Annotated in this window: 49 protein-coding genes and 1 tRNA gene (2 of these 50 running past the window's edge); 29 read left to right on the top strand and 21 right to left on the bottom strand. The window is 65.5% G+C overall.

The window, feature by feature from the left end:
- The 4 genes from QWY79_RS04370 to QWY79_RS04355 all read left to right on the top strand — a co-directional run.
- Positions 1-475: the 3' portion of an MFS transporter gene (locus QWY79_RS04370; protein ID WP_290270247.1), read on the top strand. It extends 887 nt beyond the left edge of the window; the window shows 475 of its 1362 coding nt (coding positions 888-1362); the start codon falls outside the window, past its left edge; its stop codon occupies positions 473-475.
- A gap of 144 nt (positions 476-619) precedes the next feature.
- Positions 620-1111: a retropepsin-like aspartic protease family protein gene (locus QWY79_RS04365; RefSeq protein WP_290270358.1), complete on the top strand. Its 492-nt coding sequence runs from the start codon at positions 620-622 to the stop codon at positions 1109-1111.
- Positions 1112-1159: 48 nt separating this feature from the next.
- Complete coding sequence (locus tag QWY79_RS04360) at positions 1160-2848, top strand: VRR-NUC domain-containing protein (RefSeq protein WP_290270246.1); 1689 nt, start codon at positions 1160-1162, stop codon at positions 2846-2848.
- The gene (locus QWY79_RS04355; protein WP_290270244.1) at positions 2845-5124 is read left to right on the top strand and encodes an ATP-dependent DNA helicase; all 2280 of its coding nucleotides are present in this window, start codon (positions 2845-2847) and stop codon (positions 5122-5124) included. Before QWY79_RS04360 ends, QWY79_RS04355 begins: the two co-directional genes overlap by 4 nt.
- A gap of 133 nt (positions 5125-5257) precedes the next feature.
- Here QWY79_RS04355 and QWY79_RS04350 read toward each other — a convergent pair whose 3' ends face one another.
- From QWY79_RS04350 to QWY79_RS04330, 5 genes are read right to left on the bottom strand one after another with little or no spacing between them, the layout of a single operon-like run.
- On the bottom strand, positions 5258-7066 hold the full coding sequence (locus QWY79_RS04350; protein WP_290270242.1) for a monovalent cation:proton antiporter-2 (CPA2) family protein: 1809 nt from the start codon (positions 7064-7066) through the stop codon (positions 5258-5260).
- A gap of 30 nt (positions 7067-7096) precedes the next feature.
- Positions 7097-7495 carry an NUDIX hydrolase gene (locus QWY79_RS04345; RefSeq protein WP_290270241.1) on the bottom strand — a complete coding sequence of 133 codons (399 nt, stop codon included), beginning with the start codon at positions 7493-7495 and terminating at the stop codon, positions 7097-7099.
- 58 nt (positions 7496-7553) lie between these two features.
- Entirely contained in the window at positions 7554-8177 is a 624-nt protein-coding gene (locus QWY79_RS04340) for a CerR family C-terminal domain-containing protein (protein ID WP_290270240.1), read from the bottom strand.
- Complete coding sequence (locus QWY79_RS04335) at positions 8174-11275, bottom strand: efflux RND transporter permease subunit (RefSeq protein ID WP_290270239.1); 3102 nt, start codon at positions 11273-11275, stop codon at positions 8174-8176. The genes QWY79_RS04340 and QWY79_RS04335 overlap by 4 nt, the downstream gene beginning before the upstream one ends.
- Before the next feature lie 34 nt (positions 11276-11309).
- A complete protein-coding gene (locus QWY79_RS04330) occupies positions 11310-12434 on the bottom strand; it encodes an efflux RND transporter periplasmic adaptor subunit (RefSeq protein WP_290270238.1) in 1125 nt (374 codons plus the stop codon).
- Positions 12435-12943: 509 nt separating this feature from the next.
- Here QWY79_RS04330 and QWY79_RS04325 point away from each other — a divergent pair.
- Positions 12944-13201: a hypothetical protein gene (locus QWY79_RS04325; RefSeq protein WP_290270236.1), complete on the top strand. Its 258-nt coding sequence runs from the start codon at positions 12944-12946 to the stop codon at positions 13199-13201.
- Positions 13202-13285: 84 nt separating this feature from the next.
- A complete protein-coding gene (locus QWY79_RS04320) occupies positions 13286-14440 on the top strand; it encodes a low temperature requirement protein A (protein WP_290270235.1) in 1155 nt (384 codons plus the stop codon).
- 118 nt (positions 14441-14558) lie between these two features.
- Here the strand turns inward: QWY79_RS04320 and QWY79_RS04315 are convergent, their stop codons facing one another.
- The 4 genes from QWY79_RS04315 to QWY79_RS04300 all read right to left on the bottom strand — a co-directional run bounded on the left by QWY79_RS04315 (position 14559) and on the right by QWY79_RS04300 (position 21553).
- On the bottom strand, positions 14559-16610 hold the full coding sequence (locus QWY79_RS04315) for a TonB-dependent receptor family protein (RefSeq protein ID WP_290270233.1): 2052 nt from the start codon (positions 16608-16610) through the stop codon (positions 14559-14561).
- Positions 16611-16811: 201 nt separating this feature from the next.
- Positions 16812-17126, bottom strand: a complete 315-nt coding sequence (locus QWY79_RS04310; RefSeq protein WP_290270232.1) for a hypothetical protein — start codon at positions 17124-17126, stop codon at positions 16812-16814.
- A gap of 115 nt (positions 17127-17241) precedes the next feature.
- Positions 17242-18531, bottom strand: coding sequence for a ribonucleotide-diphosphate reductase subunit beta (locus QWY79_RS04305; protein WP_290270229.1), 1290 nt, complete (start codon positions 18529-18531; stop codon positions 17242-17244).
- Between the two features lie 121 nt (positions 18532-18652).
- Positions 18653-21553: a ribonucleoside-diphosphate reductase subunit alpha gene (locus tag QWY79_RS04300; protein WP_290270228.1), complete on the bottom strand. Its 2901-nt coding sequence runs from the start codon at positions 21551-21553 to the stop codon at positions 18653-18655.
- Positions 21554-21970: 417 nt separating this feature from the next.
- Here QWY79_RS04300 and QWY79_RS04295 point away from each other — a divergent pair, with 417 nt between their 5' ends.
- Entirely contained in the window at positions 21971-22678 is a 708-nt protein-coding gene (locus tag QWY79_RS04295; RefSeq protein ID WP_290270226.1) for a winged helix-turn-helix domain-containing protein, read from the top strand.
- 9 nt (positions 22679-22687) lie between these two features.
- Here QWY79_RS04295 and QWY79_RS04290 read toward each other — a convergent pair whose 3' ends face one another.
- Positions 22688-23602, bottom strand: a complete 915-nt coding sequence (locus QWY79_RS04290) for a LysR family transcriptional regulator (RefSeq protein ID WP_290270224.1) — start codon at positions 23600-23602, stop codon at positions 22688-22690.
- A 256-nt stretch (positions 23603-23858) separates the two neighbouring features.
- Here QWY79_RS04290 and QWY79_RS04285 point away from each other — a divergent pair, with 256 nt between their 5' ends.
- The gene (locus tag QWY79_RS04285; protein ID WP_290270222.1) at positions 23859-24626 is read left to right on the top strand and encodes an MliC family protein; all 768 of its coding nucleotides are present in this window, start codon (positions 23859-23861) and stop codon (positions 24624-24626) included.
- 300 nt (positions 24627-24926) lie between these two features.
- Positions 24927-25529, top strand: coding sequence for an FMN-dependent NADH-azoreductase (locus QWY79_RS04280; protein ID WP_290270220.1), 603 nt, complete (start codon positions 24927-24929; stop codon positions 25527-25529).
- Positions 25530-25585: 56 nt separating this feature from the next.
- Here QWY79_RS04280 and QWY79_RS04275 read toward each other — a convergent pair whose 3' ends face one another.
- Together QWY79_RS04275 and QWY79_RS04270 are read right to left on the bottom strand one after the other, a co-directional pair.
- Positions 25586-26656 carry a metal-dependent hydrolase gene (locus tag QWY79_RS04275; protein ID WP_290270218.1) on the bottom strand — a complete coding sequence of 357 codons (1071 nt, stop codon included), beginning with the start codon at positions 26654-26656 and terminating at the stop codon, positions 25586-25588.
- Positions 26657-26663: 7 nt separating this feature from the next.
- Positions 26664-27203: a DNA-3-methyladenine glycosylase I gene (locus tag QWY79_RS04270; protein WP_290270216.1), complete on the bottom strand. Its 540-nt coding sequence runs from the start codon at positions 27201-27203 to the stop codon at positions 26664-26666.
- 95 nt (positions 27204-27298) lie between these two features.
- On the opposite strand from QWY79_RS04270, the gene QWY79_RS04265 reads away from it, so the two are divergent.
- Positions 27299-27739, top strand: coding sequence for a VOC family protein (locus tag QWY79_RS04265; RefSeq protein WP_290270214.1), 441 nt, complete (start codon positions 27299-27301; stop codon positions 27737-27739).
- A gap of 13 nt (positions 27740-27752) precedes the next feature.
- Complete coding sequence (locus tag QWY79_RS04260) at positions 27753-28205, top strand: META domain-containing protein (RefSeq protein ID WP_290270211.1); 453 nt, start codon at positions 27753-27755, stop codon at positions 28203-28205.
- A 104-nt stretch (positions 28206-28309) separates the two neighbouring features.
- Here QWY79_RS04260 and QWY79_RS04255 read toward each other — a convergent pair whose 3' ends face one another.
- Complete coding sequence (locus tag QWY79_RS04255) at positions 28310-29248, bottom strand: co-chaperone YbbN (RefSeq protein WP_290270209.1); 939 nt, start codon at positions 29246-29248, stop codon at positions 28310-28312.
- A 598-nt stretch (positions 29249-29846) separates the two neighbouring features.
- Positions 29847-29923 (bottom strand) — tRNA-Met (locus tag QWY79_RS04250).
- Positions 29924-30118: 195 nt separating this feature from the next.
- Here QWY79_RS04250 and phbB point away from each other — a divergent pair.
- Positions 30119-30865, top strand: coding sequence for an acetoacetyl-CoA reductase (gene phbB / locus QWY79_RS04245; protein ID WP_141321601.1), 747 nt, complete (start codon positions 30119-30121; stop codon positions 30863-30865).
- A 60-nt stretch (positions 30866-30925) separates the two neighbouring features.
- On the opposite strand, the gene QWY79_RS04240 is transcribed toward phbB, so the two are convergent.
- On the bottom strand, positions 30926-33703 hold the full coding sequence (locus QWY79_RS04240; RefSeq protein ID WP_290270206.1) for a DUF349 domain-containing protein: 2778 nt from the start codon (positions 33701-33703) through the stop codon (positions 30926-30928).
- 234 nt (positions 33704-33937) lie between these two features.
- On the opposite strand from QWY79_RS04240, the gene minC reads away from it, so the two are divergent.
- The 4 genes from minC to sbcB all read left to right on the top strand — a co-directional run bounded on the left by minC (position 33938) and on the right by sbcB (position 37395).
- Positions 33938-34681: a septum site-determining protein MinC gene (minC, locus tag QWY79_RS04235; RefSeq protein WP_290270204.1), complete on the top strand. Its 744-nt coding sequence runs from the start codon at positions 33938-33940 to the stop codon at positions 34679-34681.
- A 78-nt stretch (positions 34682-34759) separates the two neighbouring features.
- A complete protein-coding gene (gene minD / locus QWY79_RS04230) occupies positions 34760-35578 on the top strand; it encodes a septum site-determining protein MinD (RefSeq protein ID WP_290270202.1) in 819 nt (272 codons plus the stop codon).
- Positions 35575-35829 (top strand): cell division topological specificity factor MinE, encoded by a 255-nt coding sequence (gene minE / locus QWY79_RS04225; RefSeq protein WP_141321609.1) that lies wholly within the window; start codon positions 35575-35577, stop codon positions 35827-35829. Before minD ends, minE begins: the two co-directional genes overlap by 4 nt.
- A gap of 75 nt (positions 35830-35904) precedes the next feature.
- Entirely contained in the window at positions 35905-37395 is a 1491-nt protein-coding gene (gene sbcB / locus QWY79_RS04220; protein ID WP_290270200.1) for an exodeoxyribonuclease I, read from the top strand.
- 139 nt (positions 37396-37534) lie between these two features.
- On the opposite strand, the gene QWY79_RS04215 is transcribed toward sbcB, so the two are convergent.
- Positions 37535-40408: an insulinase family protein gene (locus QWY79_RS04215; RefSeq protein WP_290270198.1), complete on the bottom strand. Its 2874-nt coding sequence runs from the start codon at positions 40406-40408 to the stop codon at positions 37535-37537.
- Complete coding sequence (locus tag QWY79_RS04210; protein WP_290270195.1) at positions 40408-41094, bottom strand: SOS response-associated peptidase; 687 nt, start codon at positions 41092-41094, stop codon at positions 40408-40410. The genes QWY79_RS04215 and QWY79_RS04210 overlap by 1 nt, the downstream gene beginning before the upstream one ends.
- Positions 41095-41279: 185 nt before the next feature.
- On the opposite strand from QWY79_RS04210, the gene QWY79_RS04205 reads away from it, so the two are divergent.
- Both QWY79_RS04205 and QWY79_RS04200 read left to right on the top strand, forming a co-directional pair.
- Complete coding sequence (locus QWY79_RS04205) at positions 41280-41897, top strand: TetR/AcrR family transcriptional regulator (RefSeq protein ID WP_290270194.1); 618 nt, start codon at positions 41280-41282, stop codon at positions 41895-41897.
- Positions 41898-41986: 89 nt separating this feature from the next.
- Positions 41987-42595: a 1-acyl-sn-glycerol-3-phosphate acyltransferase gene (locus QWY79_RS04200; RefSeq protein WP_290270356.1), complete on the top strand. Its 609-nt coding sequence runs from the start codon at positions 41987-41989 to the stop codon at positions 42593-42595.
- 7 nt (positions 42596-42602) lie between these two features.
- Here the strand turns inward: QWY79_RS04200 and QWY79_RS04195 are convergent, their stop codons facing one another.
- Positions 42603-43886 (bottom strand): HlyC/CorC family transporter, encoded by a 1284-nt coding sequence (locus tag QWY79_RS04195; RefSeq protein ID WP_290270192.1) that lies wholly within the window; start codon positions 43884-43886, stop codon positions 42603-42605.
- A gap of 71 nt (positions 43887-43957) precedes the next feature.
- Positions 43958-44758, bottom strand: a complete 801-nt coding sequence (locus QWY79_RS04190; RefSeq protein ID WP_290270190.1) for a cytochrome C assembly family protein — start codon at positions 44756-44758, stop codon at positions 43958-43960.
- A gap of 198 nt (positions 44759-44956) precedes the next feature.
- Between QWY79_RS04190 and ffh the strand changes: the two genes are divergently transcribed.
- From ffh to QWY79_RS04135, 11 genes are all read left to right on the top strand, one after another.
- Positions 44957-46399 (top strand): signal recognition particle protein, encoded by a 1443-nt coding sequence (gene ffh, locus QWY79_RS04185; RefSeq protein ID WP_290270188.1) that lies wholly within the window; start codon positions 44957-44959, stop codon positions 46397-46399.
- A 211-nt stretch (positions 46400-46610) separates the two neighbouring features.
- On the top strand, positions 46611-46859 hold the full coding sequence (rpsP, locus tag QWY79_RS04180) for a 30S ribosomal protein S16 (RefSeq protein ID WP_141321625.1): 249 nt from the start codon (positions 46611-46613) through the stop codon (positions 46857-46859).
- Between the two features lie 18 nt (positions 46860-46877).
- Positions 46878-47450, top strand: coding sequence for a ribosome maturation factor RimM (rimM, locus tag QWY79_RS04175; protein WP_290270185.1), 573 nt, complete (start codon positions 46878-46880; stop codon positions 47448-47450).
- Positions 47451-47467: 17 nt separating this feature from the next.
- Positions 47468-48232 (top strand): tRNA (guanosine(37)-N1)-methyltransferase TrmD, encoded by a 765-nt coding sequence (trmD, locus tag QWY79_RS04170; protein ID WP_290270182.1) that lies wholly within the window; start codon positions 47468-47470, stop codon positions 48230-48232.
- A 150-nt stretch (positions 48233-48382) separates the two neighbouring features.
- Positions 48383-48739, top strand: coding sequence for a 50S ribosomal protein L19 (gene rplS, locus QWY79_RS04165; protein ID WP_290270180.1), 357 nt, complete (start codon positions 48383-48385; stop codon positions 48737-48739).
- Positions 48740-48861: 122 nt separating this feature from the next.
- The gene (gene xerD, locus QWY79_RS04160; RefSeq protein WP_290270178.1) at positions 48862-49764 is read left to right on the top strand and encodes a site-specific tyrosine recombinase XerD; all 903 of its coding nucleotides are present in this window, start codon (positions 48862-48864) and stop codon (positions 49762-49764) included.
- A 3-nt stretch (positions 49765-49767) separates the two neighbouring features.
- Entirely contained in the window at positions 49768-50502 is a 735-nt protein-coding gene (locus QWY79_RS04155) for a DsbC family protein (RefSeq protein ID WP_290270176.1), read from the top strand.
- Between the two features lie 84 nt (positions 50503-50586).
- Complete coding sequence (locus QWY79_RS04150) at positions 50587-51903, top strand: homoserine dehydrogenase (RefSeq protein ID WP_141321643.1); 1317 nt, start codon at positions 50587-50589, stop codon at positions 51901-51903.
- Positions 51904-52089: 186 nt separating this feature from the next.
- A complete protein-coding gene (gene thrC, locus QWY79_RS04145) occupies positions 52090-53478 on the top strand; it encodes a threonine synthase (RefSeq protein ID WP_290270174.1) in 1389 nt (462 codons plus the stop codon).
- A gap of 330 nt (positions 53479-53808) precedes the next feature.
- Positions 53809-55602 (top strand): single-stranded-DNA-specific exonuclease RecJ, encoded by a 1794-nt coding sequence (gene recJ, locus QWY79_RS04140; RefSeq protein ID WP_290270172.1) that lies wholly within the window; start codon positions 53809-53811, stop codon positions 55600-55602.
- Positions 55599-55754, top strand: coding sequence for a hypothetical protein (locus tag QWY79_RS04135; RefSeq protein ID WP_290270170.1), 156 nt, complete (start codon positions 55599-55601; stop codon positions 55752-55754). Before recJ ends, QWY79_RS04135 begins: the two co-directional genes overlap by 4 nt.
- Positions 55755-55882: 128 nt before the next feature.
- Here QWY79_RS04135 and QWY79_RS04130 read toward each other — a convergent pair whose 3' ends face one another.
- The gene (locus QWY79_RS04130) at positions 55883-56302 is read right to left on the bottom strand and encodes a VOC family protein (protein WP_290270168.1); all 420 of its coding nucleotides are present in this window, start codon (positions 56300-56302) and stop codon (positions 55883-55885) included.
- 139 nt (positions 56303-56441) lie between these two features.
- A protein-coding gene (locus QWY79_RS04125) for a heavy metal translocating P-type ATPase (protein ID WP_290270166.1) crosses the window boundary here: on the bottom strand, positions 56442-57055 show its 3' portion. 1882 nt of this gene lie beyond the right edge of the window; the window shows 614 of its 2496 coding nt (coding positions 1883-2496); its start codon lies beyond the right edge, outside the window — the gene reads right to left on this strand; its stop codon occupies positions 56442-56444.

Here is a 57055-nt window from a genome sequence, read left to right as displayed (position 1 = left end):
CATCGGCTTCGGCGCCATCCAGGATCGCATCGGCACCCGCGAGACCTATCTGATCACCCTGGGGCTATGGGTCGCGGCCATCCTGGCCATCTGGGCCACGCCCGGGATGACCGCCTGGCTGAATACGGCCCTGGGGCTTGACTGGCAGGCTCAGCACGTCTTTCTGGTGGTGGGCTGCCTGGCGGGGCTCAGCCTGGGCTCCAGCCAGTCCGCCAGTCGCGCCCTGGTGGGGCTGTTCTCGCCGCGTCGCAAGGCCGCCGAGTTTTTCGGTTTCTGGAGTCTGGCCAACAAGCTGGCGGGCGTCTTCGGCATCATCGGCCTGGGGCTGTTGCAGTCGGTGGTCGGCCTGCAGGCCTCGATCCTGCTCTGTGCAGCGCTCTTTCTCATCGCCATCGCCATCTGCCTGGGCGTCGATCAGGCGCGGGGCATGGAGGCTGCCCGGCAGTGGGAAGCGGATGACGTGCAGGGGGCATAAGCGTGAGGAGTCAGGGGTGATGTGTGAAGGGTGAGGAGTGATGTTTGAAGAGTGAGGGGGATCTGTGAGGGGTGACGAGACAGGGGAGCCGTGTAGTGGCGGGAGGTGAGCTTGGCAAGTGAGACACGCCGTGCCGGCCTGGGCATGATGCTGCTGTTCTGGTTGCTGCTGATCGGCCTGGGCACCTGGTGGTGGCAGGGCTGGTTGCAGGAGCGCGAGAACCCGAACGCCGATCTTGCGCAAATGGCCACTGGTGATCCCCTGACCCTGGAGCGCAACCCGGCGGGGCACTTCGTCGCCACCGGACGGATCAATGGCGAGCCCGTGGAGTTCCTGCTGGATACCGGCGCCACCTATGTGGCGGTGCCCGCCGAGCTGGCCGATCGGCTCGACCTGGAGCGCCAGCGCGAAGTCTGGTTCTCCACCGCCAATGGCCGGGCCCGCGGGCATCTGACCACCCTGGACGAGGTCGGCCTGGGCGGGCTGACGGCCAGTGAGGTGCGTGGCTCGATCAGCAAGGGGCTGACCGGCGAGCAGGCGCTGCTGGGCATGAGCTTTCTGGGACGCTTCGATATCGCCATCAGCGGCGAGCAGATGACGCTCCAGCTGCCCTCCGGGTCAGCCGCTGACGGTTGAAGGCCCGGGCGAGTGTGGCCCGCTGCGCCAAGCTGTTAATATGTATGCATGAACAGTACCTCCGCTGACCGCGTCTCGGCCTCGCTGGATGATCCGCGCTATTACCTGAGCAACTTCCAGTTCGTGCTGGACTGGGTGGCCGCACGCCATCACGACCTGCTCGATGACGCCGAGCTGGCCTTTCTGCGCGACTTCCCTCAGCTGCCGGTGGCATCGCGCGCCCTGCTGGTCCGCATGGTGATGCGCCGCGGCGAGGTGTTTCGGCGCTCGCGTCTCGATTATGCCGAGATCGGCGATACCACGGCGGCCCTGGCACCACTGCAGCACGCCGGCTGGGTCGAGGCGGACCCCGAGTGCGAACTGAGCGAGCTGTTCCGCCAGCTGCGCCTGCCCGAGCTGCGCCAGGCGCTGGCCGACGAGATGGCCGCCGCCGGCGTCTCACGTTCGGCGAGCAAGGCGAGCCTGCACGAGGCCCTGCAGGCCCGATTGACCCGACCGCGACCACTGAGCGAATGGTGGCCACAGGCCCCGGACCGGCTGGTGCGTGTGACGGTGATGCCGCTGTGCGATCGGTTGCGGCTGATGTTCTTCGGCAACCTGCGCCAGGACTGGGCCGAGTTCGTGCTCACCGAACTGGGCATGCAGCGCTTCGAGAGCGTGGCCTTCGATGCCGCCTCGCGGGCCTTCGGTCGACGCGCCGAGGTCGATGAATACCTCTTCCTGCACCGCCTGCGCGAACGCCTCGACGCGGGCGAGAATCCGGTCGTGCTGGGCGAGACGCTGGCCGAGTCGCCCAGCGCCGAGGCGTCCGCCAATGCCTGGCTGGCCAGTCGGCGCGCGCGCCTGCTGGTGCACCTGGGGCGTGAAGCCGAGCGTCAGGGGGAGACACAAGCCGCCCTCGGGCTCTATGCCCGTGCCGGCGACGGTGAGGGGCGCATTCGCCGGTTGCGGCTGCTGGAACGTTGCGGCGAGCATGCCCGGGCGCATGCGTTGCTCGAGCAGGCCGGCGAGGTGGGGGAGCGCGAGGCTCAGGCCCTGGCACGACTGCGCACGCGGCTCCGCCGGCGGCTCGGGCTGACGGCCGAGCCAACGCCTCGCGAGGCCAGCCCCGAGCGGCTCGACCTGACCCTGCCGCCCACGGGCGAGCGCGTCGAGCTGGCCGTGGTCGCGCACCTGTCCTCGCCCGAGGCGCCGGTGTACTACGTGGAAAATGCCCTGATCGGCGGGCTGTTCGGCCTGTTGTGCTGGGAAGTCTTGTTCGCGCCGCTGCCGGGAGCCTTCTTCCATCCCTTCCAGAGCGCCCCGGCGGATCTGGGCCGCGAGGACTTCGTGGCGCGTCGTCGCGAGCGTTTCGAGGCCTGTCTGGCCGAGCTCGACGATGGCCGCTACCGCCACACCATCGCCCGGCACTGGCAGACCAAGCAGGGGCTGTCGGCCACCTTCCTGCACTGGGAGCGCCTGAGCTGGCCGCTGATCGAGCAGGCCTTCGACTGCCTGCCCGCCGCGCATCTGCGTGCCTGCTTCGAGCGCATCCTGGCGGACCCAAGAGGCAATCGCAGCGGTCTGCCGGATCTGATCCAGTTCCTGCCGGACGGGCCGGCGCCGCACTATCGGCTTATCGAGGTCAAGGGGCCGGGCGACCGCCTGCAGGACAATCAGCGCCGCTGGCTGAGCTTCTTTCAGGCCCGGCGGATGCCCGTGGCGGTCTGCCATGTCGGCTGGCAGGAGGCGCCATGAGCCGCGAGGCGGAGGGGGCGGCGCAGGATTACCGGGTCGCGGTACGCACCCTCTGCGAGTTTACCGCACGCCAGGGTGATCTCGATTACCGCTTCACGCCGGCGCCCAGTGCGCGTGAAGGCATCGAGGGCCATGCGCGGGTCGTGGCGCGTCGCGGGCCGGACTATCGCGCCGAGGTGCCGCTGGCCGGCGAGGTCGAGGGCCTGCAGCTGGCCGGGCGCGCGGATGGCCATGACCCCCGGCGAGGTGAGCTGGAAGAGATCAAGACCCATCGCGGCGATCTCTCGCGCATGGGCGAGAACCAGCGTGCCCTGCACTGGGCCCAGGTATCGGCCTATGGCGCCCTGCTGTGCGAAGCCGAGGCGCTCGAGCGCGTGACCCTGGTGCTGGTGTATCTGGATGTGGTCAGCGGTGCCGAGACGCGGCTGACCCGTGATGCCGAGGCCGGCGAGTTGCGCGACTTTCTGGCCGGCCTGTGCCGGCAGTTCCGTGACTGGGCCGAGCAGCAGGCCGCGCATCGCCAGAGTCGCGATCGGGCGCTGACCGCGCTGGCCTTTCCGCATGCCGACTTTCGCCCCGGCCAGCGCGCTCTCGCCGAGGATGCCTATCGCGCGGCTGCCAGCGGACGCTGCCTGCTGGCCGAGGCGCCCACCGGCATCGGCAAGACCCTGGGGGCGCTGTATCCCAGCCTGATGGCCATGCCGCGTCGCGGCATCGACCGGCTGGCGTTTCTGACCATGAAGACGCCGGGGCGCCGTCTGGCGCTGGATGCCCTGGCGGCTCTCGGCGCCGCTGCCGAAGCCGCGGACCGCCTGCCGCTGCGGGTCCTGGAGCTGGTGGCACGCGACAAGGCCTGCGAGCATCCGGACCTGGCCTGCCATGGCGAGGCCTGCCCGCTGGCGCGGGGCTTCTATGACCGTTTGCCGGCGGCGCGTCAGGCCGCCGTCGAGCATGGCTGGCTCGACCGGGAAGGCCTGCGCGAGGTGGCGCTGGCGCATCAGGTCTGCCCGTATTATCTCGGGCAGGAGCTGGCGCGCTGGAGCGATGTGCTGATCGGCGACGTCAACCACTACTTCGATGATAGTGCCCTGATTCACGGCCTGGCCCAGGCCGATGACTGGCGGCTGGCGCTGCTGGTCGACGAGGCCCACAACCTGGTGGAGCGGGCCCGCGGCATGTACAGCGCGGCGCTGTCCCAGAAACGCCTCAATCGACTGCATCGCCTATCGCCGCCGGCATTGAAACGGCCGCTGGGCAGCCTGGTACGCCGCTGGCGCGAGTTGCTGCGCGAGCAGCCCGATGTGGAGTGGCAGGCGCTGGCGTCGATCCCCGAGGGCTGGCTGGGTGCCCTGCAACGCGCCGTCTCGGCGGTGGGCGACTATCTGGCCGAGCACCCGGAGGGTGGCGCTCCGAGCCTCCGGGAGTTTCTGTTCGAGGCGCTGGCCTTTGCGCGTCTCGCCGAGCGCTTCGGCGAGCATTCGCTGTGCGAGCTGCGGCGTGCCGGCCAGGGCCAGGCCGTCATGGCGATTCGCAACCTGGTGCCGGCGGACTTCCTGCGCTCCCGCTTTGCCGCGGCCCACTCGACGATGCTGTTCTCGGCCACACTGAGCCCGCCCGCGTATCACCGCGACCTGCTCGGTCTGCCCGACAACAGCGTGGTGCGTCGCGTGGCCTCGCCCTTCATGGCGGAGCAGCTGGAAGTGCGCTACCGGGCGGATATCTCGACGCGCCTCAAGGATCGTGACGCCTCGCTCGGCCCCATCGTCGAGGAGCTGGCGGGGCAGTATCGCCGTCAGCCCGGACACTACCTGGCCTTCTTCAGCAGCTTCGCCTATCTGGAAGCGGCCCGGGCTCGACTGGAGGCGTCGTACCCCGAGGTGCCGGTACGCGCCCAGCAGCGCGGCATGAGCGAGGCCGAACGCGATGCCTTCCTGGCCGGTTTCACGCCCGAGGGCAGCGGCATCGCCTTTGCGGTGCTCGGCGGCGCCTTCGCCGAAGGCATCGACCTGCCCGGGGAGCGCCTGGTGGGCGCCTTCGTGATCACCCTGGGCCTGCCGCCCTTCGACCCGCTCAACGAGGCATTGAAGCAACGCCTGCAGGCGCGCTTCGGCCGCGGCGACGACTACGCCTACCGCGTGCCCGGCATGATCAAGGTGGTGCAGGCCGCCGGCCGGGTCATCCGCGGCCCGCAGGACCGCGGCGTGGTGGTGTTGATGGATGACCGTTTCGCGCGGGCGGAGAATCGGGAGTTGTTGCCGGACTGGTGGGGTTTATAGGCTTTGAGCTACGAGCTACGAGCTACGAGCTACGAGCTACGAGCTACGAGCCGGGCGGTGCCAACATACTGCTCGCCACTCGCCACTCGCCACTCGCCACTCGCCACTCGCCACTCGCCACTCGCCACTCGCCTCACACCCCACGCTTCGGGGCGTCAGTGACCACTTCCTCGTCGGCTTCGAAGAGCTCCTCCAGTTCCTGGGCGGCTTGCTGGAGGGTCTGGATCTGCTGGGCTTCGTCGCTGGAGACTTCCATCTGTCGCAGCAGCGTCGTTTCGTCGTGCTGGCGGAAGGTCGCGACGGTGTGGCGGGCGCTGTCGCGCTCGATGCCCAGGGCCACCAGGATCTTCTCGGTCAGTTCGAGGCTGGCCGGCAGCAGGTCACGCACGACGTCGTTGATGCCGTGGCGCATCAATAGCTGGGCATGATGACGGTTGCGGGCACGGGCGAAGAGACGCAGTTTCGGGAAGCGACGCTGGACCTTCTCGACGATGCGCAGCGAGGTTTCGATATCCGAGATGGCGATCACCAGGATATGCGCGCGCTCGGCGCCGGCGGCCTCCAGCAGGTCGAGCCGCGAGGCATCGCCGAAGTAGATCTGGTTGCCGTAGCGGCGCACGAAATCCACGTGCTCGGCGTTGATGTCGAGGATGGTATAGGGAATCTGCAGGCCCTGCAGGGTCCGGCCGATGACCTGACCGAAGCGCCCGAAACCGGCGATGATGATGCGCGGTGCGTGATCGTCCGGCTTGTCGTACTCGCGCGGCGTACTGCCGGCCACGAAACGCGGGCGTACCAGGCGGGCGTGCAGCTGGAAGAGGATCGGCGTGGCCGCCATGGACAGCGAGACTACCAGCACCAGCAGGCCGACCAGGTCGGAGCCCATCAAGCCGGCACTGGCGGCGGCGGTGAGCAGCACGAAGGCGAACTCGCCGCCCTGGGGCAGCAGGGCCGCCAGGTTCAGTGAGTCGCGCCAGTCGACGCCGTAGCCGCGCGCCGCGGCCAGCACGCCCAGCCACTTGGTCACCAGCAGCAGGGCGGTCAGCCCCAGCACCATGCCCGGCTGCTCGACCAGTTGGCCAATCGGCGCGGTCATGCCCACGGCCATGAAGAACAGGCCCAGCAGCAGGCCGCGGAAGGGCTCGATATCGGCCTCGATGCTGTGGCGGTATTCGGAGTCGGCGAGCAGTACGCCGGCCAGGAAGGCGCCCAGGGCCATCGACAAGCCGGCAAGCTCCATGGCCAGTGCCGCGCCTATCACGACCAGCAGCGAGGTGCCGGTGAAGACCTGGCGACTGCGCGCAGCGGCGGCGGCCCGGAACAGCGGGCGCAGCAGGTAGCGGCCGCCGATGATCAGGGCGGCAAAGGCACCGATGCCGATCAGCAACTCGCGCAGCATGACTTCCCAGCCGCCGGCGATGGCCGCGCCGCCTGCCAGCAGCGGAAGGATGGCGATCGCCGGAATGGTCGCCATGTCCTGGAACAGCAGGTCGGCGAAGCCGAGTCGGCCGTGGCGGGTGTTCAGCTCGCCCTGCTCGCCGAGCAGTTGAAGCACCAGTGCCGTGGAACACAGGGCCAGGCTGAAGCCGACGACCAGCGAGACGGTGAGTGACAGACCGAATGCCAGGGCCAGGCCGCCGAGCGCCAGGCTGGTAATCAGCATCTGCAGGCCGCCGAAGCCGAACACCGGCTTGCGCATCAACTTGAGGCGGGCCGGCTTGAGCTCCAGGCCGATCACGAACAGCAGAAAGACGATGCCGACCTCGGAGAAATGCAGGACCTCCTCGGCATCGGGCACCAGGCCGAGCGCGGAAGGGCCGATGATCACCCCGGCGATCAGGTAGCCGAGCACCTCGCCGAGCCCCAGACGCTTGACCAGCGGCACGATGACCACGGCCGCGGCGAGAAAGATCAGGGCATTGTAGAGCAGGTCGATAGCCACTCGGTCACTCCTTGATGAAGGGGCAAGGGGTCAATGTCGGGCACGCGGCAGGATGATATCCCGTGTCAGTGGCGCCAGCGGCATGGTGTCGGCTTCCTCGAGGGTCACCCAGCGCATCTCGGCGATTTCCGCGGCCGCCCGTGGCTCGCCGTCCAGCCTGGCACGAAACAGGTGGGCGACGAGCTGATGGCCGGGCTCGTTGGCCGCCGGCGCCTCGAACTCGCCGAGTGGTTCGAGCAAGCGAGGCGTGCAGCCGAGCTCTTCCTCGATCTCGCGGGCCAGGGCCGTCGCCGGCGCCTCATCGGGCTCCAGCTTGCCACCGGCCTGCATGAAGGCGTCGGTATCGTGCTTGCGCACCAGCAATAGACGACCGGCGTCGTCCTGAATCAGGGCCGCGGCGATATGCAGGGTAGGGGCGGTGACAGGCATGGCGGGCTCCGTTGGATGGTGATCCTATGTTACCACCCCTGTGCCATCGGGCGTGCTGTTACGCGCCCGGCTCGAATAGCCGCAGATGCGAGACCACCACCTCTTCCATGGCGTTCAGGGTGTCGTCATCGACCTGCTGCAGGGAAAGGCGACGCAGCAGAGGTTCGCGGGCGATCAGGAAGAACACGATCTGGCCGACCAGGGTGTGGGTCTCCAGCGTCGTGACGGGGTCCTCGACATCCCGGCCGGTCAGGCAGGCGATGTGCTGGCTGAGGGTGAGCTGCACCACCCCGAAGGCCTGATGCTGGAGGATCTCGAAGGCGTCGCTGGGGTGGAGCTGCTCGCGCATGACCATCAGCAGCCATTGGCGGCATTCGACGTCGGCGGCGAAGGTGCGCACCATGCGACGCACCAGGCGTTCGAGCTCGCGACGTGCCATGGCGCGGTCTTCCGGCATGCTTCCGGCGGCCTGGATGCCCAGGCGTTCGCGCAGGGCGCCGGCGATGTAGCGGGCCGCGGCCAGGTAGAGGCCATGCTTGTTGTCGAAGTAGTAGGCGATGGAGCCGATATTGGCCTGTGCCGCGTCGGCCAGCATGCGTGTGGTGGTGGCCTTGTAGCCGTGCTCGCCGAACAGCCGGATGCCGGCCCGAATCAGGCGATCGCGAGTGGTGTCATCGCTCATGACGCGACTCCTGGCTGGTGGTGGCGCGTGTCGATGCCGAAAAAGAGGGTATACAGCACCGGCACGACACCGAGGCTCATGATGGTACCGACGCCCAGCCCACAGGCCATGGCGGCCGCCATGCCGTAGAACAGCGGGTCGCGGCCGATGATCAGGGGCAGGAACCCGAGCACCGTGGTGATGGCCGACATCAGGATGGGACGCAGGCGTCGTGCCGAGGCCTGGATCACGGCATCGCAGTGTGACGCATGGGCTCCCGTGGCGCGCCGCTCGATGTCGATGCGGTCGATCAGCACGATGGCATTGTTGATGATGATGCCGGCCAGGCTGTAGAGGCCGAGCATGACCATGAAGCCGAAATCGGCACGGCTGGCCAGCAGCCCCAGGGCGACCCCGACGATCACCAGCGGAATGGTGGTAATGATCAGCAGCGGTCGCTTGAAGGAGTTGAACTGGGCGACCAGCAGGATGAAGATCAGGCCGATGCACAGCGGCAGGTTGGCCTGCAGGGCCGCCTGGCCTTCCGCCGACTCCTTGACCACGCCGTCGAACTCGATCCAGTGCCCGGGCGGCAGCTCATCCTCGAGCTGGCGCAGTGCCGGGGTGACGCGCGGCACCATGTCCTCGGCCGTCAGCTGCTGGTTACGGCCCTCGATGGTGATGGTGCGTACCAGGTTCTCGCGATCGATGCGGTAATAGCCGTTATCCAGGCGTACTGTGGCGACCTGGTTGAGCGGGACGCCGGCATCGCGGCCTTCCTCGGGATAGACCGTCAGCGATTCCAGGTGCTCGAGGCTGCCGCGCCGGGGCTCGTCATAGCGCATCATGAGCGGGATGGTGTCGTCGCCCTCGCGATAGTGACCGAGCTGATAGCCATTGATGGCGCCCTTGAGCGAGCGGGCGATATCCTGCGAGGTGATGCCGGCGCGGCGGGCCTGTGCCTGGTCGACATCGATGCGCAGCGCAGGAATGCGTGCCTCCCAGCTGTGGCGGATGTCCCGGGCGCCATCGACGCCATGCAGAATGTCTTCGACCCGCTGGGCGGTCTGGAACAGCACGCCACGATCGGGCCCCTTGACCTGCACCTGGAGCAGGGTGCTGTCCGAGGGGCCGAGGAACATCCGGGTGACCTGGGGTGAGATGTCCGGGTGATGGGTGGCCAGATAGTGTCGCGTGGCCTGGATCACGGCATCCACCCGGTCGCGGTCATTCACGTTGAGCACCATGAAGCCCTTGTTGGGCGCCGGGTCGATGGGCGTCAATGACAGCACGAAGCGTGGCCCCCCGAACCCCGCATAGGCGGCCACACTGGTGAGGTCGTCGCGCAGGGCCGGGGCGTCGAGCAGGTCCCCGCTCAGTGCCTGAACCCGGCGGTCGGTGGCATTGGCGGCAATGTCGGAGGGAAAGTCGATGGTCACCAGGACCTGGCTGCGGTCCGAGTCGGGAAAGAATTTCTGGGGTACCAGCTGCATCATCAGCACGCCGCCGGCCAGCGCCCCGCCCATCAAGATCAGAAACAGCACCCGGTGGTGCAGTACATGCCGCAGCAGGCGGGCATAGCCCGTCGAGACCCGGCGGAAGAGGCGGTCCGAGAGCGTCGTGGCCCTGTCCTGCCGTGACGCACCGGGTCGCTTGAGGAAGCGGTGGCACAGGGCCGGCGTGACCGTCAGCGACAGGAACCACGAGCTCAGCAGGGTGATGGCGATGACGATGGAGATCGAGCGGGTGTATTCGCCGGCCACATGCTCGGCCAGCATCAGGGGCAGAAAGACCAGGATGGTGGTCAGGGTGGAGGACAGCAGCGGCATGGCCAGCTCGCCGCCGGTTTCGGCGAGTGCCTGATCGCGTGTCCCCCCGGCTTCCAGGCGTGTCTTGAAGTCCTCGGCGATGACGATGGCGTTATCCACCAGCAGCCCGAGGGCGATGACCAGGGTGGCCAGGCTGGCGCGCTGCAGGGTCATCTCGGTCAGGCCCATGACGGCCAGGGTCACCAGCATGACGGCGGGGACGAGCGAGCCCACGATGAGGCCGGTCCGCAGCCCGAGGAAGAGCACCACCACGGCCAGCACGATGGCCAGTGTCTGGATGACACTGGCGGTGACGCCGTAGACGGCATTGGCGACCTGCTCCGGCTGGAAGGTCATGATGTCCAGCGAATAGCCGGCCGGCAGGGTGGCGCTCACTTCATCCAGGCGCGCCTTGATGGCATGGCCGAAGTCGAGGACGCTCTGGCCTTCGAGCATGGAGATGGCGAAGACGATGGCCGGCTCGCCGTTGAAGTAGGCCGTGCGGTGGGCCGGGTCTTCATAACCGCGACGAATCTCGCCCAGGTCGCGCAGCCGCAGCGTGCCGCCCTCGGGGAGGCGTATCTCGGTGTTGCCCAGCGCTTCGAGGCTCTCGAACTCGCCGCTGACTTCCAGGGCCAGACGCTGCTCGCCGGTATCCAGCACGCCGCCGGGCGGGTAGATGTTGCGCGCCTCGAGCTGGCTGGCCAGGGAGGAGGGCGACAGGCCCAGCTCGGAGAGCCGCGGGGCGGCGATATCGAGAAAGATCCGTTGTTCCTGAAGGCCGAGCAGCTCGACCTTGCGGGTGCCCTCGACGCCGTAGAGGGCGGCCCGGATGTGCTCGGCCATGTCCTGCTGTGCGGCCTGGGGGAAGTCGTCCGCGGTCAGCGCTGCGGTGACCACGGCCACGTCGCCGAAGTCGTCGTTGATGACCGGATCCTGGGTGCCGTCGGGGAGTCGGGGGCGGGCCGCCTCGACCTTCTGGTGCAGCTCGTCCCAGATTTGCTCGAGGTCGAAGTAGCGGTCCTTTATCTCGACGTGGAGGATCGAACGGCCGCGCATCGAGGTGGAGCGCAGGCGTTCCACCTCGCCGATGGTGCGGATGCTCTCTTCCAGCGGCTTGCTGATGTGCTGCTCGACCTGCTCCGCCGGCAGCCCCGGATGTTCGGTGGTTACCAGGGCCTCGCGGATGGTGATCTTCGGGTCTTCGCGGGCCGGCATGTCGAAATAGCTGAACAGGCCATACAGCATGGCAATCAGCGTCGCCAGATAGAGAACCGGACGGCGGCGGTGAGCAAGCTGGCTTAGGTTCATGACACTTCCCGGTTGTCAGGCGCGTCGGCGGCGCTCAGTTGTAACGTTCGGGGCCCTGACCGAGCAGGCTTACCACCTGGCCGGGTTCCACGAATTCGGCGCCGCGCGCCACGATGCGCTGGCCCGGGGCCAGGTCGCCCCGCACCCGGGCCTGTTCGCCGTTGAGCTCGACCACCTCGACCGCCACTCTGACCAGCTTGCTGTCGTCGGCGATGCGCAACACATGAGCGCTGTGGTCGTCGTCATGGATCAATGCCGTGAGCGGGATCGACAGGCTGTCGGTGTCGGCGGCTTCCGTGGTCGGCGTGAGCCTCACCTCGGCGGTCATGCCGGCGCGCACGCTCGGCGGCGGATCGTCGAGCGCCAGGATGACCGGGTAATCGTTGGACGAGCGGGGCTGGGAACCCAGGTGCGTCAGCCTGGCGGGCAGCGTGGTGCCACCCAGCGCCGGCAGGCTGACGCGCTGCGTCGTGCCGGCCTCGAGGTGGCCGATGAGGGTCTCGGGCACGCTGGTGGTGACCTCGAAGCCGTCCCGGTCGGAGATGACGTCGACAATGGCCTGATTGGCCGAGACGCGTTCCGCGGGTTCGGCCCGGCGCGCACTGACGGTCCCTTCGAAAGGCGCTTCGAGGGTGGTCTGCTCGAGGTCGCGCTCGGCGATCTGCAAGGCCGCGAGCGCCGATTCATGGCGCGACTCGGCGGTGTCCAGGGCAGCGCGGGCGCTATCGAGCCGGGTATCGCTGGCGTAGTTCCGTTCGGCGAGGCGCGACTGGCGACGGAAGTCCTGGCGACTCTCGGTCAGTGAGGCTTTGGCTTCCTTGGCCTCGGCCCGACGCTGCCTGGCCACGAGCCGATAGCGCGCGTCATTCAGCCGCGCCAGCACATCGCCGGCCTGGAAGGTGTCGCCGACGTCGAGTTCGAGCTGCTCGAGCTTGCCGGAGACCTCGAAGCTCAGCGTGGTGTGCTCGGCGGCTTCGACCCGCCCCGCCAGATGAATGGCCGAATCGCCGTTGCCGTCCGGGATCCGGTAGCTGTCGACGACGCGCGGGACCGCGGTGTCGGCGGTGTCTTCCGGGGAGCAGGCGGTCAGCGTCAGGGCCAGCGCGAGGGGCCCGAACAGCATCGGGAGCAGTCTGGCGGGCCGTGGCACAGGGGGCATGGCAGGAGTCCTCGATGACGCAGGCGCACAGGGTTACAGGTGGGGCGACAAGCTTTCGTGCAGTGTATTAATCAGTTGATTAAATCGCAAGTCAAAAAATCGGCGGGTATCCCGCCGATTCTCGGCTCCGGTGTGCCCGGGGCTGTCAGGCCGTGGCTGTTTCCAGCCGGCCTGGCCATCCGGTCAACCTGAGGCCGCTGTTTCAGCTGTCATCGGGCTTGCGGTAATGCCCGGGGACGGTGACACGGTCGCCATTGGCTGTCTGGCGCACATGGGTTGGCACATAGACACGCTTGATGACGCTCTTGCGTTCGGTCATGAGAGGTCTCCTTGACACTCGACTCGATGCAACGGACCCCCATAGCCTAGCGGCAACATCGGATGAGAATCAATATTGTTAATATCAAATTGTTGGTCGAGGTGTGTGGCGGGCGGGATGCCCGGCCCGTGTACTTGTCAGCGGTCAATGGGTAAGCTGGAAGCGAACGAGTGATATTCAGGGAGAGATGATGCGTACCTTGTTGATTCTGTTGATCGGCATCGTGGCAGTGTGGTTGATGGTCCGGTATTGTCCGCGAGCGCATCGGCGTCCGGCTGCGGTCGCCTTCTCGCTGACCTGGCTGCTGGCCTGTGGCTGGAACCTCACCGTGGGGCTGTCGCATGGCTACGCGCTCGGCGAGGAACTGGCGATTCATGCCGTGTTGTTCGCCGTGCCCGTCGGGCTGGCATGGTGGCGCCTCGGGCGTCGAACGCCGCCCACGTCGTGAAGCGCCAGCGTGCTGCTGTAACGTTCATTCCTGTTGTTTGCATTCTCGAGGGTCGGTATGACAGCGGAACGTCCTCATCCTCTAATGCGGCCTCGTGATGGGCACGAGGCCGCCGTCAGTTATGTCGAGCTGCTGTTCGACCTGATCTATGTCTTCGCCATCATCCAGGTGTCGCATTTCCTGCTGGATAATCTGAGTCTGCTGGGGGCGGCCCAGGCCCTGCTGCTGTGGTTCGCGGTCTGGCTGGGCTGGCAGTACAGCGGCTGGATGACCAACTGGTTCGATCCCGATACCACGCCGGTGCGCTTGGTGCTGTTCGTCACCATGGCGCTGGCCCTGATGGTGGCGGCGGCGCTGCCGGAGGCCTTCGGCTCGCGTGGCCTGGTGTTCGCCGGCTGTTTCGCGGCGATGCAGGTGGGACGCTCGCTGTTCATTCTGTGGAGCCTCAGAGGGCATGGCCTGGCCGAGTTGACGGCCAATTATCAACGCATTCTCGGCTGGGGCGCTCTGGGTGCCGTTTTCTGGCTGGTGGGCGCGTTCACCGAGGGGCCTGCACGCCTGGTGCTCTGGGCATTGGCGGTGGCCTGTGAATATGTGTCGCCGATGTTCGGCTTTCGCCTGCCGGGGCTGGGGCGCTCCTACACCCGGCACTGGAATATCGAGGGCGGGCACCTGACCGAGCGGTGTGCGCTGTTCATGATCATCGCGCTGGGCGAGACGATCCTGATCACCGGGGCAACCCTGGCCGGCGTCGGTGACTGGAGCCTCGGCACCCTGCTGGCGTTCGGCGTCGCCTTCCTGGAAACCGTGGCCATGTGGTGGGTCTATTTCCACATCGCCATTCGCGATGCCTCGCGGGTGATTACCGAGTCCGACGATCCGGGACGCATCGGCGCCTATTTCCACTATGTCCACGTCATCATCCTGGGCAGCGTGATCCTGTGTGCGGTGGGCAGTGAGCTGGTGATCGCGCATCCGCTCGGGCACCTGACGAGCACGGTAACGACGGTGCTGCTGGCGGGGCCGATGGCGTTCCTGGCGGGCATGGCGATCTACAAGTTCGTCGTCTACGGGCGGCCGCCGCTGTCGCATCTGGCCGGCCTGGTGCTGATGCCCGTGCTCCTGCTGTCGCTGACGGCTTCGCACAGCCCGCTGCTGCTGCAGGGTGCCAGCGCCGTGCTTCTGCTGGGCGTGGGCGCCTGGGAAATGTTGTCGAGGCGTGACCGGATCAGGCTCTAGTCGTCATGGATGGCATGGACGCTTCGAGGCTCTAAGCCCATGGGCGCCATCGTTCGGCACGTTCTGGCCGGCCGAGTTGTTGGCGCCCCACCTTGCGCCCCCGGAGTCGTCGAGGGCCTTAGAACGTCAGCTCCAGGCCGGCGTACACGCTGCGCCCGGGTGCCGTCTCGAAGTAGCGGTCGTTGCTGGCGTTGATGCGCACGTTGGCGAAGTGCTCTTCGTCGAGCAGGTTGCGGATGCCGACATGGGCCTTCAGGCGAGTGTCGGCACTCAGGTCCCAGCCATCGCCGGCACGCAGGTTGATCAGCCAGTAATCGTCGACGCTGACCTGGTTGGCGTTGTCGGCCACCATGTCGCCGACGAACTGGGTTTCCAGCGTCGCGAAGCGTCCCTCCAGGTTTTCCCAGGTCAACTGGTTGACCCAGGTGCGTTCCGGCAGGCCGGGCAGGCGATTACCGCCGTAGCGGCCGCCGTCGGTCGCGAACTCGTCGAATTCGTACCGCGCCAGGGTCAGCGCGCTGTGCAGGCGCCAGTTCCGGGCGAAGTCCCAGCCGAGCGTCAGCTCCAGGCCATCGCGCGACGTGTCGCCAGCGTTACGGTAGAAGGCTCGGTCGTCGGGGCCGTCCAGTGTATAGGCGATGAGCTCGTCGCGGGTGCGAATCGAGAACAGTGCCAGGTCGTAGTCGATACCGTTGTCGAAGTGGCCGCGCAGTCCGACCTCGCGATTCCAGGCCTTCTGCGGCTCGATGCCGGGGTTGAAGCCGCCGGTGCGATTCGGGTTGGCGAATTCCGAGAAGGTCGGCGTCTCGAAGGAGGTGCCGGTATTGAGGTAGGCCTGATGGGTCGGCAGGTAGCGATAGCTCAGCCCGGCCGAGCCGCTCCATTCATTGAAGGTGCGCTCGCCGCTCTGGTCGCCATCACGGGTGAAGTCGTCGTCGATATCGAAGTCGACACGGTCGAAGCGCACGCCCAGTGAGGCGGTCCACTCATCGGTCAGGGCAAGGTCGCCCTGGGCGAACACGCCGATCGACTCGGCGGTCTGTGTCTCGTCGGCGACCCGGCCACCCACATCACCCGCAAAGCTGACATCACGGCGATAGCGGTCATCCTCCTGGCGCGCCAGGTCGATGCCGGTCACATAGCTCAGCGGCAGGCTGCCGAGCGTCGTGTCCTGTTGGTACTCGGCGCTGCCGCCCATGTGGTGGCGCTGATAGCCGAGGCGGCTGTCACCGGGATAGGGCAACTGCTGGGTGAAGTCGCGCCAGGTGGAGAAGCCCTTGAGTGTCAGCTCGCCGGGGCCGAAGGCCTGGTCACGATACTTCAGGCCCAGGACCTGCTGGTCGACGGTCTGGCCGGTGTCATAGTCCTCGGTGAATCGGCCGGATTGTTCGCGGTCGGCGGCGACCTGCTCGGCGGTCAGACCACCGGGATCCTCGGAACGCGGGTTGTCGAGCAGGTTGACGATGGCGGTCAGCGAGCGGTCGTCATCGAGCTGGTGGCGCAGCCTGGCGTTGAGCTGGTACTTCTCGGTGCTGCTCTGGTCGCGATAGCCATCGAGTGACAGGGCCGTGGCGCTGACATGGTGTGACCAGTCGCCCTGTGAGCCGCCGTGGCCGACGGCCAGTTTCCGGTAACCGTCGCTGCCGCCCTCGACGCGGATCGAGCCGCCCGGGTCATCACGACCATCGGCGGTGGTGACATTGATCACCCCGCCGGCGGCATTGCCGTACTGCACGGCCGAGGGGCCACGAATGACCTCGATGCGTTCGGCACTGTCGAGGTCGATGGCATCGAGCTGGGACTGACCATCCGGCAGGGTGTAGGGAATGCCGTCGACCAAGATGGTGATACCCCGGACGCCCCACTGGGTGCGCGACCCGAAGCCACGCATGGCCACCCGAGTTCCCTGGGCGAAATTGTCGCGGTTCTGCAGGTACATCCCCGGTACTCGCACCAGCGATTCATCGAGGCGCACCCCTTGCTGCCCCTGGGCAATGGCATCGCGTTCCACCACCGAAACCGCGGCCGGGGTGTCGTAGAGCTCGCGATCCAGACGCGGCGCGGTCACGTCCATGGTGTCCAGTTGCGTCGATTGCGCCAGGCTGGCGCCCGAGGCGCTCAGGGAGCCGATGATCAGGACGAGGCGGGGGAGCGAGACACGGCAGGGCATGAGGCGGCCTTTGATGACGGGACGGAAATAATAGATAGTGTGCGAATTATCTCACTGGTAGCCGTCCTCGGCAAATCGGCACCCTGCGACGCGGCCGAGGCCAGCGACACCGGGGCGGGGTACGGTGGGTGGAAAGTAAAGGACGCCCGGGCCCATCGCGGTCGTACGATGAACCCGGGCGCCCCGTATCAGGAAATGGGGTCAGTGGAAGCGTTGTGATCCGTCTTCCAGGCGGGTGAAGCGCACCGGCGGATTGTATTCCTCGCCTTCGGAGGCGCGTTCCGGGGCGGGGCGTACGCGCCAGCCGCGATAGGTGGCCCATTCCTTGAGCTCGCGATAATCGAGCAGCGGGAAGTCGCCGGTGTGGGGGTTCGGCGAACGCGAGGGGAAGGCGTTGGCCACGTGGGGGTAATGCGCCAGGGCGGCTTCTCCACCATGGGCTTCCAGGGCGCGGTCCAGCGCGGACTGCCAGTCCTGGGCTTCGCGTTGCGTGCTGCTGCCGTGTGATACCTGCATCGAACTACCCTCCGTTGTCACACCAGTTGGTTACATCTATGGGTTGCACCCTTGGGTTTCACATCGATGACGCCTCGCCGTATGACGGAGTGGGCGAGACGCCGACGCCGTGTGGTCAGTCCCAGCTCAATGCGCCGCCGACCTGATATTCGGTGACGCGGGTCTCGAAGAAATTCTTCTCCTTGCGCAGGTCGATGATTTCGCTCATCCACGGGAAGGGGTTTGCCGCTCCCGGGAACTGTTCCTTGAGGCCGATCTGCGCCAGCCGGCGGTTGCAGATGAAGTGCAGATATTCCTCCATGATGGCGGCGTTCATGCCCAGCACGCCGCGCGGCATGGAGTCCCGGGCGTAGGCGATCTCGAGCTCGGTGCCCTCGAGGATCATCTGGGTGCACTCGTCCTGAAACTCGGGCGTCCACAGGTGCGGGTTCTCGATCTTGATCTGGTTGATCATGTCGACGCCGAAGTTCAGGTGCATGGACTCGTCGCGCAGGATGTACTGGAACTGCTCGGCCACGCCGGTCATCTTGTTGCGCCGGCCCATGGAGAGGATCTGGCTGAAGCCGCAGTAGAAGAAGATGCCTTCGGTCACGCAGTAGAAGGCGACCAGGTTGCGCAGCAGCTCCTGATCGGTCTCGGGCGTGCCGGTATGAAAATCCGGGCGCGCCAGTGACTGGGTGTGCTTGAGGCTCCAGGCCGACTTGGCGGCCACCGAGGGAATCTCGCGGTACATGTTGAAGACTTCGCCTTCATCCATGGACAGCGACTCCACGCAGTATTGATAGGCGTGGGTGTGGATGGCTTCCTCGAAGGCCTGACGCAGCAGGTACTGGCGGCATTCGGGGTTGGTGATCAGGCGGTAGAGCGCCAGTACCAGGTTGTTGGCCACCAGCGAATCGGCGGTGGAGAAATACCCCAGGCTGCGCTCGACGATGCGCCGTTCATCCTGGGTGAGGCCGTCGGCGCTCTTCCACAGGGCGATGTCGGCGTTCATGTTCACTTCCTGGGGCATCCAGTGGTTGGCGCTGCCGTCCAGGTACTTCTGCCAGGCCCATTCGTACTTGAAGGGCACCAGCTGGTTGAGATCGGCACGGGCATTGATCATCTGCTTGTCGTCGACCTCGATGCGCGCCGCGCCCATCTCGAGCTCTTCCAGCCCGGCCGCGACATCCAGTTCCTCGAGGGACTGCCGGGCCCGCGTCAGGCGGTCTTCCTCAGCCACCTGGTACATCGCCGCGCTGTCGCGCACCTCACCCACCGCCGAAGACGCCGGCTCGGCGGTATCGGCAGACGTCATGGCCTCAGAGGCCAACGGCTGCTCCGGCTTTTCCTGAGGCTTGTGTTGCGGCTTCGGCGCCTCCGCCGTCGCCGTATCATCCTCGTGAAACTCATCCCAGTTGATCATGGTCTTCCTCGTTCCTCGGAAGTGAAGAGGTAAGAGGGAAGGCGCCCTGCGGGCGGAAGAAAGGCCATTCTCTTCCTTCTTCATCGGCGCAAAGCGCCGTCTTCTCTCTTCACTCTTGATGTTATTGGCACGCCTCGCAGCCGAGTTCGTCGATATCACCGGCGGAGGGCGTTCGGGAGCCGCCGCCGCTCTTGCCCTGCAGGAAGTCGTCGATGCCGCGGGGCTCTTCGGGCCGTGGCGCCGGTTCGGCGGGCGGGGCCGCCGAGGGCGCGGCGTTGCTCACGGCGTTGAGGTTGCCGCGCTCGACGGTGGATTTCTCCACCGCGGTGGCGCCCAGGGCGCGCAGGTAATAGGTGGTCTTCAAGCCGCGGAACCAGGCCATGCGATAGGTCACGTCGAGCTTCTTGCCGGAGACGCCCTGGATGTAGAGGTTCAGCGACTGGGCCTGATCGATCCATTTCTGGCGGCGCGCGGCGGCCTCGACCAGCCACTTGGGTTCGACCTCGAAGGCCGTGGCGTACTTGATCTTGAGATCCTCGGGCACACGGTCGATGGCGGCCACCGAGCCGTCGTAGTACTTGAGGTCGTTGATCATCACCTCGTCCCACAGGTCGCGGGCCTTGAGGTCGTTGACCATGTAGGCGTTGACCACGGTGAACTCGCCCGAGAGGTTCGATTTGACGAAGAGGTTCTGATAGGTCGGCTCGATGGACTGCGACACGCCGCAGATATTGGAGATGGTTGCGGTCGGCGCAATGGCCATGACATTGGAGTTGCGCATGCCCTGGGCGCCAATCTTGTCGCGCAGTCGGCCCCAGTCCTGGGTGGTCGAGGTGTCGACCTCGAGATACTGGGCGCCGCGCTCGGTCTTGAGCCTGTCGATGGAGTCGATCGGCAGCAGGCCCTGGCTCCACAACGAGCCGTCATAGCTGGCGTAGCGGCCACGCTCGGCGGCCAGATCGCTGGAGGCCTCGATGGCGTGGTAGCTCAAGAGCTCCATGGAGCGGTCGGCGAACTCGACGGCCGCCTCCGAGGCATAGGCGATGTCCAGGCCATAAAGGGCATCCTGAAAGCCCATGATGCCGAGCCCCACCGGGCGGTGCTTGAAGTTGGAGCGCTCGGCCTGGGGCACCGCGTAATAGTTGATGTCGATCACGTTGTCGAGCATGCGCACGGCGGTCCGCACCGTCTTCTTCAGCTTCTCGGCGTCGAAGCGGCCCTCGGTGACGTGGCGGGCCAGATTGACGGAGCCCAGGTTGCAGACCGCCACCTCGTCGGCGGAGGTGTTCAGGGTGATCTCGGTGCACAGGTTGGAGCTGTGGACCACGCCGGCATGCTGCTGGGGGCTGCGCAGGTTGCAGGGGTCCTTGAAGGTGATCCAGGGGTGGCCGGTCTCGAACAGCATCGACAGCATGCGCCGCCAAAGGTCCTTGGCGCGCACCCGCTTGAACAGCTTGAGCTCTCCCGTGCGGGTCATCGCCTCGTATTGCAGGTAGCGCGTTTCAAAGGCCGCGCCATACAGGTCGTGCAGGTCCGGGCAACTGGCCGGCGACAGCAGTGTCCACTCGCCATCCTCGAAGACTCGCTTCATGAACAGGTCCGGCACCCAGTTGGCGGTGTTCATGTCGTGGGTACGGCGGCGGTCGTCCCCGGTGTTCTTGCGCAGCTCGAGGAACTCCTCGATATCCAGGTGCCAGGTTTCCAGATAGGCGCAGACGGCGCCCTTGCGCTTGCCGCCCTGATTGACGGCCACCGCGGTGTCGTTGACCACCTTGAGGAAGGGCACCACGCCCTGGGACTTGCCGTTGGTACCCTTGATCCAGGAGCCGAGCGCGCGCACCGGCGTCCAGTCGTTACCCAGGCCGCCGGCCCACTTGGAGAGCAGGGCGTTATCGCGGATGGCGCTGTAGATGCCATCCAGCTCGTCCGGCACCGTGGTCAGGTAGCAGGAGGACAGCTGGCTGTGCAGCGTGCCGGCATTGAACAGTGTCGGCGTGGAGGCCATGTAGTCGAAGCTGGACAGCAGCTCGTAGAACTCGATGGCGCGTGCCTCGCGGTCGTCCTCGTCGAGGGCCAGGCCCATGGCGACGCGCATGAACATGGCCTGGGGCAGCTCGTAGCGCACCTCGTCGCGGTGGATGAAGTAGCGGTCATAGAGGGTCTGCAGGCCGAGGTAGGTGAACTGGGCGTCGCGGCTGTGGTCCAGGGCCTCGCCGAGGCGCTCCAGGTCGAACTCGGCCAGGCGCGGGTCGAGCTGCTCGAATTCGATGCCCCGGGCGATGTAGGTTCGGAAGGCCGGCTTGTAGAAGTCGGCCATGTCCTGATAGGTAGCTTCGTCGGCGATGCCCAGAAAGGACAGTGCCTCGCGCCGCAGGTTGTCCTGCAACAGCCGCGCGGTGACATAGGTATAGCTGGGGTCCTTCTCCACCAGGGAGCGCGCGGTCATCATCAGCGCCTGGGAAACGCCCTCGACGCTGACGCCGTCGTAGAGGTTCTTGAGCGAGTCCTCGACGATCCTGGTCGGCTCGACATTGGCCAGGTCCGCGCAGGCGTCGAAGACCAGGGTCTCGACCCGGCCCAGGTCCAGCGGCCGGGTGCTGCCGTCCGGCGCGGTGACGTTGAGCGTCGGATGCGGTTTTTCGATAGCGTCGCCGGCAAAGGCGCGGGCGCGGGCATGCTCCTCGCGGTAGAGTACGTAGGCGCGTGCCACCTTCTGCTCGCCGGCGCGCATCAGGGCAAGCTCGACCTGGTCCTGGATGTCCTCGATATGCAGGGTGCCGCCATCGGGCAGGCGACGCAGGAAGGCCTGCTCGATGCTGTGCGCGGCAGCTTGCACGAAATCGCGCACGCGGGAGGAAGTGGCGGCGTTATCGCCTTCCACGGCGATGAAGGCCTTGCTCATGGCCACGGCAATCTTGCTGCCGTCGAAGGGCACCACATCGCCGGTGCGCTTGATGATGCGCAGGGTCCGGGGAGCGGTAACGGAGACGGAAGGACGTTCCGGAGTTGCCGTGGTATCCATGGTGCCTTGGTTCCCTATCAGGATGGCAACGCAGCGGTTGCCGTTATGGACCGGTGACAGCCAGCGTGGCATCGCCAGGGTGTATTCTTGTCAGCAGGGGCACCCGGCGACGCCATCGCGTATCAGAATGCCTGGTGAAAGCCGCCGTTGAGCACTTGTTGACAGTTTTTCAGAAGGTTGCTAGAGCCACATTATCTAGTGCATTCGGTTGCTTGAAACACAAGATAGTGTGCTTTATTTGGGGCTTCAAGTGGATAAGTTTGTGGATGACCTGTGGTCAAAAAGGTGGGGCGGCACATGCCGGGAGCGAGACCGCGTGGTTGAGCGGATGCCGAATTGCGGGTCGGTGATAGCGCTGTCCGACGGCGAGAAATTGAATTTTTTTGATGTCGTATCCCTGCGAGGTGACATTTGATCATGATCCCCGAGTCGGGCGCACGCCAGCGGCCTCGTGTCCTGGTCATCGACACCGCGGCGTTCTCGACCGACCCGGTGACGGCCTGTCTGATGGCGCTGTCGTGGGACGTCAGCGTGATCGATGATGCCTCCCCTCTGCAGCATCTGGCGGCGACGCGTCCCGATCTGCTCATTGTGTGCCGTGACGGATCGGGAGAGGGCAGCGCGGTGACGTGTCAGCGGCTGCGGCGCGAGTATGCCGGGCCCTTGCTGGTCCTCGATGGGCAGCCCGAGGCGTCACGCGAGGTTCAGTCGCTGGAGGAAGGTGCGGATGACTATGTGGCTCATGACGTCGAGCCGCGGGTCTTGGTAGCGCGTGCCGGCAGCCTGCTGCGCCGTCGTTCGGTGGCCGTGTCACCGCCTGCGCGCCTCAGTTTCCAGGGGCTGGAGATCGATGCCATGAACCGTGAGGCTTCCAGCGAGAACGGGGTACTCGACCTGACCAGTGCCGAGTTCGACCTGTTGTGGTTGCTGGCCAGCCATGCCGGCAGTGTCGTGACCCGCGAGGAAATCTTCGGGCAGTTGCGGGGCATCAAGTACGACGGCCAGGATCGCTCGATCGATGTTCGGGTATCGCGCATTCGGGCCAAGATCGGCGATGACCCGCATCAGCCGGCGCGCATCAAGACCGTGCGCAGTCGAGGCTATCTGTTCGTCCAGGACCCTTGAGCCGCCGGCTCAGGCCGGCTTGATGCCTTCCAGCACGGCAAAGGACGTCTCGCGCGCGGTGCGCAGGAAGTCTTCCATCCAGGGGGCTGCGCGGGTGTCCTCGCGAATGGCCGCGAACAGGGTGCTCCAGACGCCGTTCTCGCCCAGTGCGACCGCCTTGACGTAATCCCGCTCCAGATACTCGGTCAGGGCCCAGTTGGGCAGCGCACAGACGCCTCTGCCGCTGGCCACCAGCTGCATCATCATGATGGTCAGTTCGGCGGTGCGCACTTCCCTGGGCCTGACGCCGGCGGGGTCGAGGAACTGGGTGAAGACATCCAGCCGTGCATGTTCCACCGGATAGGTGATCAGGGTTTCCTCGGCCAGTGCCTGAGGGGTGACCCAGGGCTGGTCGGCCAGCTCATGCTGGCGCGAGACGGCGAGTAACCCTTCGTAGCGAAACAGGGGCTCATAGTGCACACCGGGCAGTGGTTGAGGGTCGGCGGTGATGACCAGGTCGAGCTGCTCCCGGGCCAGGGCATCCAGGGGTTCGAAATGATGGCCTCCGGGGATATCCACCTCGACCTCCGGCCAGTGGTCACGAAAGTGGTCCATGGTCGGCATCAGCCACTGAAAGCAGCTATGGCATTCGATGGCCATGTGCAGACGGCCCTGCTCATTGCCGGCCAGGCGCGCCAGGTCGCGTTCCGCCATGCGTACCTGGGGCAGTACCTGTTCGGCCAGTTCCAGCAGGCGCTGCCCGGCTCGCGTGAAAGTGACCGGCCGTGTCTTGCGCTCGAACAGCGGGCTGCCCAGGCGCTCCTCCAGATCCTTGATCTGGTGGGAGAGGGCCGACTGCGTCAGATGCACGCGTTCGGCGGCTTCGACCAGCGAGCCGGCGTCACGCAGGGCGATGAGGGTGCGGAGATGGCGTAGTTCGAGCATGGTCCTGAGTTTTGTTCATGTTGATGAAGAAAAAGGTTAGGTGGATTCAGTAATCCTGGCTAGCGGGGTTGGCAGGATTCTTTCAACTGCTCGAGTCCGCACCCTGACATTGACTCAAGTATGCAGTGCCTGCGTCAGCGGCATGTCCGGCCGCGTGCTGCGCATTGCCGAGCGTGAGTCGCCGGGCGGAGCCAATCCGCTCGGTGGCTGTTATGGTATCGGAACCATGGATCGTGAACGTACAAGGATATTTGCCATGTTCTGTATTTCCCCGGTTGTGCGCTTCGGCGCCCCCACCCTGCTGGCGCTCGGTCTCGCGGGCTGCGCGGCAGCCCCTTCGTCCTCGGAGGCGCCATCGCCGCCCAGCGTGGACAGTGGCGCCTCCTCCTCCGAGACTTCGTCTGCCGACCAGGCGAGCAAGGCCCCCTTGCTGCCGTCTGCCCTGTTTCCCGGCGAGGCCGAGCGCTTCGTGGGCTGGCAGTGCGAGCCCGATCAGAGCCTGGTGACCGCCCATGGCGAAGACACATTGCGGCTCTGGTCGGCGCATGGGGCCTATCGCCTCGACCCGGCCGTGGTGGCCAGTGGCGCGCGTTATCAGCAGGGCGACCTGAGCTTCTGGTCGAAAGGCAGTGAGGCGACGGTCGAGAGTGAACACGGGCGCCTGAAGTGCCAGCAGAATATGCGTCATCGCGCCCTGACCCGCGAGTCGCATCCCGGCGTGATGTTCCAGGCGCGTGGCAATGAGCCGGGCTGGATGATCGAACTGGCCAATGACGAGCCGCGTATCAGCATGTCGCTGGACTACGGCGAGCGCCAGGTGAACCTGCCCTACCAGGTCAAGGTGCTGGATAACGATGCCGGTCGCGTGGTGTTGAGCAGTGGTCAGGCAGCGCGGCCCTTCGAGCTGCGCATCGAGGCCCGCGCCTGTTTCGACGACATGAGCGGTCAGCCCTGGCCGGCCAGGGTCACGCTCGAGGTCAATGACGAGGTGTATCGGGGGTGTGGTCAGGGCATTGCACCTTAGAGGGTGTTTACAAATTACTGCGCTCGCCCATGCGGCGTTGAAATCAGCCTCAAAATGCTCATTTACCAGCTCGTAAACTCCGCTTTTCGGCTGATTTCGCCTGGCCTGGCCGTCGCTCGTGACTTTTGTAAACACCCTCTTAGAGGGCGCATACAAGTTGCTGCGCTGGAGAGCCTGACTGTGTCGGCTGTGTTTTCGTTTTTGTCGAATGATAGCTGCGGTTTTTACCGCTTATCATCGACAAAAACGAATATAGAATGGTGAGCATTCTTACACGCATTGTTTGCGAAGGAGGTCACCATGGCCAGCAAGGTTCTCGTTCTGACGTCTTCCATTCTCGATGGCAATTCCAGCGCTCTGGCTGCTCATTTCCAGGCACAGCTTGCCGGGCGCGAGGACGTATCGGTTACCACCCGTGATCTGGTAGCCGATGACCTGCCGCATCTGGGGCTCGCCGAGCTTTCCAGCTGGCAGCTGGCGGCCGGGGAGCGCACGGCCGAGCAGCGGGATCTGGCGGCGCGCTCCGATGCCCTGATCGAGGAGCTGTTGGCACATGATGTGCTGGTCCTCGCAGTGCCCATGTACAACTTTGGCCTGCCGTCCCAGTTGAAGGCCTGGTTCGATCGGGTGCTGCGCGCGGGCGTCACCTTCCGCTATACCGAAAACGGCCCCGTGGGGCTGGTCGACAGCAAGCGGGCGATGATCCTGGCGGCGCGCGGCGGTCAGTATGTAGGCACCGAGATGGATACCCAGACGCCCCACCTCAAGCACATGCTGGCGCATATCGGCATCACCGAGGTTGATACGGTGTTCGCCGAGGGGCTGGCCATCGGGGAATCCCGGCGTGAGGCGGCCATGGGTGAGGCACGCCAGGCGATCGAAGCGCTGGCGCAGCAGATCTGAGGCGTCGGCCAGTGAAGTATGCAGCGGGCGGCCCTCGGGTCCGCCCGCGTCGTTTGCTACCCGCAGCGGGGCGGGACCCGCACCACCCAGTGTGACGCGATGTGGTCGCTGAGACAGAAGCCGACGTCCGGCGCGAACATGCGCTCGACCAAGTGACGCATGGCGTCGCGCCTGTCACCTTCCCCGGCGGGCAGCTGGCGTGTTGTCGCCAGAGGCTGCCAGCGGTCGGATTGTCGTTCGGCCAGGGCAAAATTGAACGGGTGGAAGCCGGGGAAGCCGAGCCTCAGGTCGGTGGCCATCAGCGTCTGTCGATTCCCGAGATTGACGCTCTCATAGCGCAGGAAGGGCCCGGCGAACCAGTCCAGGCGCTTCCCGGCGGCGGTGTCCTGGGCAACCGGCTCGAGTGCGGCCCCGCGTGAGAAGGTTTCCAGTTGGGGCGGGCGGGAGCCATCCAGCACGCCCACCAGGGTTTCATGATAATGCTCGTCGTCGACGATGGTGGCGCGCCACAGCAGGATGTTGAACGGCGTCGGCTGCACCATGCGCGGCGCGGCCGTCAGGCCGCGCTCGGCCAGCACCGGCTCCAGGCGGTGTTCGACCAGGCTCTTGGCGCCCAGTGCGGCGACCAGATAGACGCAGGACAGGGTCAGCCCCCAGGCCGGGGCGCGTCTGCCATTGCCGGTGAAGATGGCGATGATGATGCCGATCAGCAGGGGCAGGCTGAAGAAGGGGTCGATGATGAAGACCAGTGGCTCGGCGGCGGGCCGTACCGCCAGCGGCCACCAGATCTGGGTGCCATAGGCGGTCAGGGCATCGAGCAGCGGGTGGGTCAGCAGGCACAGCCCGAAGAAGGCCAGCCAGCGACCCGCACCGATATCGCGCCAGGGTGTCAGCCAGCGGCTGAGCAGCGCCAGCGTCGTCGCCAGGCCGGCGAGCATGAACAGCGAATGGCTGAAGCCGCGATGCTGGGTGACATTGGCCACGGCATCGCCATAGTCGATGAGTACATCCAGATCCGGCAGCGTGCCGAGGACGGCGCCGACAAGCACGGCGCGCCGCCCCAGACGCCGGCCCAGCACGGTGCCGCCGATGGCGGCGCCGAGGGCCGCCTGGGTCAAGGAATCCATGGCAGCGTTACCTCGTTTGCGCCCAGGGCGGATGGTTGGCGAGGATGCGTGCCTGCACCGGGCAGGTATCGCGATGGGCGCCGGGCAGGTAGCCCGTGCTCATCAGGAACTCGCCGACGATTTCCGGACCGGTGAAGCGGAAGGTGCGCTTGAACAGCTTGACCCAGTCGGCATGCGGCAGTGGATGGTGGTGGTCCAGCCAGGCCTGGAAGCTGTTATGCTCCCGCCGCAGTTGCTGGATGACGTTGGCGTTGTGGATGACGGCATCGACCTTGAGCCGATTGCGGATGATGCCGGCATCGCTCAGCAGCCGGCTTCGCGCGTCCTCGCCATAGGCGGCGACCCGGTCGACGTCGAAATGCTCGAAGGCCGCCCGGAAGGCCTCGCGCTTCTTGAGCACGGTCAGCCAGGACAGGCCGGCCTGGTTGATTTCCAGGACGAGCCGTTCGAAGAGGGCGTCGTCACCCTCCACCGGGAAGCCGTATTCGTGGTCATGGTAGGGGCCGTGAAACGCATGGCCCGGGGCCAGGTCACAATAGTCGCTCATGAAGTATCGCTCATGGGGTGAAGGTCGCGTCGCGAGAGTGGCGGATCGATGACAGAATGCCCCGAAAGTCGCTTACTGTGAACAAGGAGATTTTCATGCAATACCTGCACACCATGGTGCGTGTCGCGGATCTCGAGGCATCCTTGCACTTCTACTGCGATTTGCTCGGCCTCCAGGAGGTGCGCCGCAAGGAAAGCGAGAAAGGGCGCTTCACGCTGGTGTTCCTGGCGGCGCCCGCCGACGAGCCGCGCTCGACGGAGCTGCAGTCCCCGGAGCTCGAGCTGACCTGGAACTGGGATCCCGAGACTTATACGGGCGGCCGCAACTTCGGCCATCTGGCCTATCGTGTCGATGACATCTATGCGCTGTGCCAGCACCTGCAGGATAATGGCGTCACCATCAATCGGCCGCCCCGGGATGGCCACATGGCCTTCGTGCGCAGCCCGGACGGTATCTCCGTCGAGCTGCTGCAGGCGGGCGAAGCCCGGGAGCCCAGGGAACCATGGGCCTCCATGGACAACACCGGCAGCTGGTAAGGGAACCTCGACGATGATCGCCGTTTTACGCCATGTTTCGTGGCTGACGCTCCTGGCAATGGGCCTGGGGTTGGCTGGCTGCGCCAGTGATGCACCGACCTCCGCCGTGGAATCCTCCGGGGAGGTGGCGGGGCCGGTAGTCGGGCCACGCTGGAACCTCCTGCTGTTGGGAACCAGCGAGCGGCTCGACCTCTCGCCCACCCCCTACTTCCAGATCGGTGCGGATGGCCGGGTCAGCGGCCATGATGGCTGCAATGCCTTCAAGAGCAATGTCTCGCTGGGCGACAACCAGCGCATCGAGTTCGGCCAGCTGGCCTCGACGCGCAAGGCCTGCCCGGACATGCAGGACGCGCGGCGGGTAACCGAGATGCTCGACTCGGCGTATCGCTACCTGATCGACCACGACCGGCTGGTGTTCTTCGGGCCGGATCAGCGTGTGCTGGGTGGCTTCCAGCGCGTCGACTGAGCCCGCCATCCTGCCGCCCCAGGACAACGGCCGCCCCGAGTCAGGGCGGCCGTTGATGCATCCGGGGCTGGCTTCAGGCCGGGGTTCGTCCTGAGCCTGGCGCCTCAGTAGAGCAGGGCAAACAGCTTGCGCCGATAGGTCACGGTCAGCGGGTTGTCCGCGCCCAGCGCATCGAAGACACGCAGCAGCGTCTTGCGGGCGGCGTCCTCGCCATAGGCGCGATCCGAACGCATCAGCGCCAGCAGGCCCTCGAGCCCGGCTTCGTATTGACCGTCGGCCACCTGACGCAGGGCGCGCTGATAGCGGGCCTCGCTGTCATCCCGTTCGCCCAGCGCCGCGATGTCATCCGCCGACAGGGCTTCCTCGCCGAACTCGATGCTGGCGCGTACGCCGCGCGCCGGTGCGGCATCGCGCTCTTCCGGCGGCAGGGCTTCGATCAGCTGTCGGGCCTGTTGCGGTTCGCCATCGGCGACCAGCGCGCGTGCCAGCTCGATCTTGTAGGCATTGTGATCCGGCCATTGCTGAGCCAGTTCCTCATAGATACGCCGCGCCGTCGCGCTGTCGCCGGCTTCCAGTGCCGCGGAGGCCTGCTCTTCCGGGCTCTGCTGCGCGCCCTCGGGGGCCTGGAAGTACTTGCCCAGCCAGTCACGGATGGCCTGCTCCGGCTGCGCGCCCTGCAATTGATCGACCAGGCCGCCCTGACTGACCAGCTTGACGTCAGGCGCCTCCTGGACGCCCAGCTGGCCGGCGATATCCGCATTGTCGTCGATATTGAGCTTGCCCAGCAGGAAGGCGCCATTGTGCTCGCGGGTCAGCTTCTCCAGCACCGGCAGCATGTTCTTGCTCTGCTCGGAAGCCGGCGACCAGCAGGTCAGCAGTACGGGCACCTGCATGGACATCTCGAGCAACTGCTGGATGTTGCTGCGGTCGACATCGAGGATCAGGTTGGCATCTGACTCTTGGTTGGCGCCCGCATTGGCGCCGGTATCCGCGTTGCCGTCCGATGAAAGCGGCTCACCGGTACGAGGATCGACGATTGCCATGGTGTTCAGGCCTTGTGGGTGTTAGTGAGTTTGTAGGCAAGATGCGGGTCGGACGGGCAGGATTCAAGGGGGAGCTGCGAGAAACGGGTGGTGAGTCACGAGCTACGAGCCGCGAGAAACGAGCCGGGCAGCAAGAGCGAACCGATGACCTTCGGATCAGAACTCGCGGCCCCGTCGTGTGGACACGCTTCTTGCGTGCACACAAAAAGGCCGATCCCTTGCGGAATCGGCTTTCTCGATGTTGGGTAGCGGGGACCGCGGGCTTCAACAGGAGCGAACCGATGACCTTCGGATCAGAACTCGCGGCCCCGTCGTGTGAACACGCTTCTTGCGTGCACACAAAAAAGCCGATTCCTTGAGGAACCGGCTTTCTCGATATTTGGTAGCGGGGACCGCGGGCTTCAACAGGAGCGAACCGATGGCCTTCGGGTTTCCATCACGAGCCCACAAAAAAACCGACACCCTTGGGTATCGGCTTTCTCGATATTTGGTAGCGGGGACCGCTGGTCTTGAAACAAGAGCGAACCGATGACCTTAGGGTTTCCATCACGAGCCCACAAAAAAACCGACACCCTTGGGTATCGGTTTTCTCGATATTTGGTAGCGGGGACCGGATTTGAACCGATGACCTTCGGGTTATGAGCCCGACGAGCTACCAGGCTGCTCCACCCCGCATCAACGTGCGACGTATTCTACACACTCATGGCCATGCGTCAACCACTGCTTTAGCAGGTGCTTTCGTTCCCGGGGCCATGGTCCATACTGGGGCTGGTGTCACATGGATGACTGCTCGATCCGCGACACTGTGATGACTGTCTGGGTGCCATCATTCAGGCATGCTGCGAACCGTCATATCTAGGGAGCCATGCTATGACAAACAATACGACCGTCGCCTGGGTAACCGGTGGAACCGGGGGAATCGGTACCGCCATCTGTCGTGCTCTGGCCGACGCCGGGTATCACGTGGTGGCCGGCTACCGGAATCCCGACAAGGCCAAGACCTGGCTCGAGGCGCAAAAGGCGGATGGTTACGACAATGTCTCGTTGTCTGGAGTGGATCTCTCCAGTTACGAGGAGTGTGCCAAGGGGGCGCAGGAGATCGAACAGGCCCACGGTCCCATCGGCGTGCTGGTGAACTGTGCCGGTATCACGCGTGACGGTACCTTCAAGAAGATGTCGTCCGAGCAGTGGAACGAGGTACTCGATACCAACCTCAACAGCGTGTTCAACACCAGTCGCAGCGTGATCGGAAGCATGCTGGAGCACGGTGCGGGGCGCATCATCAATATCTCGTCGATCAATGGCCGCAAGGGGCAGTTCGGTCAGGCGAATTACGCCGCCGCCAAGGCGGGCATGCATGGCCTGACCATGTCGTTGGCGCAGGAGACGGCGACCAAGGGCATCACGGTCAACACGGTGTCGCCGGGCTATATCGCCACCGACATGATCATGCAGATTCCCGAGAAGGTGCGTGAGTCGATCCGCGAGACCATTCCCATGAAGCGTTTCGGCAAGCCCGAGGAAATCGGGCAGCTGGTCGTCTATCTGGCCAGTGAGGAGTCGGCCTTCATTACCGGGGCCAACATCGATATCAACGGTGGTCAGTTCATGGGCTGAACAGCGGTCGCCCACGCCGTTCATGGCGTGGGCGCGCTTCCGGCTCCGTGCAGGCCGTCGTCAGGGCGGCGGGAGCTGGGTCAGGCTTTCCAGCGTGCGGTCGAGCTCGCCGACCTCGCGCTGCCACAATTCGGGCGGAATCGGCCCGGTCGCCAGCAGTTCGCAGAGCACCTCGCGCAACTCTTCGGCCCGTGTCGGCTCCTTGCCCAGGTTGTCGTTCAGTCGCTCGACCTGAATGGCCAGCCGCAAGGGGTCGTCGCGTTGTGCGACCTGTCCGCCGGCCAGCAGGGCCAGATGCACGCGAATGCGTTCCAGGTGTTCCTCGATGTCGTCGGCAGCGGGAGGCGAACGGCGTGCCGTGTTGCGCTGCTGATGAGCGCGTTTCACATCACTCGAAAGCTCGGCTGTCCCGGGTGGCGTGACGTCCCGGGGCGTTTCGTCGGCCAGGCTGGCGGCATCGGCCTCCAGGTGGGCGTCGAGCAGCGGGCGAATCGCGTGGAAACGTTGTACTTCCTCGGCCTGTGCCAGGCGCTCCAGGCGGTCGCGCCGGGCGCGAATGATGCCTGACCAGCGTTTGCGCATGCCTTCGCTGCGCCGCCCGTGGGGGAGGGGCTCGAGGGCCAGGGCCTCGTTGACGGCCTGGTCGAGTATGGCGGCATCATCACTGGAGCTGGGCTGCCAGGCATCCATGCGCTCCACCAGCGCCTGCATGGCATCGAGCCTGGCCTGGTTGCCCTTCGCCTGATCGCGGCGTGCGGCATCCCGGCGGGCGAAGATCTCATCGCATATATGGCGAAACTCTTTCCACAGGGCGCGTTCTTCGTGGCGCGGGGCGCGGCCCAGTGCGCGCCAGCGTTTCTGGAGCTGCTTGGTGTTGTCGGCGCGTTTGGCCGGGTCCTGGCCGCTGTCGCGCAACTGGCGAGCCTCGTCGATGAGCTGTCGCTTGGCGTCGGCGACGGTATTGGCGCGTTGCTCGATCAGGGCCTGCAGTTGATGCCGAATGCGTCCGAAACGCCGGCCGACGGCCTCGGACTGGTCGCGGGGCACCGGCGAGTGGTGGCGCCATTGCTGACGGGCACGGTCGCGGATTTCGCGCAGGGCGTCGGGGTCGGCCTGTTGCGAGGGCTGTTCGATCAGTTGTTCCAGCTGCTCGCACAGGGCTTCGCGTGCCTCGAGGTTGCGCTGGCGCTGGGCGTCCTGCTCTGCGCGCCAGGGCTTGAGGCGCTCATGCACCTGGTCGGAGGCGCGGCGGAAGCGTGCCGCTTGTTCGTGATTGGCCGCGGCATCGCCGAGTCCCTTCCATTCCTTGATCAGGCGGCGGTGTCGACGGTCGAGGTCGGCATGGCCGAGGGTTTCGTCATGGGCCAGCGACTCGATGTCCTGGCATAGCTGGTCGCGCTTGGGTCCGGCAACGAAGCCACGCCAGTCGCGCAACTCGGCCAGGCGGGCTCCCAGGCGTTTGAGTCGGCCCTCATCGATCCGTTTGGCGGGCAGCTCCTCGGCCTGCTGGCGCAGTCGCTGGTGAAGCCGACTGGCGCCCTTGAAGGCGCCGCTTTCGAGAAGCTGCTCGAGCTGATCCAGGTCGTCATGGAAGCGTGTCAGCCGGGCAGCCAGGTCATCGTCGGCCACGACCTGCTGTTGCTCCAGCTGTTCCCGGGCGCGGCGCAGCAATGGCGAAGGCGGCAGGTCGTCGGGCCATTGGCAGGCGTCGATCAGGGCGCCGAGGCGCTCGTCGTCGCCGATATCGATGGCTTCCTGGAGGGCATCGGCACGTTCATCCAGCCTGACGCGTGCCTGGACGATGCGGTCGAAGTCGGTGAGTGCCGCATCGTAACGCTGGCGCAGGGCGTCGTCGGCGAGATGCTTGTCGGAAAGCGCCTGCCAGCGGCTGGCCATCAACTGCTTCTGGGAGCGCAGGCTGGCGATGTCCTGATCGGCGAGGCGGTCACCATGGCGCAGCCCTTCCAGGCTTTCCTCGAGGGCTTCGACCAGCGACTCGCGGGCCTGGTCGGCGTCCTCGCGCTGCTGTTCGGCCACATCCTGGGCATGCTCATGGGCTTCGTGGTCGCTGATCACCTTGCGGCAACGCAAGCTGGCATCCTGGTAACGGCGCTCCTGCTCATTGTCGGGAATATCCTCGAGCCGTTCCCATTCGCGGGTCAGGTGTCGGAAACGGCCGGCATACATGGGCTCCCAGGGGCTGGCCGCGTGGGCTTCGAGCTGCTCGAGCAGCGATTCGCGACGCTGGCGTGCCCGGGCCAGGGAGGCGGCATCGGCGCGCATCTGGTTGAGGCGGTCCCGGGCGCGGCGCATCACGCGGCGGTCGCGGCGCGCCTCGCTGGCCAGTCGGGCCAGGCCCTGTTCGCTGGTGATGCGCTCGGCGGCGGCGTGGCGAACCGCGGCAATGCCATTGTCGCGGGCCTGGCGAATCAGTTCGTCTTCGCCTGTCAGGCGCGCCAGGGCGGCGAGGCGCAGTTGCTGGTTGTCGCCTTCGAGGGCGATGCGCGACAGTAGGGAGCTGTCATTCAGGGCCTCGACGAGGGCAGTGCGGTGCTCCAGGTCCTGGTGGCCGGCGCGGCCGGTGAGCAGCATGAGCAGGCGTTCGCGCAGCTCCACGCTCTCGCCATGCTGGTCTCGCAGGGTCAGCAGCTGCGTCGCGTCGTCCAGCCGTTCCAGGGAAGCATGTCGCACCCCGCTGTCGTCATCGACGGCAAGCCGCTCCAGTGTCTGGCGCTGGCTGTCGTTGTCGGCATCGAGGTTGGCGGCCGCCTGACGGCGGACGCCGGGGTCTGGATGTCGCCAGCGGGGGGCGAAGAGTCGACGTAGCAATCCTGGCATGGTGTTCCCGAACCGGTCGCGGCAGGGGCGCGACGTTGAATGATGAGCGCTCGATACGGCCCAACACTGTATCTAAGCATGAGCCGACAAGGGTGAAAAGGGGCCCCGGGTGTCGTCGAGGCGATGAAGTACTGACAAGGGTGGGGTGCTGGGCTTATGATCTGTTGCAGGGTCAGGGACTCTCGCATAGCTTGAGGTCTGTACCCTGACCATCACCCGACGTGGAGTTCGGCAATGAGTCTCAGAGTGGAAAGAGACAGCATGGCATTCACCTTCAAGGGCGGTATGTTGCCGATGACGGTCATGGAATTGGCCAGCGCCGATCCCGAGCATATCCGTGAGCAGCTCGCCGGCAAGCTGAGTCAGTCCCCGGCCTTCTTTCATCATACCCCTGTGGTGCTCAACGTCGAGCACCTGGATGAGCCGCACCTGGCACTGGAGCGCATCTGTGCCGTGTGTCGCGATCATAAACTGCTGCCGGTCGCCGTGCGCGGCGGCCCCGACCCGGTCAAGCAATCGGCCTGGGCCCTGGGGCTGGGCTGGTTTCCGCCGCAGGAGGCCGAGCGTCCGCGTTCTCTGGAGAGCGTGAACTCGGACGAGGCGATACCGCCCGTGGAGCCGGAGACGCCGTTGAAGGCCGAGGACATGTCCGGTGGCCGAATCTTCCGCGGTACCGTGCGTTCCGGCCAGCAGATCACCTCGCCGGAAGGCGATCTGGTCGTGGTCGGGGCGGTCAATGCGGGGGCCGAGGTGCTGGCCGGTGGCAGCGTGCATGTCTATGGCCCGCTCCGCGGTCGGGCGCTGGCCGGCATTCACGGCAATCATCAGGCAGGCATCTTCTGCCGTGAGCTGCGCGCCGAACTGCTTTCGGTGGCAGGCAATTACAAGCGCCTCGAGGATATCGATCCGCGCTTGCTGGATTCGGCGGTACAGGTGCGGCTGACGGAAGAGCAGCTGAGCATCATGCCGCTGGATTGACACGGATGGACAACGACGATTGGAGGCGGCAATGACGCGCCGCTCCTTTTTTCCAACATGACAGACAGGATGTGACACTTGGCCAAGATCATCGTTGTGACCTCCGGTAAAGGTGGGGTCGGCAAAACAACCAGTGCAGCCGCGGTTGCCACAGGTCTGGCCCTGCGTGGCCAGAAGACCGTGGTAATGGATTTTGACGTCGGTCTGCGTAATCTCGACTTGATCATGGGCTGCGAGCGCCGCGTGGTCTACGACCTGGTGAATGTCATCCAGGGCGAGGCCGGGCTCAGCCAGGCATTGATTCGCGACAAGCGGGTCGACAACCTGCATATCATGCCGGCCTCCCAGACCCGGGATAAGGATGCCCTGACCATGGAAGGGGTCGGCGAGGTGCTGGATGAGTTGAACAAGCAGTTCGATTACATCATCTGCGATTCACCCGCCGGTATCGAGCGTGGGGCCCAGCTGGCCATGTACTACGCCGACGAGGCGATCGTGGTCACCAACCCGGAAGTCTCCTCGGTGCGCGACTCGGACCGGATTCTCGGCCTGCTGTCCGCCAAGACGCGGCGTGCCGAGCAGGGCGAGGAGCCGATCAAGGAACACCTGCTGATCACGCGTTACAACCCGAACCGGGTCGATCAGGGTGACATGCTCAACCTCGAGGACATTCGCGAGATCCTGTCCATCAATCTGATCGGACTGATCCCGGAATCCGAGGCGGTGCTGCGTTCCTCCAACCAGGGGGTGCCGGTCACCCATGACGATAACAGTGATGCGGGGCAAGCCTACGCGGATGCCGTCTCGCGGTTGTTGGGCGAGGATGTGCCCCTGCGCTTCCACGAGTATCAGAAAAAGAGCCTGTTGAGCCGCATGTTCGGAGGAGGCCGCCGGTGAAGTTACTTGATTTTCTGAAGCGTGAACGTAACAAGGAATCCGCTTCTGTCGCCAAGGAAAGGTTGCAGATCATCGTTGCGCATCAGCGCAACCAGCGCGGGCAGCCGGACTACATGCCGCTGCTCGAACGCGAGCTGCTGGAAGTGATCCGGCGCTATGTGGAAGTCGACGATGACGCCATCAACATCAATCTGGACAGTGAAGACAACTGTTCCGTGCTGGAGCTGAACGTCACGCTCCCGCGCAGTTGAGATGGCGGCTGAGCCCCGGGCGGGGCTGTGCTAGGCTGGGACTCTCATGTCCCAGCCTGATCGGAGTGCACGTCCATGGCGCAAAAGAAAGCCGCCCCGCTGACTTTCCTGTGGCACGATTATGAAACCTTCGGCGCCGATACGCGTCGTGATCGCCCGTCGCAGTTCGCCGCCATTCGCACCGATGCCGACTTCAACGAGATCGGCGAGCCCATCGAGCTGTTCTGCAAGCCCGCCGACGACTATCTGCCGCACCCCCAGGCCTGCCTGATTACCGGCATCACGCCTCAGCAAGCCAAGCGTCGCGGCCTTCCCGAAGCCGAATTCGCCGGTCGCATCCAGGCCGAGATGAGCGAGCCGGGTACCTGTGCCCTGGGCTACAACAGCCTGCGCTTCGACGATGAGATCGGGCGCCATCTCTTTTATCGCAACCTGCTCGATCCCTATGCCCGCGAGTGGCAGAACGGCAATTCGCGCTGGGACCTGATCGACGTGGTGCGGGCTTTTCACGCCCTGCGCCCCGAGGGCATCAACTGGCCGACGCGCGAGGATGGCTCGCCCAGCTTCAAGCTCGAGGACCTGACGGCGGCCAACGGCATCGAGCATGCCGGCGCGCACGATGCCCTCGCCGATGTCCGCGCGACCATCGCCCTGGCCCGCTTGTTGCGCCAGAGCAATGCCAACCTCTTCGATCACCTGCTGAACATGCGTGGCAAGCGCGCGGTCGGCCGTGCCATCGATGTGCCGTCGCGCAAGCCGGTGCTGCACATTTCGCGTCGCTATCCGGCCAGCCGGGGCTGCAGTGCGCTGGTCATGCCGCTGGCCGAGCACCCCTCCAACCCCAACGGCGTCATCGTCTATGACCTGGCGATGGACCCGACGCCCTTGTTGTCGATGGACGCGCAGCAGATTCGCGAGCGCGTCTTCGTCAGCAATGATGACCTGGCCGAGGGCGAATCGCGCATTCCGCTCAAGGTGATTCATCTCAACAAGTGCCCGGTGATTCTGCCGGCGAATGCCCTCAAGGACACCAGTGGGCCGCAGCGCGGCGAGTACGGCGAGATCGTCGAGCGCCTGGGCGTGGATGTCGCCGCCTGTCGCCAACACTGGAAGATCCTGTCGGATCATCCCGAGGTGGCGACCCGTGCCGCGGAGGTGTTTGCCGGGCCGCCGCCGGAGGTGCCGCAGGACCCGGATCTGATGCTCTACTCCGGTGGCTTCTTCTCGCCCGCCGATCGTCAGCAGATGCAGCGCGTGCGTGACACCGATCCCTGGGAGCTGGTCGGGGCCAGTTTTGCCTTCCAGGACCCGCGGCTCGAGGAAATGCTGTTTCGCTATCGAGCACGCAACTACCCGGATACGCTCACCGGCGAGGAGATGGCGCGCTGGGAGGCGTTCCGCTGGGAGCGCATGCAGGATTCTGCGGTGTCGGGCTTCGTGTTGAGCGAGTTCGCCCGCGAGATCGAGCGACTGAATCAGGTCGATCTGACCGACAAGCAGCGCCAGATCCTCGAGGAGCTGGTGATGCATGTGGAAGCCATCATGCCGGCCCAGGCCTTCGAGTAGTCTCGACGCCTGAGGCGTCCTCATCCGCGCCCGCCCGGGCGCGGGATACCCCGCTGCCTGAATGACATCGCCCGGCCTGAAGCCGGGCGATGTGTGTTGCGTTGCCGGGTCGGATGAGTGGCCCACCCGGCCGGCGGCCTTACTCCGCCGGACTCGACATGGGCGCCAGATCGGTCTTCAGCGACATCACGTCGCTGGCGCTGTCGTCCGGGTCGTGGGCAATGTTCAGGGCGGGCCCCTGCATCAGCTGCTGCCAGGCGCTGCGCAGTGCTTCCGGACTGACCTCCATGACCTGCTCGGCGAGGCGCTGGCGATGGTCGAAGCCGACATCCTCCAGAGCCAGCGCGCGCCACAGACGGTCGATGCGGTTGGTCAGGCTGGTGTCGCGTTGCAGCAGGTTGTCGCGCACGGCCTGGCGGTAAGGCGCCAGGTCGGCTTCCTGCAGCTCGTCGAGGCGCTGGGTGAAGCCGTCGGTGAAGGCCTCGACACGCTGTTGAATGGTCTGGCTGTCCGTGTCCGGCGACTGGACCAGAAAACTGATGCCCGGTGTGTAGAGCAGGGGGCTGTAGCCGGCCGTGACGATATAGCCGAGCTGCTGCTCGGTGCGCAGCTGCTGGTAGAAGGGCGTTTCCAGCAGGCGGCCCATTACCGCCAGCCGGGCCTGGGTGTCCAGCGCCTGGTCGGCGCCCTGAAGGTAGCGAAGGGCCAGGGATTCATCGCGGCGCGAATCGGGCACCAGGGTCGGCAGGCTCTCATTGACGCGCAGTGTCACCAGTTGAGGCGTGGCCTCGCTGGCCAGCTGCGGTGCCAGTGTCTCGGCCACGGCCCTGGCCTGCTGCTCCGCCAGGTCATGCCCGATATCACCGACCGCCAGGCTTTCGATGTGCAGCTCGCCCAGGAAGCGCTCGCGAAAGTCACGCAGTGCCGCGGTATCCAGCGTTTCGCTGGCCGTCAGCAGTGCTTCGGGGGACCAGTGGGGCTTGATCAGGGCCTCGGCCAGGGTTCGCCGGGCCTGCTGGTAGAGGTCGTTCTGGGGCGCATTGCGCCAGCCGCGGCGCAGGCGGTCGCGAACGCGTTCGACGCTGTCGGCCCGGATCTCGCCGTTCTCGAGTTGTTCGAGGACGCGCTCCATCAACTGGTGCTGGCCGTCCCGCCAGCCGGAGAAGGACAGGGTGATGCCCCGGGCGTGGGCATAGGCCTCGAAGCCGTGGCCGGCCAGGCGCGCCGGGTACAGCGCCTCGTTGAGGCTGTCCTGCAGCCAGCCGGCGAGCAGGCGCGATAGTGCAGCGTCGCGGGCGTTCTGACTGGACGCCGGGTGCTGGAGGCTGAAGCGCCATTCGACCCTGGGCGTGTCGAAGCTGGCATCACGCATCTGCCAGAACGTGAAGGCGGGCTCGTCGATGCGCTGGCGAGGCTGGTCGTCCTGCACGCCGAGCAGGGTGAAGTCCTTGGCGATATAGGGGTTGGGTTCGGGCAGCGACAGGCCGGCCAGAGGCTCGGTGGTGCTGGTCTCAGCGTTGTCGTCGGTGCTGTCCGACGCCTCGGCCTGGCCGAGTGCCACCGGGGTCCAGGGCGTGTCGAACCAGGGCGAGGTCTTTTCGCCTTCCACTTCGGGGCCGCTGTAGAGCCGGATCATGTTGTCCGGGCGCAGTGCCGACAACCAGGTGTCGATGAGGTCGGCATCGAAGCCATCCATGCGGTAGGGCGCATAGTTGACGTCCTCCACGGGATAGCGCGAGAGGTTCATCGAGAGCCGCATGGCGTCATCCAGCGCCGAACCATGCTGCGGGAAGCGGAAGGATTGCTCGGCCAGCCGGGCCTGCTCGTCGTACCGCCAGGCATCGATGCCGTTGTCACGAATGGCGCGAATCGCCTCGAACAGGGTGGCCTGGATCCGCTGGCGGTGCTCGGCTCCTTCCGGGGTGAGGCTGATGTCGACCTGCAGCAGGGCGTTTCGGCCGTCGCCCCGGGCGACACTGGCCATCAGGCCATCGGCCCAGCCGGCGTCGCGCAGCACGGACAGCAGGCTGCCTTCGCCTTCGTGGCCGAGCAGGTTGGTCAGGTAGCTGGCCGGCTTGTGGCGGTACTCGGTGATGGGGTCGGGCGCCGGGAAATAGAAGCTCAGCTGGCGGCTGTCGCGCAGTGATGTCAGTTCGGCGGCCAGCGGCAGGCGCGCGGTGTCGGCCAGCGGGGTGTCGATGGTGGGGCGACTCAGCTCGCGATTCGGGACATCGCTGAAGTTGTCGCGCACCAGGCTTTCCAGCTCGTCCAGTGGCCCGGGGGCCACCACGGCGAGGTTCATGACATTGGCCCCATAGTGCTGCCGATAAAATGTCTGGATGCGCTCGTGCAGCCCGGGTTCGCCTGCGGGCCGGTCGGCCAGGGTTTCCAGGCTGCCCACCGAGAAACCGGTGGCGGGGTGCTCGGGGTTGAGCAGCTGGTCGAGGACATCGCCTCGGCGGCGCGCTTCATTGCGCTTGCGGGCGATGTACTCCGAGTGCACCACCTTGCGTTCGCTTTCCAGCTTTTCGGCATTGAACAGCGGGTTGACGAAGAAGCGGCTGAAGCGGTCCAGGGCACCGGACAGGGCATCGGGCTCGATGGAGAAGAAGTAGTTGGTGTCCCGGGGCGCGGTGAAGGCGTTGTGCTCGCCACCGTGGCGGCTCAGGAAGCTCTGGTAGGCATCGGTCTCCGGGTAGCGCTCGGTGCCCAGGAAGAGCATGTGCTCAAGATAGTGTGCCAGCCCCGGAATGTCGTCGGGGTCCTGGGCATTGCCCACGTCGACGTTGACCGAGGCGGCCGCCTTGTCGGCCTCGGCGTCATGAACCAGCAGTGCCGTCAGACCGTTGTCCAGCGTCAGGATGCGGTAGTCGCGGTCGTCATTGGGGCTGACGCGTGGTGTCATGACGTCCTTCGCCTCCTGATCGTTGGTTGACTGGGCAACGCCGATACCGGGCAGCAACAGCGTGACGGCCAGGGTGGCGGTCAGGCATGAGCGTAGGGGAGGAATCATCATGTCTCCTGTTGTGATGTCCTGCGTAACATGGGGCCGATGGGGTAGGCGCAGGACGCTTCCTGGTTGCCGGGATCATTCACCTCCCTTGATACAGGAAAGGCGCCCAACAGTTCCGTGGCCGCTGGCGTCAGTTGTTGCCGTGCCTCTGCGAGTGGCATCTGCGGGTCCAGCCAGCGGGTCGCCGTATCGCGCTCGATGACGGCGGGAAGACGGTCGGTCAGCGGTGCGAGCAACTCGTTGCTCGGCACGGTGATCAGCGCCAGAGAGTCGTTGTAGTCCGTGAGCGTGGTATGGAAGCGGCACCACAGGGCGGCCAGCAGCAGGGGGCCGCGGTCGGCACGCGTGACCAGATATGGCTGCTTGGCCCGTGCCATGGGGCGCCACACATAGACGCCGCCGACCGGCACCAGGCAGCGCCGCGCGGCGAAGGCGTCGCGGAACATGGCACGCGACTCCAGTGACTCGGCGCGTGCGCAATGGGGCGCATGGTCGAGAACCTTCAGCCAGGGCGGGGTAAGCCCCCAGAAGGCGCGGCCCAGGCGCGGACGGCCAGCTTCCAGGCGGATCAGCGGCAGGGGTTGGCGCGGGGCCAGATTGGTGCCGGTGATCGGCGTTTCCTCGACCACCAGTTGCGGCAGCAGGTTACGCCAGGCAAGCGCGGGGATATAGAGTCGGCCGGCCATGAGACCTCCGGGGAAAGGGAGCCGCAGAATAACACCCGGCCGGCAACAAGCGAAAAGCGTGCGGGGCTTGCGTTGCAGCACAGGCCATATATGCTATTGAAAACAGTGTTCGTCTATTGGCGTTGACCAGCCTCGCAATTGGTCAGCGTTCATTCTCCTGCGCCCACCCCCCTGCGAGGAAGCCGATGGCTCGACCGAGACAGCACGCTCCCGAGACGCTCCATGCTCAGGTCATGGCGGCGTGCGATGCCTGGCTGAAGGAGAGCCCGGTGCATACGCTGTCGTTGCGCTCCCTGGCGCGCGAGGTGGGGTGTGCACCGAGCACCCTGCTCAAGCTGTACGGCAGCTTCAACAACCTGCTTCAGCACGTCAATATCGAGTCGCTGGGGCGTCTGCGCGTCGCCATCGACCCGTTGCTGGGGGATGGTACGCCGCAGCAGCGGCTCCAGGCACTGGCCAAGGCCTACTGGGAGTTCGCCCACGGCGAGCCTTATCGCTGGCAGTTGATGTTCGATTACCCGCTGGCCCAGGAAGGCGAGCTGGATCGCCGCCAGAGCGACATGATCGAGGCGCTCTTCCTGCGCGTCGAGAATACCCTCAAGGAACACCAGCCGGCACTGGACGACATGCAGGCACGCCGGCTGGGGCGCACCCTGTGGGGCAGTGTGCATGGCCTGGTCCAGCTGGGGCTCAACGAGCGCCTGGGGTACTGGCAGAGTGAACCGCTGGATGTCGAGGAGCTGCTCGATGAGCTGACCACTACCATGCTGGCGGGTCTCAAGACGATGCCCGAGGCGCCGTGAACGGCGCCTGGTTATGGGGGGTAGCGGCGCTGCTGGTGCTCCTGTGGGCCGCCCGTTCGCCGCGCACCCTGGTGCGACGCCTGGTGTTCATGCTGGTGCAACTGCTGTATCGCATGCGCTATCAGGGGCGTCGCCACATTCCGGCGCATGGCCCCGCCCTGGTGGTCTGCAATCATGTCAGCTTCATGGACGCCCTGGTAATCGGCGGGGCCAGCCCGCGGCCCTTGCGCTTCATGATGGATCGCCATATCTATGAATCGCCCTGGTTGAACTGGCTCTTCCGCCTGGTCGGGGCGATCCCCGTCGATTCCGAACGCGCCGATCCGGGCGGTCTCAAACGTGCGCTCCATCAGGTCAGTCAGGCATTGCGTGAGGGCGAGGTGGTGATGGTCTTCCCGGAGGGGCGCCTGACCCGCGATGGTGAGGTGCAGCCGTTTCGCCGCGGGCTCGAACTGATCCTGGCGCGGGACGCGGTGCCGGTCGTGCCGGCCAGTCTGGCGGGGTTGTGGGGGTCGTGGACCTCGAATTGCGGCGGGCCGGCGCTCGGCAAGTCGCCGCGGCGCTTCCGGGCGCGGGTCGCGCTCTATTTCGGTGAGCCGCTGCCGCCCGAGCAGGCCGAGCGCGGCCTGCTGGAGTCGCGGGTGCGCCAACTCAAGGCCGAGGCGGATACCTGGGTCACGACGGGCCGGCGCGCCTGAGCGGGCGTCAGCTCTCCACCACGGCGCGACGCACCGACTGCCAGCAGCGTGCCGAGGTGATCAGGTTCTCGCGGACCTCGAGAATTTCCATGCGCACCGGGCCGATCTCCAGACACACCTGGCCGTCCGGGAAGGACTCGAGGTGTTCGAGTACCAGGCCGTTGAGCGTCTTGGGCCCATCGGTGGGCAGCTGCCAGCCCAGCGACTTGTTGATGTCGCGGATATTGGCGGTGCCGTCGATGACATGACTGCCGTCATCCTGGGCATGGATATCCTGGTCCTGACTGGCCACGTCGGTGGTGAACTCGCCGACGATTTCCTCGAGGATGTCTTCCAGGGTCACCAGCCCCTCGACGTCCCCATACTCGTCGACCACGATGCCGATGCGCCGCTTCTGCTTCTGGAAGTTGAGCAGCTGGGTATGCAGCGGCGTCGACTCGGGGATGAAGTAGGGTTCGCGGGCTTCCTGAACGATGGCCGCCTTGGTGACCTCGCCGCGTGACAGGAAGCGGGCCGCATTGCGCAGGTGCAGCATGCCGATGATGTTGTTGATGTCGCCCTTGAAGACCGGCAGCCGGGTATGCTGGCTGGTGCGGATCTGGCCGAGGATGGCCTCCAGGCTGTCGTCGAGGTCGATCCCGGCGACTTCATGACGGGGCACCATGATGTCGTTGACCGTGACGTTCTCGAGGTCGAGGATCGAGACCAGCATCGCCTGGTGGCGGCGCGGGATCATGGGGCCGGCCTCGTGAACCACGGTGCGCAGCTCGTCACGGGTCAGGTTATCGGCATCGCCCTCGATGTTCTTGACGCCCATCAGGCTCAGCAGGCCATTGGAGATGGCATTGACCAGCCATACCAGCGGGTAGAGCAGCTTGAGCAGCGGGTCGAGGATCAGCGATGCCGGATAGGCGATATTCTCCGGCTTGACGGCGGCGTAGGTCTTGGGCGTGACCTCGGCGAAGATCAGGATGATGATGGTCAGCAGGGTGGTGGCCACGGCCGGCCCTGTCACATCGCCGAAGAAGTGAATGGCGATGATGGTAGCGATCGAGGCGGCCAGGTTGTTGACGAAGTTGTTGCCGATCAGGATGACGCCGATCAGGCGATCGGGCCGACTCAGCAGACGCATCACCCGCTGGGCACGACTTTCTCCGCTGCCCGCGCGATGGCTGAGGCGGTAGCGGTTGAGCGACATCATGCCGGTCTCGGAGCTGGAAAAGAATGCGGAAAGGCAGATTAGCAGTATCAGCAGGCCGAACAGCAATCCCAGAGGGAAATCGTCGTTCAAGGCTAAAGGTCCTCGCTATTGGGTCAGATTGATTTGTAGGGATTGGGGGTTGGCCTGTCAAGACAGGCCCGTCAGCCCTGAGCGAGCAGGACCTCGAGCACGAACTTGCTGCCGAAGTAGGCCAGCAGCAACACCAGATAGCCCACCAGGGTCCAGCTGACCGCGCGCATGCCACGCCAGCCCAGCCACAAATGGCAGACCAGCAGGGTGGCAAAGATCAGCCAGGCGAGCAGCGACAGCACCGTCTTGTGCACCAGGTGCTGGGCAAACATGTCGTCGAGGAACACGAAGCCGCTGGCGATCGCCAGGCTCAGCAGGGCCATGCCGGCCCAGATCAGCTCGAACAGGATGCGTTCCATGCTGGTCAGCGGGGGCAGTGACTGCACGACGCCGCGAATATGGTGGTGACGCAGGGCCTGGTTCTGGATGCCCAGCAGGATGGCCTGGAAGGCGGCAATCGCCAGCAGGGAGAAGGCCAGTGCCGAGCTCAGTGCGTGCAGGGCGATACCCGGTGTCATGCCGGGGTGGCGTTCGGGGCTCGGCAGGCCGATGGCCAGCAGCAGAATCATGCCGGTCAGCGGAAACAGGCCCACCGCCACATTGAGCACCGGCTTGAACAGGCTGACGATGAGCAATGTCAGCACCGCCAGGCCGCTGATCAGCACCGCACTGGTGGTGATGCCCGGCAGCAGTGACGCTCCCTGATCGAGCAGGCCGATGGCCAGCGGGGTCTGGCACATCAGGGCCAGCAGGCCGAAGCTGCGCACCAGGCCGGTGCGTGACGACACCCGGCGCGTCAGGGTCAGTGCCTGCCAGGAGGCCGCTGCCACGTAGAGAATGAATGCCATGACGGCAAGAGGTAGCGCGTGCATCGAAGCTATCCATGCGCCTTCGCCAGCGCCTGATGATGAGACATTAGCGTCTCACTATACCGAATCGTCGCGACCCCTGACAGCCGCTGGCGCAAGATAACGCGGCCGATGCATGGAGACTCGTCGCCACAAGGCGTATAATTTGCGCCCATTGCGGGGAAGTCGCGGCTTCCCAGGCCATCGTACGTGGAGAGGCCCATGTTCCAGAATCTCAGTGATCGTCTGTCGCAGACGCTCAAGTCGATCAAGGGTCAGGCGCGCCTGACCGAAGACAATGTCAAGGACACCCTGCGCGAGGTGCGTCGTGCGCTGCTCGAGGCGGATGTTGCGCTGCCGGTGGTCAAGGACTTCGTCGACCGGGTGCGCGAGCGTGCCGTCGGCCAGGAAGTCTCCAAGAGCCTGTCGCCGGGACAGCAGTTCATCAAGATCGTCCAGCAGGAGCTCGAGGCGATCATGGGCGAGTCCAACGAGAGCCTGGTGCTCAAGAGCTCGCCCTCGGTGGTACTCATGGCCGGCCTGCAGGGCGCGGGCAAGACCACCTCGGTGGCCAAGCTGGCGAAATACCTGCGCGAGCGCGAGAAGAAGAAGGTGCTCGTGGTGTCGGCGGACGTCTATCGTCCGGCGGCCATCGACCAGCTCGAGACGCTGGCCAGTGAAGTGGGCGTTGACTTCTTCCCGTCCAACAGCGGCCAGCAGCCGGTGGATATTGCCGAAGCCGCCATCAAGCACGCCAAGATCCAGTTCCATGACGTGGTGCTGGTCGACACGGCGGGCCGCCTGGCCATCGATGAAGCCATGATGGCCGAGGTGAAGGCGCTCAACGCGGCGGCATCGCCGGACGAGACGCTGTTCGTGGTCGATGCCATGACCGGCCAGGATGCCGCCAACACGGCCAAGGCCTTCCACGAAGCCCTGCCGCTGACCGGTGTCATCCTGACCAAGGCCGACGGTGACGCGCGCGGCGGTGCCGCACTCTCGGTGCGTCATGTCACCGGCAAGCCCATCAAGTTCATGGGCATGGGCGAGAAGGTCGATGCCCTGGAGCCCTTCCATCCGGACCGCGTGGCCTCGCGCATCCTCGGCATGGGCGACGTCCTGTCGCTGATCGAGGAAGCCGAGCGCACCGTCGACAAGGGCAAGGCCGACAAGCTGGCCAAGAAGGTCAAGAAGGGCGACGGTTTCGACCTGGAAGACTTCCGTGACCAGCTGCAACAGCTCAAGAAGATGGGCGGCATGGGCGGCATGCTGAGCAAGATGCCCGGCATGGGCCAGATGGCCGAGATGGCTCAGGGCCCCGGCCCCGAGAAGGAGTTCGGCAAGCTCGAGGCGCTGATCAACTCCATGACACCCAAGGAACGTCGCAGCCCGGATATCATCAATGGTTCGCGCAAGCGTCGCATTGCTGCCGGTGCGGGCCTGCAGGTGCCGGACCTGAATCGTCTGCTCAAGCAGCACAAGCAGATGCAGAAGATGATGAAGAAGGCCGGCAAGAAGGGCGGCATGGAAAAGATGATGCGCGGCATGATGGGCGGTCAGGGTGGCCAGGGCGGCATGGGCGGTCCCGGTGGCCCCGGCGGCATGGGTGGCCCGGGAGGCTCCGGCGGCATGGGTGGCCCCGGCGGCATGCCGTGGAAGCGCTGAGGCCCAGCGGCGGCCGCGAGTAAAATGCTTTCCAAGTCGGGCAGATTTCCGTAAAATGCTGCCTCTTCACTGGTGGGCTCGTGTCTTTTGCGCGGGTTCCGCCGTGACAAGTCGCTTCAGCGGGTCGTGACAAACCGCCGCTGGCAGGCCATATCGAAGGGTCAGCCTTCGATCGAATACTTCTGTAACTCAACCGAAGGACAGTCAACGCATGGTTACCATTCGTCTGGCACGGGGTGGCGCCAAGAAGCGTCCCTTCTACCATCTCGCCGTGACCGACTCGCGCAAGCCGCGCGACGGTCGTTTCATCGAGCGCCTGGGCTTTTTCAACCCGGTGGCGCGTGGTCAGGAAGAGCGTCTGCGCATCGACCTGGATCGCATCAGCCAGTGGCAGGAGCAGGGCGCACAGCTGTCCGCTCGCGTTGCCGAACTGGTCAAGGAAGCCCGCAAGCAGGCGTAAGCCGCTTGAGGCGAGCGCATGGCCGACGCAGAGTCGACGATAAGCATGAGCGCCGAGCAAGGCACCAGGCCCGAGTATGTCGTCTTGGGCAAGTTGACCAGCCCGTATGGTGTCAAGGGCTGGCTTCGCGTGTATTCGTACACCAGCCCCATGGAAGGCATCCTCGAGTATAACGAGTGGGTGCTGCGCCATCGGGGTGTCGAGTCGCGTTACCGGGTCGCTCAGGGTCGCCTGCAGGGCAAGGGGCTCGTGGCACGCCTGGAAGGTGTCGAGGGTCGCGATCAGGCCGAGGCACTGGCCGGCGCCGAGATCCTGCTGTCGACAGCCGAACTGCCCGAGTTGTCCGAGGACAGCGACTTCTACTGGTATCAACTCGAGGGGCTGGCCGTCGAGACGACCGAGGGCGTGGACCTGGGCGTCGTCGACTATCTGTTCGAGACCGGTGCCAATGATGTCCTGGTCGTGAAGGCTCGCGAGGACGATAGCGAAGGCAAGCGTGAGCGGCTGTTGCCCTTCCTGCCCGACGTCGTCATCCAGCGGGTGGACCTCGAGGCGGGACGCATGGTGGTCGACTGGGATCCGGCATTTTGAGCCGCAGTGAGGCATCGATGTGGATCGGCATCGTGTCCCTGTTTCCCGAAATGTTCGAGGCGCTGACGCGTCAGGGTGTGACCGGGAGAGCCGTGGACAAGGGGCATATTGACCTGGCGTTGTGGAACCCCAGGGATTATGCCACCGATCGTCATCGCACCGTGGACGACCGCCCCTATGGCGGCGGACCGGGCATGCTGATGAAGGTCGATACCCTGCGCGCGGCGATTCATGCGGCTCGCGAGCAGGCCGAGGTCGCCACCGGCCAGCGGCCCCGGGTGATCTACGTATCGCCCCAGGGACGCCGTCTCGATCAGCGTGGCGCTCGGGAGCTGGCGTCGGGACCGCCGCTGGTGGTGGTGGCCGGACGCTATGAAGGCATCGATGAGCGGGTGGTGGAAGCCGACATCGATGAGGAGTGGTCGATTGGCGATTATGTGCTGAGCGGTGGCGAACTGCCGGCCATGGTGCTGATCGATGCCGCGGCAAGACTGGTGCCCGGTGTGCTGGGCCATCAGGACTCCGCGCTCGAGGACTCCTTCAATGACGGGCTGCTGGATTGCCCGCACTACACACGCCCGGAAGACGTCGATGGACGCCGAGTGCCGGACGTGTTGCTGAGTGGCCATCATGGTGCCATTCGGCGCTGGCGATTGAAGCAGTCACTGGGACGGACCTGGCTGAGGCGTCCCGACCTGCTGGAAGGCAGGGTCTTGAACGACGAGCAACGGCAACTGCTCGAGGAGTTCATCGAGGAATACGCCCCGACATCCACCGCTTAGGTCGGGGCGGCGGTGCAGGACGCCACTGGCGGACCTGTGTCACCAACGACACTCCCGCGCTCCGCGGTATTCGGGCGCCGGGATCACGACTCGCCGGCCAACCATTGCCGGATCGGCGGGTCAAGTAACGTTATCGAGGAGTTTATTGTCATGAGTAGCAAGAACAAGGTGATCCAGGCGCTCGAAGCCGAGCAGATGAGCGGTGAAGTGCCGGCATTCGCCCCGGGCGACACCGTCGTCGTCCAGGTGAAGGTCAAGGAAGGTAACCGCGAGCGTCTCCAGGCCTTCGAAGGCGTGGTGATCGGCAAGCGCAACCGCGGCCTGAACTCCGCTTTCACCGTGCGCAAGGTGTCCCATGGTGTGGGCGTCGAGCGTACCTTCCAGACCTACAGCCCGCTGGTCGACTCGATCAAGGTCAAGCGTCGTGGTGATGTGCGCCAGGCCAAGCTGTACTATCTCCGCGAGCGTAGCGGCAAGTCCGCACGCATCAAGGAAAAGCTCAACTGAGGCCTGCCCGTCAGGCCCGACGGCGCGACTCGATCGTGTCCGACGCTGCCCCGCCACCGCTCCTGCGGGGCGGGGTTTTTTGTTAGGGCCTCGGGTCACGAGGCCGGACGAGGGATGCCCGCATGTCGAGACCGCTCGACGACTTTGCCCTGATCGATGCCTTCCTCGACGGCCTGTGGCTGGAAAGGGGCGTCAGCGACAATACCCTCCAGGCCTATCGCCACGACCTGCAGGCCTGGCAGGCGCAGCTGGCCGAGTATCGGGCGGATCTGCTGTCGCCACCCGCCGAGGCACTGCCCGACTGGCTCGAGGCGCGACGCGAGGCCGGCTACAAGCTGCGCAGCAATGCGCGCCTGTTGTCCAGCCTGCGCCGCTTCTATCATTGGGCACTGGGGGAAGGGCGCATCGAACATGATCCGCTCGCCGAGATTCGGCTGCCGCGTGTCACGGCCTCCCTGCCCGAGACGCTGGAAGAGGACGAGGTCGAGCGTCTGCTCGAAGCGCCCGACGTCGATACGGCCCTGGGGCTGCGTGATCGTGCCATGCTCGAGGTGCTGTACGGAGCCGGCCTGCGCGTGACGGAGCTGGTGGGCCTGACCACCGATGCGCTCAATCTGCGTCAGGGCGTGGTGCGAGTGCGCGGCAAGGGCGACAAGGAGCGCCTGGTGCCGTTGGGCGAGGAGGCCGGCGACTGGCTGAGCCGCTACCTGCGCAGCGGGCGCGGCGTCCTGATGCAGGATGTCACGCGCCCGGCGCTGTTTCCCGGTCGCGGCGATGCCTGCCTGACTCGCCAGGCCTTCTGGTATCGTATCAAGGGTTATGCGCGCAGCGCCGGCATCGAGCGTCACCTGTCGCCACATACGCTACGGCATGCCTTTGCCACGCACTTGTTGAATCATGGCGCCAATCTGCGTGTCGTACAGTTGCTGCTGGGTCACAGTGACCTTTCCACGACCCAGATCTATACCCATGTGGCGCAGGTCCGACTCGAAGCCCTGCACGCCGAACACCACCCTCGAGGCTGAATCATGAAAAAAACGATCCTCCCCCTGGCCAGCGGCCTGCTTGCCGCGACCCTGGCAGTGCCCACCCTCAGTTGGGCGGCCGTGCCCGAGTCCCTCGAGTCCATCGAGGTGTCCGGCCGGAGCATGCCGGTTAAAGACGTGCGCGAGACGACGATGGCGGACATCTACGAGGTGCGCCTGGAAACCGGTGAAACCTTCTACACCAATGCCGAGGGCAACTACTTCCTGGTCGGTGATCTGTACGAGAAGACCGACACCGGCCTGGTCAACCTCACGGAAAAGACGCGCAATGCCGAGCGTCAGGAGCGCCTCGAGGAGGTGACCGACGACAAGCGCGTCACCTTCCGCAGTACCGACGAGACCCGGGCCCGCGTCGTTGTTTTCACGGATACCACCTGCCCGTACTGTCAGCGTTTCCACGAGGAAATGTCGCGCTTCAACGAGCTGGGGATCGAGGTCGATTACCTGGCGTTTCCGCGTGGCGGCATGGAATCGCCGGGGGCACGCGAGCTGCAGAAGATCTGGTGCGCGGAGAATACCAGTGAGGCCATGTCGGCGGCCTTCCGTGAGGAATCGCTGGAAAGTGACGCAACCTGCGACAATCCGGTCGAGGAACAGTATCATCTGGGGCTGGAGCTCGGTGTGCAAGGGACACCGGCCATCATCATGCCCGACGGCAGGCTGGTGCCCGGCTATGTGCCGGCGGAACGCCTGGCCAAGCTGCTGGGCCTGGAATAACCGATATGACCGGTCCGTCACGGGCCGGCGGCGAGGCGAGTCTCGCCAAGCTTGGACACACGCCAGAATGAAAGGGGAATGACATTGAATCCGGTGAGAGTGGGAATCTGTGGCCTGGGCACTGTCGGAGGCGGGACCTTCAACGTGCTGACGCGTAACGCCAATGACATCGCCCGGCGGGCGGGGCGGCCCATCGTGATTGAGCAGGTGGCCTATCGTAGCCCCAACCCCGAGTGCGACATCACCGGCATCAAGACGACACAGGATGTCTTCGAGCTGGCCGCCAACCCGGATATCGATGTCGTCGTCGAGTTGATCGGTGGCTATGACGTGGCGCGCGAGCTGGTGCTGACAGCCATCGAGAATGGCAAGCACGTGGTCACCGCCAACAAGGCACTGATCGCGGTGCACGGCAACGAAATCTTCCAGGCGGCCCACGAGAAGGGCGTGATCGTGGCCTTCGAAGCCGCCGTGGCGGGTGGCATCCCGGTCATCAAGTCGCTGCGCGAAGGCCTCGGCGCCAATCGCATCGAGTGGCTGGCCGGCATCATCAACGGCACCGGCAACTACATTCTCACGCACATGCGTGATGAAGGCCGGGCCTTCGAGGACGTGCTGGCCGAGGCGCAGGCGCTGGGCTATGCCGAGTCCGACCCGACCTTCGATGTCGAGGGCATCGACGCCGCGCACAAGCTGACCATCCTGGCGTCCATCGCCTATGGCCTGCCGCTGCAGTTCGACAAGGCCTACACCGAGGGCATCTCGCGGGTCACCGCCGAGGATGTCGAACAGGCCGATAACCTGGGCTATGTGATCAAGCACCTGGGGATCTCCAAGCGCACCGAGACGGGCGTCGAGCTGCGCGTGCACCCGACGCTGATTCCCAAGGAGCGCCTGCTGGCCAACGTGCATGGCGTCAAGAATGCCATCGCCGTGATGGGCGACGCCGTGGGTCCGACGCTCTACTATGGGCCGGGCGCCGGCGCCGAGCCGACGGCTTCCGCCGTGGTCGCCGATATCCTCGACGTGGCGCGGGATATCTCCACCGACCATCGCTATCGCGTGCCCTATCTGGCGTTCAGCGGCATCGACGAGGTCGATGACCAGCCGCAGATCATGCCGATGGAAGAGATCGACACCGCCTACTACCTGCGCCTGCTGGCCGTGGACCGCCCCGGCGTGCTGGCCCGCGTGGCGACCATCCTTTCCGAGGAAGGCATCTCCATCGAGGCCCTGATCCAGAAGGAAGTCACCGACGGCGAACTGGTGCCGATCATCCTGCTGACGCACATGACCCGCGAGAAGCACATGAACGAAGCCATCCGTCGCATCGAGGCCATGGCCGACATCGCCGGCTCGGTCACGCGTATCCGCGTCGAAAGCCTCGACGAGCAGGAATAACCCAGGACGGAAGAGGGAAGAGGGAAGAGGGAAGAGGGAAGAGGGAAGAGGGAGCCAGGCTAGCCTAGCGACCTGGGTGCCCAGGGTATTCTTCCCTCCTCAAGGCGTGAAGCGCCGTTCTTTGCTCTTCACTCTTCCAGCCCGGACGCAGTCCGGGCGCTCTTCCTTCTAGCGAGGAAACCGAGCATGCGTTATATCAGTACCCGCGGGCAGGCGCCTGCGCTTTCCTTTGAGGAGGTCGTGCTGACCGGCATGGCCAGTGATGGTGGGCTCTATGTGCCGGAGCAGGTCCCTCAGCTGAGTTACGAGGAGCTGGCTGACATGGCGGGCTGCTCCTATGCCGAGATTGCCTTCCGGGTCATGAAGCCTTACGTGGGCGGGGAGATCGATGACGAGACCTTCCGGGAGATCGTCCGCGATGCCTACTCGACCTTCAACCACGACGCCGTGGTGCCGCTGAACCAGCTGGATGCCAATCATTACCTGCTCGAGCTGTTCCATGGCCCGACGCTGGCGTTCAAGGATGTGGCCCTGCAGTTGCTGGGGCGCCTGCTCGATCATTTCCTCGCCAAGCGTGGCGAACGGGCGGTGATCATGGGGGCGACGTCCGGGGATACCGGCTCGGCGGCCATCGAGGGCTGCCGGCACTGCGACAACCTGGACATCTTCATCCTGCATCCGCATCAGCGGGTCTCCGAGGTCCAGCGCCGTCAGATGACCTCGGTGCAGGCCGACAATGTCTTCAACATCGCCATCGAGGGCAACTTCGACGATGCCCAGGCGATGGTCAAGGCCAGCTTCGCCGACCAGTCCTTCCTCAACGGCACGCGCCTGGTGGCGGTCAATTCGATCAACTGGGCGCGCATCATGGCCCAGATCGTCTACTACGTGGCCTCCGCCGTGGCACTCGGCGCGCCGCATCGCAAGACCGCCTTCTGTGTGCCCTCGGCCAACTTCGGCAATGTCTTCGCCGGCTACATGGCGTTTCGCATGGGGCTGCCGGTGGAGCGTTTCGTGATTGCCACCAATGCCAACGACATCCTGCATCGGACCCTGGCCGACAACGACTTCTCGAAGAAGGAGCTGGTCGCGACCCTGGCGCCGTCCATGGACATCGTGGTGTCGTCCAACTTCGAGCGTTTGCTGTTCGAGGCCTATCAGCGTGACGGCGATGCCGTGGCCGAGCTGCTCGAGCGCTTCCAGCACGAGCCGTCGGCCCTGGCCGATGCCCCGCTGACGCGCCTGCGCGAGATGTTCGTCAGCCACAGCATCGATGACGCCACGATTCTGGAAGTCATCCGCGAGGCGCACCAGCGCACCCAGGAGACCCTGGATCCGCACACGGCCACCGGCTATCGTGCCGCCGAATGCCAGCGCGGCGACCCGAGCGTGCCGATGGTGACCCTGGCCACGGCGCACCCGGCGAAATTCGCCGAGGCGGTGGTCAAGGCCGGCTTCCCGGGCGTGCCCTTGCCGCCGCACATGGAGGACCTGCTGGAGTGCGATGAGCGCTACACGGTGCTACCGGCGGAGCTTGCCGAGGTGCAGAAGTTCGTCGCCGAGAAGCGTCGCTGAAGAGGCCTGATCTCCTGTGGTTCCATAGGCCGGCTTCAAAGCTCATGGCCGTTATGGGGCGGGAGGCGCGCGAGGCTGAACCGTCGACAGGTCTGCGAGGGGGCGCTGTGAACCCTTCCCTGGGCGCTACCGATGCCATCCATGGCATCGGACCCCCTCTTCGACCTGTCCCCGGTGCCTCTCGCTAGGTTTGTGCGAAAAGTCGGTGAGCGCAGACAATTTTCGTACAGAGCCTGGGCTTGTTCCTGCGAGCTTTCAGACTTCCTCTCCCCTTGTGGGGCGACGAGCGTAGCAATAGACCAGTGTTTTCCCTGATTGGAGGAGCCAGGTGTGAACGCCCCTGTCGATCTGCATGAATCCCTCAAGCCGCGTATCCAGCCTCGCCCGCGTGACGAGGCAGTGGAGCAGCGTGCGCTGGCCGAGGGGCTGACGCCGTTGCAGGCGCGTATCCTGGCCGGCCGGCTGGCCGGGCATGAGGGTGAGCTGGGGCCTCTGGTCGCTCCCAGTCTGCGTCATCTGGCGCATCCCGAACGGCTCCAGGATGCTCGCCGCGCCGCCGAGCGTATCGCCCAGGCGGTGACCGAGGGTGAGCATATCGGCATCCTCACCGACTACGACGTGGATGGCATCACCTCGCATGTGGTGATTCGGCGCACCCTCAACGAACTCTTCGGCATCCCCGAGAATCGGCTGCACAGCCTGATTGGCCACCGCATCCATGACGGCTATGGCATCAGTCTGCCGCTGGTCGAGCGCACCCTGGCGCTGTCGCCACGCCCCAGCCTGGTGATTACCGCCGACTGCGGCAGCAGCGACGAGCCGCGGATCGCCCGGCTGCGCGATGCCGGCATCGATGTGGTGGTCAGCGATCACCATGCCCTGCCCAGCGAGGGGCCGCCGGCGTCGGCCTATGCCACCGTCAACCCGACCCGCGATGACTGCCACTATCCCGACCCGACCATCGCCGGCTGCATGGTGGCCTGGCTGATCATGTCGCTGACGCGCAGCGTGCTGATCGACTGGGGCGTGCTCGAATCCTCCACGCCCAAGCTATCGCCCTGGCTCTCCTATGTGGCCCTGGGCACGGTGGCCGATTGCGTGTCGCTGGGCGCCAGTGCCTCGAATCGTGCTGTGGTCGCCCATGGCCTGACCCTGATCAATCGCATGGAAGCCGCCTGCTGGCGCACCATGGCCCAGCGCCTGGGTGATGACAGCGTGCCCTTCGATGCCGAGACCCTGGCCTTCCAGATGGGGCCGCGCATCAACGCCCGCTCGCGTCTGGATGACCCCTATGCGGCGCTGCACTTCATGCTGGCGGCGGATGACAGCACGGCGGCGCGGCATCTCGAGACGCTGGATCAGGACAACCAGTCGCGCAAGGCCATCGAGGCCGACATGACCGAAGCGGCACGCGGCCTGGCCATGGCCGAGCTGGAAGCGGGCTCGCCGCTGCTGCTGGTACTGCTCGAAGACGGTCATCCCGGCGTGCAGGGCATCGTCGCCTCGCGGCTGGTGCAGGCCTATGGCCGGCCGGCCCTGGTGCTGACCCAGGCCGCCCAGCCCGGCATGCTGACCGGTTCAGGGCGCTCCATTGAGGCGCTGCATCTGCGCGATGCCCTGCAGCGTGCCCATGATCTGGCGCCCCACAGCCTGCCGCGTTTCGGCGGCCATCGTGGGGCGGCAGGCGTCGGGGTGCCGCGCGAGGCCGTCGAGGACTTCCGCCAGGCCCTGCGACAGGCCGTGAGCGAACAGCTCGGCGACCTGGAACTCGCCCCGCGGGTCTTCACCGACGGCGAGCTCGAAGCAAATCAGCTGGGCCTGCACACCCTGGATGAACTCGAGACCCTCGGCCCCTTCGGCCGCGAATTCGATGCGCCACTGTTTGAAGGCGTGCTGCGGGTGGAAAACCTGCGCCCCGTGGGCGCCGACGGCAGCCACCTGATGCTCGAACTGTCGCTGGGCGCGGTCAGTGTGCGCGCCATCTGGTTCCGCGCCCTGACCCCGGGCGAGGTGCCGGCCTTCGAGGTCGGTGACCGGATTCGCTGCGCCTACAAGCTGAACCGCAACCGCTGGCGGGGCCGGGAGTCGTTGCAACTCATGATCGAGCATGCGGAGCCGGTTTGAGTAGAGAGAGGGAAGAGGGAAGAGGGAAGAAGGAAGAAGGAAGAAGGAAGAAGGAAGAAGGAAGAAGGAAGAAGGAAGAAGGAAGAAGGAAGAAGGAAGAAGGAAGAAATAAGGGCCTTGCGGACCGCCACTTACTGGGCTTCACTTGCTGACCTCTGACCTCTGACCTCTGACCTCTGACCTCTGACCTCTGACCTCTGACCTCTGACCTCTGACCTCTGACCTCTGACCTCTGACCTCTGACCTCTGACCTCTGACCTCTGACCTCTGACCTCTTCTTTCAGTAATTCGGCCAGACGCCGGGTGAGGCGAGTTCCAGCAGGTGGCCGTCCGGGTCGCGGAAGTAGAGGCTGTGACCGCCGCGTGTCCAGTGCGTCTGCCCTTCGATCTCGACGCCATGCCCCGTCAGGTGCTGCTCCCATTCCGCCAGTTCGTCGGCGCTGACGGCGAAGGCCATGTGCACGGGCCCGTTGCCGTCGTGGGGCGGGATGGTGCCAATGCTGTCGGGCAGCACCACGGTCTCCGTGGTCGCGCCCTGGAGAAACAACAGAAGTATGGTGCCACCCCCGGCGTCGTAGGCGGTCATGCGTTGATCGGCGGTAAAGGCGGAGAGCCCCATGACTTCCTCGAAGAATTGACGGGCCCGCACCATATCGCCGACGTAGAGGGCCGTTTCCAGTACACCATCGAGTCGTGGCATGTCATGTCTCCCTGAATGACGGTTTGTGTCTACTCTCAGCCTAGCAGGCGTCCGCCTCAGTCCAGCCAGAACCACCAGACGATCAGCGCGATCAGGGCAAGGCCGAGGAGGTTGATGATCCAGCTCATGTGGCGCTCTCCTATGTCGCGCTGGCGTCGCGCGGGGTGAACAGGCGCAGCCGGCTGGCGTTGCTGACCACGGTGATCGACGACAGCGACATGGCGACGCCGGCGATCATGGGGGACAGCAGGCTGCCGGTCAGCGGGTAGAGCACGCCGGCGGCGATCGGGATGCCGATCAGGTTGTAGCCGAAGGCACCGGCGAGGTTCTGACGGATGTTGCGCAGGGTGGCGCGGCTGATCTCGATGGCGGCGACCACGCCATGCAGCGAGTCGCGCATCAGGGTGACGCCGGCACTCTCGATGGCCACGTCGGTGCCCCGGCCGATGGCGAAACCGACGTCCGCCAGGGCGAGTGCCGGGGCATCATTGATGCCGTCGCCGACCATGCCGACCACCTCGCCCTGCTCCTGCAGGCGCTGGATCTCGGCGTGCTTGTCCTCGGGCAGCAGGTCGGCGCGGAAGTCGTCGATGCCCACGTCGCGGGCAATGGCCGCGGCGGTGTGGTGATTGTCACCGGTCAGCATGACCACCCTGAGGCCATCCTCACGCAGCCGCTCGATCGCCGCCCGGCTGTCCTCGCGCAGCGGGTCGCTGATGCCGAAGAGGGCGGTCAGGCGGCCATTCACGGCCA

Origin of the sequence: Halomonas sabkhae, assembly GCF_030409265.1 — a bacterium.
Classification (GTDB): domain Bacteria; phylum Pseudomonadota; class Gammaproteobacteria; order Pseudomonadales; family Halomonadaceae; genus Halomonas; species Halomonas halmophila.
The sequence above is the reverse complement of the archived record's forward strand: the minus strand, read 5'-3'. Positions and strand labels throughout refer to the sequence as shown.

What these genes read in the sequence shown, in the direction of transcription:
- QWY79_RS04365 (WP_290270358.1), top strand. Translation starts at nt 620, where the DNA reads ATGATGCTGCTGTTCTGGTTGCTGCTGATCGGCCTGGGCACCTGGTGG.
- QWY79_RS04360 (WP_290270246.1), top strand. Translation starts at nt 1,160, where the DNA reads ATGAACAGTACCTCCGCTGACCGCGTCTCGGCCTCGCTGGATGATCCG.
- QWY79_RS04355 (WP_290270244.1), top strand. Translation starts at nt 2,845, where the DNA reads ATGAGCCGCGAGGCGGAGGGGGCGGCGCAGGATTACCGGGTCGCGGTA.
- QWY79_RS04345 (WP_290270241.1), bottom strand. Translation starts at nt 7,495, where the DNA reads ATGCCTGTCACCGCCCCTACCCTGCATATCGCCGCGGCCCTGATTCAG.
- QWY79_RS04340 (WP_290270240.1), bottom strand. Translation starts at nt 8,177, where the DNA reads ATGAGCGATGACACCACTCGCGATCGCCTGATTCGGGCCGGCATCCGG.
- QWY79_RS04335 (WP_290270239.1), bottom strand. Translation starts at nt 11,275, where the DNA reads ATGAACCTAAGCCAGCTTGCTCACCGCCGCCGTCCGGTTCTCTATCTG.
- QWY79_RS04330 (WP_290270238.1), bottom strand. Translation starts at nt 12,434, where the DNA reads ATGCCCCCTGTGCCACGGCCCGCCAGACTGCTCCCGATGCTGTTCGGG.
- QWY79_RS04325 (WP_290270236.1), top strand. Translation starts at nt 12,944, where the DNA reads ATGCGTACCTTGTTGATTCTGTTGATCGGCATCGTGGCAGTGTGGTTG.
- QWY79_RS04320 (WP_290270235.1), top strand. Translation starts at nt 13,286, where the DNA reads ATGCGGCCTCGTGATGGGCACGAGGCCGCCGTCAGTTATGTCGAGCTG.
- QWY79_RS04315 (WP_290270233.1), bottom strand. Translation starts at nt 16,610, where the DNA reads ATGCCCTGCCGTGTCTCGCTCCCCCGCCTCGTCCTGATCATCGGCTCC.
- QWY79_RS04310 (WP_290270232.1), bottom strand. Translation starts at nt 17,126, where the DNA reads ATGCAGGTATCACACGGCAGCAGCACGCAACGCGAAGCCCAGGACTGG.
- QWY79_RS04305 (WP_290270229.1), bottom strand. Translation starts at nt 18,531, where the DNA reads ATGATCAACTGGGATGAGTTTCACGAGGATGATACGGCGACGGCGGAG.
- QWY79_RS04300 (WP_290270228.1), bottom strand. Translation starts at nt 21,553, where the DNA reads ATGGATACCACGGCAACTCCGGAACGTCCTTCCGTCTCCGTTACCGCT.
- QWY79_RS04295 (WP_290270226.1), top strand. Translation starts at nt 21,971, where the DNA reads ATGATCCCCGAGTCGGGCGCACGCCAGCGGCCTCGTGTCCTGGTCATC.
- QWY79_RS04290 (WP_290270224.1), bottom strand. Translation starts at nt 23,602, where the DNA reads ATGCTCGAACTACGCCATCTCCGCACCCTCATCGCCCTGCGTGACGCC.
- QWY79_RS04285 (WP_290270222.1), top strand. Translation starts at nt 23,859, where the DNA reads ATGTTCTGTATTTCCCCGGTTGTGCGCTTCGGCGCCCCCACCCTGCTG.
- QWY79_RS04280 (WP_290270220.1), top strand. Translation starts at nt 24,927, where the DNA reads ATGGCCAGCAAGGTTCTCGTTCTGACGTCTTCCATTCTCGATGGCAAT.
- QWY79_RS04275 (WP_290270218.1), bottom strand. Translation starts at nt 26,656, where the DNA reads ATGGATTCCTTGACCCAGGCGGCCCTCGGCGCCGCCATCGGCGGCACC.
- QWY79_RS04270 (WP_290270216.1), bottom strand. Translation starts at nt 27,203, where the DNA reads ATGAGCGACTATTGTGACCTGGCCCCGGGCCATGCGTTTCACGGCCCC.
- QWY79_RS04265 (WP_290270214.1), top strand. Translation starts at nt 27,299, where the DNA reads ATGCAATACCTGCACACCATGGTGCGTGTCGCGGATCTCGAGGCATCC.
- QWY79_RS04260 (WP_290270211.1), top strand. Translation starts at nt 27,753, where the DNA reads ATGATCGCCGTTTTACGCCATGTTTCGTGGCTGACGCTCCTGGCAATG.
- QWY79_RS04255 (WP_290270209.1), bottom strand. Translation starts at nt 29,248, where the DNA reads ATGGCAATCGTCGATCCTCGTACCGGTGAGCCGCTTTCATCGGACGGC.
- phbB (WP_141321601.1), top strand. Translation starts at nt 30,119, where the DNA reads ATGACAAACAATACGACCGTCGCCTGGGTAACCGGTGGAACCGGGGGA.
- QWY79_RS04240 (WP_290270206.1), bottom strand. Translation starts at nt 33,703, where the DNA reads ATGCCAGGATTGCTACGTCGACTCTTCGCCCCCCGCTGGCGACATCCA.
- minC (WP_290270204.1), top strand. Translation starts at nt 33,938, where the DNA reads ATGAGTCTCAGAGTGGAAAGAGACAGCATGGCATTCACCTTCAAGGGC.
- sbcB (WP_290270200.1), top strand. Translation starts at nt 35,905, where the DNA reads ATGGCGCAAAAGAAAGCCGCCCCGCTGACTTTCCTGTGGCACGATTAT.
- QWY79_RS04215 (WP_290270198.1), bottom strand. Translation starts at nt 40,408, where the DNA reads ATGATTCCTCCCCTACGCTCATGCCTGACCGCCACCCTGGCCGTCACG.
- QWY79_RS04210 (WP_290270195.1), bottom strand. Translation starts at nt 41,094, where the DNA reads ATGGCCGGCCGACTCTATATCCCCGCGCTTGCCTGGCGTAACCTGCTG.
- QWY79_RS04205 (WP_290270194.1), top strand. Translation starts at nt 41,280, where the DNA reads ATGGCTCGACCGAGACAGCACGCTCCCGAGACGCTCCATGCTCAGGTC.
- QWY79_RS04200 (WP_290270356.1), top strand. Translation starts at nt 41,987, where the DNA reads ATGCTGGTGCAACTGCTGTATCGCATGCGCTATCAGGGGCGTCGCCAC.
- QWY79_RS04190 (WP_290270190.1), bottom strand. Translation starts at nt 44,758, where the DNA reads ATGCACGCGCTACCTCTTGCCGTCATGGCATTCATTCTCTACGTGGCA.
- ffh (WP_290270188.1), top strand. Translation starts at nt 44,957, where the DNA reads ATGTTCCAGAATCTCAGTGATCGTCTGTCGCAGACGCTCAAGTCGATC.
- rpsP (WP_141321625.1), top strand. Translation starts at nt 46,611, where the DNA reads ATGGTTACCATTCGTCTGGCACGGGGTGGCGCCAAGAAGCGTCCCTTC.
- rimM (WP_290270185.1), top strand. Translation starts at nt 46,878, where the DNA reads ATGGCCGACGCAGAGTCGACGATAAGCATGAGCGCCGAGCAAGGCACC.
- trmD (WP_290270182.1), top strand. Translation starts at nt 47,468, where the DNA reads ATGTGGATCGGCATCGTGTCCCTGTTTCCCGAAATGTTCGAGGCGCTG.
- rplS (WP_290270180.1), top strand. Translation starts at nt 48,383, where the DNA reads ATGAGTAGCAAGAACAAGGTGATCCAGGCGCTCGAAGCCGAGCAGATG.
- xerD (WP_290270178.1), top strand. Translation starts at nt 48,862, where the DNA reads ATGTCGAGACCGCTCGACGACTTTGCCCTGATCGATGCCTTCCTCGAC.
- QWY79_RS04155 (WP_290270176.1), top strand. Translation starts at nt 49,768, where the DNA reads ATGAAAAAAACGATCCTCCCCCTGGCCAGCGGCCTGCTTGCCGCGACC.
- thrC (WP_290270174.1), top strand. Translation starts at nt 52,090, where the DNA reads ATGCGTTATATCAGTACCCGCGGGCAGGCGCCTGCGCTTTCCTTTGAG.
- QWY79_RS04130 (WP_290270168.1), bottom strand. Translation starts at nt 56,302, where the DNA reads ATGCCACGACTCGATGGTGTACTGGAAACGGCCCTCTACGTCGGCGAT.